This window comes from Solibacillus sp. GQ1, assembly GCF_059758555.1.
Map to the genome: position 1 here is coordinate 115,344 of NZ_JCAXEX010000003.1, position 57,523 is coordinate 172,866.

The 57,523-nt window shown below is 39.0% G+C and carries 58 protein-coding genes and 1 riboswitch (2 of these 59 only partly in view); of the genes, 40 read left to right on the plus strand and 18 right to left on the minus strand.

Features of this window, described 5'->3' with window-relative positions; translation table 11 throughout:
* The 6 genes from AC6CH1_RS14805 to AC6CH1_RS14830 form a co-directional block, all read left to right on the plus strand.
* Nucleotides 1-151 carry the 3' end of a superoxide dismutase family protein gene (locus tag AC6CH1_RS14805; RefSeq protein WP_498318233.1) on the plus strand. It extends 389 nt beyond the left edge of the window, so 151 of the gene's 540 nt are visible here — the last part of the coding sequence; the start codon falls outside the window, past its left edge; its stop codon occupies nucleotides 149-151.
* Between the two features lie 360 nt (nucleotides 152-511).
* Nucleotides 512-1,546 carry a TAXI family TRAP transporter solute-binding subunit gene (locus AC6CH1_RS14810; RefSeq protein ID WP_498318235.1) on the plus strand — a complete coding sequence of 345 codons (1,035 nt, stop codon included), beginning with the start codon at nucleotides 512-514 and terminating at the stop codon, nucleotides 1,544-1,546.
* 230 nt (nucleotides 1,547-1,776) lie between these two features.
* Nucleotides 1,777-2,136, plus strand: coding sequence for a DUF1850 domain-containing protein (locus AC6CH1_RS14815; protein WP_251690560.1), 360 nt, complete (start codon nucleotides 1,777-1,779; stop codon nucleotides 2,134-2,136).
* Nucleotides 2,129-4,144 carry a TRAP transporter permease gene (locus AC6CH1_RS14820; RefSeq protein ID WP_251690561.1) on the plus strand — a complete coding sequence of 672 codons (2,016 nt, stop codon included), beginning with the start codon at nucleotides 2,129-2,131 and terminating at the stop codon, nucleotides 4,142-4,144. Before AC6CH1_RS14815 ends, AC6CH1_RS14820 begins: the two co-directional genes overlap by 8 nt.
* 168 nt (nucleotides 4,145-4,312) lie before the next feature.
* Nucleotides 4,313-4,450: a hypothetical protein gene (locus tag AC6CH1_RS14825; protein ID WP_251690562.1), complete on the plus strand. Its 138-nt coding sequence runs from the start codon at nucleotides 4,313-4,315 to the stop codon at nucleotides 4,448-4,450.
* A gap of 148 nt (nucleotides 4,451-4,598) precedes the next feature.
* Nucleotides 4,599-5,711, plus strand: coding sequence for an amidohydrolase (locus AC6CH1_RS14830; RefSeq protein WP_498318237.1), 1,113 nt, complete (start codon nucleotides 4,599-4,601; stop codon nucleotides 5,709-5,711).
* 153 nt (nucleotides 5,712-5,864) lie between these two features.
* Here the strand turns inward: AC6CH1_RS14830 and AC6CH1_RS14835 are convergent, their stop codons facing one another.
* Nucleotides 5,865-6,572 carry a Fe-S oxidoreductase gene (locus AC6CH1_RS14835; protein ID WP_427711855.1) on the minus strand — a complete coding sequence of 236 codons (708 nt, stop codon included), beginning with the start codon at nucleotides 6,570-6,572 and terminating at the stop codon, nucleotides 5,865-5,867.
* 107 nt (nucleotides 6,573-6,679) lie between these two features.
* On the opposite strand from AC6CH1_RS14835, the gene AC6CH1_RS14840 reads away from it, so the two are divergent.
* The 4 genes from AC6CH1_RS14840 (at nucleotide 6,680) to AC6CH1_RS14855 (ending at nucleotide 10,354) form a co-directional block, all read left to right on the plus strand.
* Nucleotides 6,680-7,108 carry a DUF4395 domain-containing protein gene (locus tag AC6CH1_RS14840; RefSeq protein WP_251690564.1) on the plus strand — a complete coding sequence of 143 codons (429 nt, stop codon included), beginning with the start codon at nucleotides 6,680-6,682 and terminating at the stop codon, nucleotides 7,106-7,108.
* A gap of 370 nt (nucleotides 7,109-7,478) precedes the next feature.
* The gene (locus tag AC6CH1_RS14845) at nucleotides 7,479-8,753 is read left to right on the plus strand and encodes a polysaccharide deacetylase family protein (RefSeq protein ID WP_498318239.1); all 1,275 of its coding nucleotides are present in this window, start codon (nucleotides 7,479-7,481) and stop codon (nucleotides 8,751-8,753) included.
* Nucleotides 8,754-8,779: 26 nt separating this feature from the next.
* Complete coding sequence (locus AC6CH1_RS14850; protein WP_251690566.1) at nucleotides 8,780-9,274, plus strand: sigma-70 family RNA polymerase sigma factor; 495 nt, start codon at nucleotides 8,780-8,782, stop codon at nucleotides 9,272-9,274.
* A 3-nt stretch (nucleotides 9,275-9,277) separates the two neighbouring features.
* Nucleotides 9,278-10,354: a S26 family signal peptidase gene (locus tag AC6CH1_RS14855; protein ID WP_498318240.1), complete on the plus strand. Its 1,077-nt coding sequence runs from the start codon at nucleotides 9,278-9,280 to the stop codon at nucleotides 10,352-10,354.
* Nucleotides 10,355-10,379: 25 nt separating this feature from the next.
* Here AC6CH1_RS14855 and AC6CH1_RS14860 read toward each other — a convergent pair whose 3' ends face one another.
* From AC6CH1_RS14860 to AC6CH1_RS14870, 3 genes are all read right to left on the minus strand, one after another.
* The gene (locus tag AC6CH1_RS14860) at nucleotides 10,380-11,345 is read right to left on the minus strand and encodes a DMT family transporter (protein WP_498318242.1); all 966 of its coding nucleotides are present in this window, start codon (nucleotides 11,343-11,345) and stop codon (nucleotides 10,380-10,382) included.
* Between the two features lie 89 nt (nucleotides 11,346-11,434).
* Nucleotides 11,435-12,658 (minus strand): peptidase T, encoded by a 1,224-nt coding sequence (pepT, locus tag AC6CH1_RS14865; RefSeq protein ID WP_498318244.1) that lies wholly within the window; start codon nucleotides 12,656-12,658, stop codon nucleotides 11,435-11,437.
* 151 nt (nucleotides 12,659-12,809) lie between these two features.
* Complete coding sequence (locus tag AC6CH1_RS14870; protein WP_427711865.1) at nucleotides 12,810-13,457, minus strand: lysoplasmalogenase; 648 nt, start codon at nucleotides 13,455-13,457, stop codon at nucleotides 12,810-12,812.
* Nucleotides 13,458-13,626: 169 nt separating this feature from the next.
* On the opposite strand from AC6CH1_RS14870, the gene AC6CH1_RS14875 reads away from it, so the two are divergent.
* Nucleotides 13,627-15,306, plus strand: coding sequence for a hypothetical protein (locus AC6CH1_RS14875; RefSeq protein ID WP_498318246.1), 1,680 nt, complete (start codon nucleotides 13,627-13,629; stop codon nucleotides 15,304-15,306).
* A 44-nt stretch (nucleotides 15,307-15,350) separates the two neighbouring features.
* Here AC6CH1_RS14875 and nfsA read toward each other — a convergent pair whose 3' ends face one another.
* Nucleotides 15,351-16,085, minus strand: coding sequence for an oxygen-insensitive NADPH nitroreductase (nfsA, locus tag AC6CH1_RS14880; protein ID WP_350480949.1), 735 nt, complete (start codon nucleotides 16,083-16,085; stop codon nucleotides 15,351-15,353).
* A gap of 246 nt (nucleotides 16,086-16,331) precedes the next feature.
* Nucleotides 16,332-16,446, plus strand: a riboswitch (SAM riboswitch).
* A gap of 117 nt (nucleotides 16,447-16,563) precedes the next feature.
* Here nfsA and AC6CH1_RS14885 point away from each other — a divergent pair.
* The 3 genes from AC6CH1_RS14885 (at nucleotide 16,564) to AC6CH1_RS14895 (ending at nucleotide 20,022) form a co-directional block, all read left to right on the plus strand.
* Nucleotides 16,564-17,868, plus strand: a complete 1,305-nt coding sequence (locus tag AC6CH1_RS14885; RefSeq protein ID WP_498318248.1) for an O-acetylhomoserine aminocarboxypropyltransferase/cysteine synthase family protein — start codon at nucleotides 16,564-16,566, stop codon at nucleotides 17,866-17,868.
* Nucleotides 17,869-18,057: 189 nt separating this feature from the next.
* Nucleotides 18,058-18,456 carry a hypothetical protein gene (locus tag AC6CH1_RS14890; RefSeq protein ID WP_498318249.1) on the plus strand — a complete coding sequence of 133 codons (399 nt, stop codon included), beginning with the start codon at nucleotides 18,058-18,060 and terminating at the stop codon, nucleotides 18,454-18,456.
* A 579-nt stretch (nucleotides 18,457-19,035) separates the two neighbouring features.
* Nucleotides 19,036-20,022 (plus strand): homoserine dehydrogenase, encoded by a 987-nt coding sequence (locus AC6CH1_RS14895; protein ID WP_251690575.1) that lies wholly within the window; start codon nucleotides 19,036-19,038, stop codon nucleotides 20,020-20,022.
* A 54-nt stretch (nucleotides 20,023-20,076) separates the two neighbouring features.
* On the opposite strand, the gene AC6CH1_RS14900 is transcribed toward AC6CH1_RS14895, so the two are convergent.
* Nucleotides 20,077-20,307 carry a MerR family transcriptional regulator gene (locus AC6CH1_RS14900; RefSeq protein WP_427711873.1) on the minus strand — a complete coding sequence of 77 codons (231 nt, stop codon included), beginning with the start codon at nucleotides 20,305-20,307 and terminating at the stop codon, nucleotides 20,077-20,079.
* 117 nt (nucleotides 20,308-20,424) lie between these two features.
* Here AC6CH1_RS14900 and AC6CH1_RS14905 point away from each other — a divergent pair, with 117 nt between their 5' ends.
* The 6 genes from AC6CH1_RS14905 to AC6CH1_RS14930 all read left to right on the plus strand — a co-directional run bounded on the left by AC6CH1_RS14905 (nucleotide 20,425) and on the right by AC6CH1_RS14930 (nucleotide 27,107).
* Nucleotides 20,425-21,291 (plus strand): DMT family transporter, encoded by an 867-nt coding sequence (locus tag AC6CH1_RS14905; RefSeq protein WP_498318250.1) that lies wholly within the window; start codon nucleotides 20,425-20,427, stop codon nucleotides 21,289-21,291.
* Nucleotides 21,292-21,552: 261 nt separating this feature from the next.
* Nucleotides 21,553-22,236, plus strand: a complete 684-nt coding sequence (locus tag AC6CH1_RS14910; RefSeq protein ID WP_498318252.1) for a response regulator transcription factor — start codon at nucleotides 21,553-21,555, stop codon at nucleotides 22,234-22,236.
* A gap of 381 nt (nucleotides 22,237-22,617) precedes the next feature.
* Nucleotides 22,618-24,813, plus strand: coding sequence for a sensor histidine kinase (locus tag AC6CH1_RS14915; RefSeq protein ID WP_498318254.1), 2,196 nt, complete (start codon nucleotides 22,618-22,620; stop codon nucleotides 24,811-24,813).
* A 73-nt stretch (nucleotides 24,814-24,886) separates the two neighbouring features.
* Nucleotides 24,887-25,081, plus strand: a complete 195-nt coding sequence (locus tag AC6CH1_RS14920) for a hypothetical protein (RefSeq protein WP_498318256.1) — start codon at nucleotides 24,887-24,889, stop codon at nucleotides 25,079-25,081.
* Between the two features lie 107 nt (nucleotides 25,082-25,188).
* Nucleotides 25,189-26,259, plus strand: coding sequence for a metallophosphoesterase (locus tag AC6CH1_RS14925; RefSeq protein ID WP_498318257.1), 1,071 nt, complete (start codon nucleotides 25,189-25,191; stop codon nucleotides 26,257-26,259).
* A 23-nt stretch (nucleotides 26,260-26,282) separates the two neighbouring features.
* A complete protein-coding gene (locus AC6CH1_RS14930; protein ID WP_251690580.1) occupies nucleotides 26,283-27,107 on the plus strand; it encodes an undecaprenyl-diphosphate phosphatase in 825 nt (274 codons plus the stop codon).
* Nucleotides 27,108-27,162: 55 nt separating this feature from the next.
* On the opposite strand, the gene AC6CH1_RS14935 is transcribed toward AC6CH1_RS14930, so the two are convergent.
* A complete protein-coding gene (locus tag AC6CH1_RS14935; RefSeq protein WP_251690581.1) occupies nucleotides 27,163-27,960 on the minus strand; it encodes a TIGR00266 family protein in 798 nt (265 codons plus the stop codon).
* A 194-nt stretch (nucleotides 27,961-28,154) separates the two neighbouring features.
* Between AC6CH1_RS14935 and AC6CH1_RS14940 the strand changes: the two genes are divergently transcribed.
* From AC6CH1_RS14940 to AC6CH1_RS14970, 7 genes are all read left to right on the plus strand, one after another.
* Complete coding sequence (locus AC6CH1_RS14940) at nucleotides 28,155-29,636, plus strand: aldehyde dehydrogenase family protein (RefSeq protein ID WP_251690582.1); 1,482 nt, start codon at nucleotides 28,155-28,157, stop codon at nucleotides 29,634-29,636.
* Between the two features lie 89 nt (nucleotides 29,637-29,725).
* Nucleotides 29,726-30,898, plus strand: a complete 1,173-nt coding sequence (locus AC6CH1_RS14945) for a saccharopine dehydrogenase family protein (protein WP_427711885.1) — start codon at nucleotides 29,726-29,728, stop codon at nucleotides 30,896-30,898.
* Nucleotides 30,899-30,908: 10 nt separating this feature from the next.
* Nucleotides 30,909-32,099: an acyl-CoA dehydrogenase family protein gene (locus AC6CH1_RS14950; RefSeq protein ID WP_498318259.1), complete on the plus strand. Its 1,191-nt coding sequence runs from the start codon at nucleotides 30,909-30,911 to the stop codon at nucleotides 32,097-32,099.
* Nucleotides 32,100-32,382: 283 nt separating this feature from the next.
* Entirely contained in the window at nucleotides 32,383-32,877 is a 495-nt protein-coding gene (locus AC6CH1_RS14955) for a GNAT family N-acetyltransferase (RefSeq protein WP_251690585.1), read from the plus strand.
* Nucleotides 32,878-32,898: 21 nt separating this feature from the next.
* Entirely contained in the window at nucleotides 32,899-33,333 is a 435-nt protein-coding gene (locus AC6CH1_RS14960) for an SgcJ/EcaC family oxidoreductase (protein WP_251690586.1), read from the plus strand.
* Between the two features lie 21 nt (nucleotides 33,334-33,354).
* A complete protein-coding gene (locus AC6CH1_RS14965) occupies nucleotides 33,355-33,717 on the plus strand; it encodes a hypothetical protein (RefSeq protein ID WP_251690587.1) in 363 nt (120 codons plus the stop codon).
* Nucleotides 33,718-34,021: 304 nt separating this feature from the next.
* Nucleotides 34,022-34,825, plus strand: coding sequence for a carbonic anhydrase (locus AC6CH1_RS14970; RefSeq protein WP_251690588.1), 804 nt, complete (start codon nucleotides 34,022-34,024; stop codon nucleotides 34,823-34,825).
* A 280-nt stretch (nucleotides 34,826-35,105) separates the two neighbouring features.
* Here AC6CH1_RS14970 and AC6CH1_RS14975 read toward each other — a convergent pair whose 3' ends face one another.
* The 4 genes from AC6CH1_RS14975 to AC6CH1_RS14990 form a co-directional block, all read right to left on the minus strand.
* Entirely contained in the window at nucleotides 35,106-36,158 is a 1,053-nt protein-coding gene (locus tag AC6CH1_RS14975) for an AbrB family transcriptional regulator (RefSeq protein WP_498318352.1), read from the minus strand.
* Between the two features lie 102 nt (nucleotides 36,159-36,260).
* Entirely contained in the window at nucleotides 36,261-37,241 is a 981-nt protein-coding gene (locus AC6CH1_RS14980; protein ID WP_251690589.1) for a VOC family protein, read from the minus strand.
* Nucleotides 37,242-37,311: 70 nt separating this feature from the next.
* A complete protein-coding gene (locus AC6CH1_RS14985; protein WP_498318261.1) occupies nucleotides 37,312-38,481 on the minus strand; it encodes an acyl-CoA dehydrogenase family protein in 1,170 nt (389 codons plus the stop codon).
* Between the two features lie 24 nt (nucleotides 38,482-38,505).
* Nucleotides 38,506-39,402 carry an alpha/beta fold hydrolase gene (locus AC6CH1_RS14990; RefSeq protein WP_427711895.1) on the minus strand — a complete coding sequence of 299 codons (897 nt, stop codon included), beginning with the start codon at nucleotides 39,400-39,402 and terminating at the stop codon, nucleotides 38,506-38,508.
* Between the two features lie 176 nt (nucleotides 39,403-39,578).
* On the opposite strand from AC6CH1_RS14990, the gene AC6CH1_RS14995 reads away from it, so the two are divergent.
* Complete coding sequence (locus AC6CH1_RS14995; RefSeq protein ID WP_427711897.1) at nucleotides 39,579-41,384, plus strand: V4R domain-containing protein; 1,806 nt, start codon at nucleotides 39,579-39,581, stop codon at nucleotides 41,382-41,384.
* A gap of 105 nt (nucleotides 41,385-41,489) precedes the next feature.
* Here the strand turns inward: AC6CH1_RS14995 and AC6CH1_RS15000 are convergent, their stop codons facing one another.
* Nucleotides 41,490-42,782: an MFS transporter gene (locus tag AC6CH1_RS15000; protein WP_251690593.1), complete on the minus strand. Its 1,293-nt coding sequence runs from the start codon at nucleotides 42,780-42,782 to the stop codon at nucleotides 41,490-41,492.
* Nucleotides 42,783-43,339: 557 nt separating this feature from the next.
* On the opposite strand from AC6CH1_RS15000, the gene AC6CH1_RS15005 reads away from it, so the two are divergent.
* The 7 genes from AC6CH1_RS15005 (at nucleotide 43,340) to AC6CH1_RS15035 (ending at nucleotide 48,514) form a co-directional block, all read left to right on the plus strand.
* On the plus strand, nucleotides 43,340-43,813 hold the full coding sequence (locus AC6CH1_RS15005; RefSeq protein ID WP_498318263.1) for a flavin reductase family protein: 474 nt from the start codon (nucleotides 43,340-43,342) through the stop codon (nucleotides 43,811-43,813).
* Nucleotides 43,814-43,827: 14 nt separating this feature from the next.
* Nucleotides 43,828-44,622 (plus strand): 2-keto-4-pentenoate hydratase, encoded by a 795-nt coding sequence (locus AC6CH1_RS15010; protein WP_498318265.1) that lies wholly within the window; start codon nucleotides 43,828-43,830, stop codon nucleotides 44,620-44,622.
* Nucleotides 44,619-45,509, plus strand: coding sequence for an acetaldehyde dehydrogenase (acetylating) (locus AC6CH1_RS15015; protein ID WP_498318267.1), 891 nt, complete (start codon nucleotides 44,619-44,621; stop codon nucleotides 45,507-45,509). Before AC6CH1_RS15010 ends, AC6CH1_RS15015 begins: the two co-directional genes overlap by 4 nt.
* Nucleotides 45,506-46,498 carry a 4-hydroxy-2-oxovalerate aldolase gene (gene dmpG, locus AC6CH1_RS15020; protein ID WP_251690597.1) on the plus strand — a complete coding sequence of 331 codons (993 nt, stop codon included), beginning with the start codon at nucleotides 45,506-45,508 and terminating at the stop codon, nucleotides 46,496-46,498. Before AC6CH1_RS15015 ends, dmpG begins: the two co-directional genes overlap by 4 nt.
* A gap of 18 nt (nucleotides 46,499-46,516) precedes the next feature.
* Nucleotides 46,517-47,305: an FAD synthetase family protein gene (locus AC6CH1_RS15025; protein WP_251690598.1), complete on the plus strand. Its 789-nt coding sequence runs from the start codon at nucleotides 46,517-46,519 to the stop codon at nucleotides 47,303-47,305.
* Between the two features lie 213 nt (nucleotides 47,306-47,518).
* A complete protein-coding gene (locus AC6CH1_RS15030) occupies nucleotides 47,519-48,232 on the plus strand; it encodes a pirin family protein (RefSeq protein ID WP_498318269.1) in 714 nt (237 codons plus the stop codon).
* Nucleotides 48,233-48,514, plus strand: a complete 282-nt coding sequence (locus tag AC6CH1_RS15035; RefSeq protein ID WP_498318271.1) for a hypothetical protein — start codon at nucleotides 48,233-48,235, stop codon at nucleotides 48,512-48,514.
* 59 nt (nucleotides 48,515-48,573) lie between these two features.
* On the opposite strand, the gene AC6CH1_RS15040 is transcribed toward AC6CH1_RS15035, so the two are convergent.
* The 3 genes from AC6CH1_RS15040 to AC6CH1_RS15050 are packed head-to-tail and all read right to left on the minus strand — an operon-like array spanning nucleotide 48,574 to nucleotide 50,815.
* Nucleotides 48,574-49,317 carry an amino acid ABC transporter ATP-binding protein gene (locus tag AC6CH1_RS15040; protein WP_285848925.1) on the minus strand — a complete coding sequence of 248 codons (744 nt, stop codon included), beginning with the start codon at nucleotides 49,315-49,317 and terminating at the stop codon, nucleotides 48,574-48,576.
* Between the two features lie 12 nt (nucleotides 49,318-49,329).
* Nucleotides 49,330-49,995 carry an amino acid ABC transporter permease gene (locus AC6CH1_RS15045; RefSeq protein WP_427711911.1) on the minus strand — a complete coding sequence of 222 codons (666 nt, stop codon included), beginning with the start codon at nucleotides 49,993-49,995 and terminating at the stop codon, nucleotides 49,330-49,332.
* 34 nt (nucleotides 49,996-50,029) lie between these two features.
* Nucleotides 50,030-50,815, minus strand: coding sequence for a transporter substrate-binding domain-containing protein (locus AC6CH1_RS15050; RefSeq protein ID WP_251690599.1), 786 nt, complete (start codon nucleotides 50,813-50,815; stop codon nucleotides 50,030-50,032).
* A gap of 199 nt (nucleotides 50,816-51,014) precedes the next feature.
* Here AC6CH1_RS15050 and AC6CH1_RS15055 point away from each other — a divergent pair, with 199 nt between their 5' ends.
* Entirely contained in the window at nucleotides 51,015-51,878 is an 864-nt protein-coding gene (locus tag AC6CH1_RS15055; RefSeq protein WP_498318274.1) for an AraC family transcriptional regulator, read from the plus strand.
* A 69-nt stretch (nucleotides 51,879-51,947) separates the two neighbouring features.
* Nucleotides 51,948-52,121 (plus strand): Fe3+ hydroxamate ABC transporter substrate-binding protein, encoded by a 174-nt coding sequence (locus AC6CH1_RS15060; protein WP_251690601.1) that lies wholly within the window; start codon nucleotides 51,948-51,950, stop codon nucleotides 52,119-52,121.
* A gap of 53 nt (nucleotides 52,122-52,174) precedes the next feature.
* Here AC6CH1_RS15060 and AC6CH1_RS15065 read toward each other — a convergent pair whose 3' ends face one another.
* Nucleotides 52,175-52,501: a four-helix bundle copper-binding protein gene (locus AC6CH1_RS15065; protein ID WP_498318276.1), complete on the minus strand. Its 327-nt coding sequence runs from the start codon at nucleotides 52,499-52,501 to the stop codon at nucleotides 52,175-52,177.
* A gap of 159 nt (nucleotides 52,502-52,660) precedes the next feature.
* On the opposite strand from AC6CH1_RS15065, the gene AC6CH1_RS15070 reads away from it, so the two are divergent.
* On the plus strand, nucleotides 52,661-53,230 hold the full coding sequence (locus tag AC6CH1_RS15070) for a YdhK family protein (RefSeq protein ID WP_498318278.1): 570 nt from the start codon (nucleotides 52,661-52,663) through the stop codon (nucleotides 53,228-53,230).
* Nucleotides 53,231-53,475: 245 nt separating this feature from the next.
* The gene (locus tag AC6CH1_RS15075; protein ID WP_251690604.1) at nucleotides 53,476-54,150 is read left to right on the plus strand and encodes a serine/threonine protein kinase; all 675 of its coding nucleotides are present in this window, start codon (nucleotides 53,476-53,478) and stop codon (nucleotides 54,148-54,150) included.
* Nucleotides 54,151-54,223: 73 nt separating this feature from the next.
* Here AC6CH1_RS15075 and AC6CH1_RS15080 read toward each other — a convergent pair whose 3' ends face one another.
* Entirely contained in the window at nucleotides 54,224-54,763 is a 540-nt protein-coding gene (locus AC6CH1_RS15080; protein WP_498318280.1) for a PadR family transcriptional regulator, read from the minus strand.
* 98 nt (nucleotides 54,764-54,861) lie between these two features.
* Nucleotides 54,862-56,046: a YhgE/Pip domain-containing protein gene (locus AC6CH1_RS15085; protein ID WP_498318281.1), complete on the minus strand. Its 1,185-nt coding sequence runs from the start codon at nucleotides 56,044-56,046 to the stop codon at nucleotides 54,862-54,864.
* A 255-nt stretch (nucleotides 56,047-56,301) separates the two neighbouring features.
* Between AC6CH1_RS15085 and AC6CH1_RS15090 the strand changes: the two genes are divergently transcribed.
* Nucleotides 56,302-57,523: the 5' portion of a beta-propeller domain-containing protein gene (locus tag AC6CH1_RS15090; protein WP_498318283.1), read on the plus strand. It continues 911 nt past the right edge of the window; 1,222 of the gene's 2,133 nt are visible here — the first part of the coding sequence; it begins with the start codon at nucleotides 56,302-56,304; the stop codon falls past the right edge of the window.

The window sequence follows — 57,523 nt, forward strand, 5'->3', positions numbered from 1 at the left end:
GACAGCTGATTTTACACTTGAAAAAGGAAAAGAAAATTCGCTGTTTGATGCAGATGGAACTTCTGTTGTCATTCATGAAAAACCGGACGATTATAAAACAGATCCATCAGGAAATTCAGGTGCGCGAATTTTTTGTGGGGTAGTTGAGTAACGGCAAAAAACTAAGAAATGTTTAACACGAAAAATACCATTTCCTCCTAAAGGGAAAAGGTATTTTTTTCTGCTTAAGAGATTTTTTGTGTTAATAATATACAGAATATTTCAATAACATTATATATATTAGAAAAGTAATTTTATTCATTTTTTATGCATTATACGGCATGTATTAAAAGCTGAGAGTGATTTTAGAGTTGAAGGCTGTTAGTGAAAAGCATCATTTTATAGCACTTTTATGATTTTTATAGAATATTATAGCTAGCTTAATAATTAGATTTTTAAGATATTAATTGACTTTTGAATATTTGTGTATGTAAAATGAATTCTATAATAAGGTAAAAAGGGGGATAATTTCATGTTCAAATCTAAAAATATGCTTTTCTTATTAGCACTAAGTGCATTTATTTTAGTCCTTGCTGCATGTGGTGGGGATGATGATGCTGAAACATCAACTTCAACTGGTACTGAAACATCTACAGGTACTGACAAAACGGATTCTGGCTCTGAAAAGGCAGATTTCGGAGATGTTAGGTTTTTAAGTATCTTAACAGGTGGTACGCAAGGGACTTACTATCCATTAGGAGGAACTTTTGCGGATTTAATTACAACGGATACAGGGGTAAAAACAACTGCTGAGGTATCTCAAGCTTCTGCAGCAAACATGACAGCTTTAGCTGCAGGTGACGGTGAAGTTGCGTTCGTTCAAACAGATATCGCTTACTATGCAACTCAAGGAACTTTAATGTTCGAAGGGCAAAAAATTGACTCTGTAGTTGCATTAGGCGCTTTATATCCGGAAACAGTTCAATTAGTAACATTAGCTGATTCAGGCATTAAAACATTTGCAGATTTAAAAGGTAAAAAAGTTTCTGTAGGTGCACCAGGTTCTGGTACTTATGCAAACGCTGAGCAATTATTGGAAATCCACGGATTATCAATTAAAGATGATATTCAAGCACAAAACTTAGACTTCGGTGAATCTACTGACGGTATTCAATCAGGTCAAATTGATGCAGCATTTATTACAGCTGGTTACCCAACTGGTGCTGTTGAAGCTTTAAATGCAACAAATGGGGTGCACATCATTCCAGTTGAAGCAGACAAAGCGGCAGAGTTAATCGAGAAGTACCCGTACTATGCTGTGGATAATATTCCTGCTGGCACATACGGTTTAGAAGCAGAAGTTCCTGCTGTTTCTGTAGGTGCAATGTTAGCAGTAAATAAAGACCTGCCAGAAGATTTAGTGTATGCAATGACAAAAGCAATCTATGATAATACAGATAAAATTGGTCACGCTAAAGGCGAATTTATTAAAGCTGAAACAGGCTTAGACGGAATCGGTATTGACGTACACCCAGGTGCACAAAGATACTTTGATGAAGTGAAGTAATTAGGAAAATCAAAGGGCCTCTGTCGCAAAAATAGCTTCAGAGGCCTTTGTTGTATTTTCTATTTAAGCGAGTGATCATTCAAATGAAAAAATGGATTTTTATCATCCTGGTTTTTCTTAGTGTTATTGTTTGGTTTATTCCTTTTGAACGGAGCATAACTTTTACAGAGACAAGAGTTCAGAAGCCTGTTCAACATTTTTTGCCGTTGAAGGATGAAAATGAGTTTCAGATGATTTTTACTCATTCCATACATTTAACGGATGTAACAGAGAGTTATAAAGTGCTGCCTACAAATGAACTTCAGCTGCTTGCAATGGAGTATACGGATGTGGCAATAGGGATGCCAGGGCATGCTGAAGAAGGGCAGACACTACAATATGAAGATGGGGTCTATACACTTCAGTACAATGATGCAAAATTAGAAAATTTTACGTTACATATCGGGAATGTCGACTATAAATTAAATCTTCAGCATAGAGGGAAAATCATTCCTTTAAAAAAGCATTTAGTACGAGGGAAATCCTATATGGTAACAATTCAAAAATTGTCTTTATATGACAAATTGAAAGGAGTCGAATTAGATGACTGAGAAGAAAGTGGCGGTAGATACAGAAGCTTTACACGAATCACTTACTTTGGAACAGCAGCAAGAATTACTTGAAAAATATGATTTGGAATCAAATCAGCGTAACCCGCAAAATTTCATGAAGCATTTCATCTATTTTGGTTTACTTGCATTTACACTTTTCCAAGTTTACACAGCAATTTTCGGACAGTTTCCTGCACAAATTCAGCGTACGGTTCACATTGGATTTGCTTTGACGTTTGTGTTTTTACTCTTCCCAGCAAGCCGTAAGCTATCAAAACGGACAATTCCGTTTTATGACTATATTTTAGCTGTTATTGCTATTATTGTAGGGAGTTATTGGGTAATCAATTATGACCGGCTCGTTCAAAGTTTAGGTCAACTACAAACAATGGATTTCTATATCGGAATACTGGCAGTAATTATCGTATTGGAAGGTGCCCGTAGAGCGGTCGGTTTACCAATCACTATTATTGCCGGGCTGTTTTTACTTTACGCATTTTATGGTCAGTATATGCCGGACTTTATGGCACACCGAGGTCAAAGTTTGGATAGTATTGTGAACTTAATGTTCTTCTCGACAGACGGGATTTTAGGGACACCATTAGCAGTATCTTCTACATTTATTTTTGCGTTCCTATTATTCGGCGCGTTCCTTGTAAAAACAGGGGTAGGGGAATACTTTAATGACTTAGCTATTGCGATTGCCGGAAAATTAACAGGTGGTCCTGCAAAAGTTGCAATTTTCTCATCTGCACTGCAAGGTACAATTTCAGGAAGTTCTGTAGCAAACGTAGTAACTTCAGGTTCATATACGATTCCGATGATGAAACGTCTCGGCTACAACAAAAACTTTGCTGGTGCTGTAGAGGCATCAGCATCTACAGGTGGACAGTTAATGCCGCCGATCATGGGTGCTGCTGCGTTCTTAATGGTTGAGTTTATCGGTCGTGGTGTCACATATTGGGATATTGCCAAGGCTGCGGCTATTCCGGCAGTTCTATACTTTACAGGTATTTGGATCATGACACACTTTGAAGCAAAGCGTTTAGGATTACGTGGCTTAAAAGATGAAGAAATGCCAGATCGTTCTAAAGTATTCAAGAAAATTTATCTACTTATTCCGATTGTACTAATAATCATTCTAATGATGTCAGGTGTACCGGTAATTCACGCGGCGCTTTACGGAATTATTTCTTGTATAGTTGTCGGGTTCATTAATCCTGACGTGAAATTCGGCTTTAAAGAAATTATCGATGGAATGGTTGAGGGTGCACGCTCGGCATTAGCAGTTGCTGCTGCAACAGCTTGTGCGGGTATTATTGTAGGCGTTGTTGTAAAGACAGGATTAGGGCTGTCTCTTGCAAACAGCTTAGTAAAATTAGCAGGAGGCAGTATTATCCTTACATTATTCTTTGTAATGATTGCTTCGTTAATTTTAGGTATGGGTGCACCGACAACGGCAAACTATGTTATTACATCAACGATTGCTGCACCAGCAATCATTGCATTACTAGCGCCGGACGTAGCGGCAAGTGCAGCTCCACTGATTGTAGTTTTATCAGCGCACTTCTTCGTGTTCTATTTCGGTATTATTGCGGATATTACACCGCCTGTTGCGCTCGCCGCCTTTGCAGCATCCGGTATTTCTGGAGGAGATCCGATTCGTACTGGTGTGAACTCCGCGAAGCTTGCCATCGCGGCATTCATTATTCCGTACATGATTGTCTTCTCACCGGCACTGCTTATGATTGATGTAACGATCTGGCAAATTTTATGGGTAGTGTTCACTGCGATTATGGGTATGATTGCAATAGGTGTCGGAATTATTGGCTACTGGTACCGCCCTGTAAGCTGGATTGAACGTATTATTTTATTGGGTGCAGGTTTAGCAATGATTTACCCTGAATCACTGTCGGATACAATTGGACTTATTGTATTTGGAGTCATGTTCGTGATTCAATATATTACTAGAAATAAAGGGAACGGTTCCAAAGTGGCCATTTCATAAAAGTGAGGCGTCTGAAATTTATTTCAGGCGCTTTTCTATTTATCTCGAAAATAGATAGATTTAATACTTTTTATGCATTAAGTGCATTTATTTGTTGATTTTCTTGAAAAACCATTATATTATTTAAATTAATTAAAAATTCAAATAATTTAAAGGGGAGAAAATGATATGTCAACACTTTTAAAGTCGACGTTTGAAACTTACTTATTTGACGAAGAGGTGGAGTTTGAGTTAGCCGAGCAGCAAGAGGTTTCGGAAAGTGAAGAACGCACTCAATATCCGCAAGGGTTTTTCTCAAGCCTATAAAGGAGTTTTTAAAATGAATTTAAAAATATTACGGCGTCTATTCAACGAAACTGATTGGATAGATGTCGTTTTTTTAGGCACTAATAATGTAGTATGCAAAAATTGTACTGTATAATAGAAGTACTAAATAATATTCGAGGTGCGTTTCATGTTAGCGGTTAATTCTACAGAACAAATGATTTTTGATTGGTTTCAATATTTCCATGCAAACCCTGAAGTAAGCTGGAAAGAGATAAATACAACAGCAAAATTAGCAGAAATCTTAGATGATATGGGCGTCAGCTATAAAAAGTTTGATGATGTGACTGGTCTTGTCGCGGAAATCGGAAAAGGCGAAGAAACAATTGCGGTTCGTGCGGATATCGATGCACTATGGCAGGAAGTGGATGGGGTTATGCAGGCAAATCACTCTTGTGGACATGATGCAAACATATCAATTGTTTTAGGTGCGCTTTATGCATTAAAAAATGAACCTTTGAAAAAGAAAATCCGCTTTATTTTCCAGCCGGCTGAGGAAACAGGTGGCGGCGCATTGGCGATGATTGACCGAGGTGTAATGAAAAATGTTACCCATTTATTTGGTGTTCATTTACGTCCGATGGAAGAGCTGCCATTAGGGAAAGTATCACCTGCAATCTATCATGGTGCTGCAGCATTCTTAACTGGGACAATTACTGGTATTGATGCACATGGTGCTCGTCCTCACCAAGGGAAAAATGCAATTGATGTCGTTGTAGCGATTCAGCAAATGCTGAAAAATATCCATGTCGATCCATTTGAAGTATACTCAGCGAAGTTAACGAAAATTGTAGCAGATGGCGGAAGCGTCAATATTATTCCGGGAAATGCGACTTTCTCAATCGATGTACGTGCACAGAAAAATGAAGTATTGGCGCAAGTACAGCGTGATGTTGATAAAGGCTTGAAACAAATTGCAGCGATGTTCGATATTGGGGTTGGATGGGATTGGATGGACGTTACACCAGGCGCGGAAGTATCATCGGAAGCTGCAGCAATTGCAGAACGCTCGATTGTTGAAGCACTTGGAGAGAAAAGTCTGGCACCGGCAGTAGTAACACCAGGAAGCGATGATTTCCACTTCTATACGATTAAAAATACAGAGTTGAAGGCGACGATGATCGGCGTTGGCGCAGATCTTGGTCCGGGACTCCATCATCCGAAAATGACCTTTGATGCAAAGGCATTGCTCGATGGCGCCAAAGTGATCGCAACAACATTGAAAAACAGTGCAATGAAATAAGATGATAAGGCGATGCTATGAATTTTGTAGCATCGTTTTTTTCGTCGAGTGGTTGCAGCGATAATAGAAGGCCGGATATTAGAAACACGTGACCCCAAGCAAATCCTGCAAAATAAAAAAGTGCCGCGGTTAAACGGCATTTAAAACAAAACATTATTTCATCGGGCAAAATCCGCAAGCCATTAAGCCGGGGATGTCTTTTGAAAAACAGCAGCTTTTGCGAACAGGCTGATTGATGAGAGCAGAAGGGCTTTTTCCGCCTGTATAATTTAAAAACAGTGATTTGTCCGAGAAGTAACGCCAAACATTTTTATCTTCGAGCATGTCCAGGTCCTCGAAAGCACGGTCAGCCAATGCCGGATTTTCGAGTAATGTATGGAAGTGCCAAAGCATGTATCCGAAAATATTTTCCCATAAAGTCAGCGGCGAAATGGACGTTGTTTTCCGTAGCTGGCCAATAACAACAGATGTCTTATATAAAATATCCGCCATCACTCTTTCGCGCTCATCATCCTCCACATAACGGAAATCATTTGGGTTTATATACATCCCGAGTGTATGAATGCCGAACTCCTGAACAATAGCGAAACGCAAATCCTCTGGCTTGCCGTCCCAAACTTCATCATACGTAGTCAGCATATAAAACTGCATTGCGACAAACATGCCGTATCGACGTCCGAAGTGGGAGATGGCCGCAGCTTCCGTTGCAGCATTCGTGATGCCCATCATCAAATTGCGGAAATCCGTCAAATAGAAGTCTTTATGTAGATTCGCCAATGTAAATAATGGACGGTCAGGTTCTTCGGTAAAAATACTATAGGAATTTAATTGTCTTACCTGATCATAAGAAAGTGCAGGCATACGTATCACCTTTTCTAAAAAATATTTACATTTACTATACCATTTCTCTTCACAAACGCGGTAAAAAACGCTAAAATGAATAAAACATATAAGAAAGGTTGGTTTTAATGACAAAACCGATTTCTGTACCAAGACCATTAGTTCGTGTAAATCAGTGGGTTATATTTTTATCAGTCGTTATCACATGGGTGACAGGACAGTACTGGATTTTAGCGATACCGTTAATTGCAAATTTACTTGGGATTTTCACCGGGTTTAATCCAATTATGCGTTTTGCGAAAATATTTTTAACGAAAGACATCAAAACGTATATTCCTGAAGATATCGGACAGCAAAAATTCAATTCAGCGATTGCAAGCATTTGTCTGGCAGGTGGAATAGTAGGGTTTGCATTTGATTGGCCGGTCGTTGCATACAGCTTTACGATTATGGTGGCGGTTGCATCATTTGTAGCAATTTTAGGCTTTTGTATCGGCTGCTTTATGGTCTTCCAATACAAACAGTACCAATATCGACGTTCATTAAAAAATACTTAAAAAGATTTTTGGAAACGGGTTGACAATGATACTGATAATCATTATCATTATAACTGTAGCAAGAGCTTATTTGTAATACAGTACAAATAAGTCTGAGCTAACAACTTTTCTCCAGGAGTTTGTTAGCTCAGCCATAGCGTTCTAAACCCCCTCATTTAGAATGTAAGTTTGACTGAGTGTCAGACACTGAGTTTTTCACCCTTTATATTTTTCTTCTAGTTTTTCTTCCTTTGTTGGGAGACCCATTGCCCGTGTCGCTTACAGATACGGGTATTTTTGTGTATAAAAAATTTCTAAAACTTTTTTGAAACTTATTTTGAATTTCTCCGTCTGTACGTTGCTTAAATAAAAAATGTAGGCGGAGGAAATGATGAAAAAGTTAATTGCTGTAGGGTTTATCGCTGTATGCGTATTATTCCTGACAATTGAATATAGAGGTTCAAGTGAAAAGATTGAACGTGCAGTTGCAAATGAAAAGGATATAACAGCTATAGATAAAGGAACCCAAATAGAACAAACTACGCATCTATTTGAAAAAGTCATAGTACTGAATGAAGAACAGCCGATTTATATAAAAGGAAGTGCCCTCACGGAAATTGGAATTGTACATTCGAATACTTCTTTTGCCATCGTAGGAGAAGATGAACTTTATTACGAACTGCGATTCGGGAAAATTTCGGCTTTTATTAAAAAGGGAAGTGCCACTGTAGAAAAACGTCCCCTTGAGACGTTAGTTAATACAGAAATAACGAACTCAATTAAAACGACAGAACAAATAAATGTATATGAAGAAAAAAATCTTAAGAGCAGTGTGTTGCTGCAGCTTTCACAGGGTTTTCGTTACCCGATCGTGGGGGAGCTTGACGGTTGGTTTGTCATAAAAGTAGGAGAACGTGCCGGTTATATACATAAAACATCAGTTGAAATAGATGAAGGAATTCCAGTTTTAGTGTATCATCATATTTTGCCGAAAGAAGAAATGGTGACAAATGCGAGTACGGTTTCTGTACAATCATTTGAACAGCAAATGGCCTTTTTAGCTGAAGAGCAATTTACAACAATTTCGACAACGCAGCTTTATGATTATTTGGAAGGTCGCCAAATTTTACCGGTTAATTCAATCCTCATTACATTTGACGATGGTTTATTATCGACAAAGGTCTATGCTTACCCAATTTTAAAGGAACATGGATTTTCTGCGGTACAGCATATTATATCTTCTCGTACAGAGCGCTTTGAAGGTGAACAAGTTTTTGACGCCAAAGGACCCCTTCAATTTTTCACGGCCGAAGAGATGCAGCAAATGACGGACGTGTTTCAATACGAAGCGCATACACATAACTTGCATCAGTTCAGCAAAGGGGCAGGAATCGCATTAGAGTTGTCATCCGCTGACATTGCGAAGGATTTGCAGCAAAATGTAAATATGCTGACGAATGCGACTTCTTTAGCGTATCCATTTGGTCATTACGATGAAGATATGATCGCAGCGATGAAGGAAGTAGGGCTGTTAATCGGTTTTACTACAAATGAAGGCTATGCTAATATGCAGCAGTCAAATTATGAGGTCAATCGTTTCGGCATAACGGAAAATAAAACATTTGAACAGTTCACGTCCTTTGTAAAGGGGGTGGACTGGTCTTAAGGATATAAGAAGGTGTTAATCGTTACATGAGAGAATTTGATGCAATTGTTGATGAGCACACGCGTTATCTAGTGCGCATTGCTTATTTGTACGTTAAAAATTGGGCTACCGCCGAGGACATCGTACAGGAAGTGTTTGTAACATACTTTCAAAAGAGCGACCAGTTTCGCAATGAGTCGTCATTGAAAACGTATTTAACAAAAATGACAGCCAATCGCGCAAAAGATTATTTACGCTCATGGAAGCATAAAAAGGATGTCGTTTTTGAAACGATCTTTGCTCAAACAAAAGGTACGGACGAAGAAGTTATACAAAAAGAGCATCTTGCATCACTTGAACAGAAGTTATTCCAGCTACCACTGAAATATCGTGAACCGCTCATTTTATTTTATTATGACGAACAGTCCATTGCCGATATTGCACTGTATTTACAGCTGAATGAAAATACGGTGAAAACACGTTTGCGTCGAGCAAAGCAACAATTGAAAGAGTTTTTTAGCGAAGAGGGATTGGAGGAATGATGCATGGATCCATTTAAAAAACAACTGGATGAAATGATGGGTGATACACGCTTGCAGGAAAGTCGTATTAAGCAGCGTGTGAAATCCGAATTGACTCCGCCCCCCCGAAAACAGAAACGTTCATGGCATGTTCAATTAGTAACGGCAGCTGTTGCAGCAGTTGCGGTATTCCTATTTATGACAGCCGTTCCTTTTACGCATAATTCGGGAAATGAAGGGCGGGGTGCCCCTTATGATCCGCTTGATGATTTAGCGAAAATTGCTACTCTTCAAAAACAGAAGCAATTATCAACAATCGATTATGATTCCTTTGCACAGCTACCAGTGCTGGAACAATTATCGGATTTACAATATGTAGACAAAGAAACCTTTACACTTGCAGGGAAAAAGGGACTTTACCATACAGTGATAGAACGTCAGGAAAATTTATTTGATGAAGCCGTATATGAAGCGGGCGATGTAGTACGAACGATGACTAATACGAGCAGTCATTTACCAATATACGAAAACGCCTATTATGAAGTAGTTGCAGTACCAGGAGACCGTGTCGTTTTGCAGGACGGCAAGCTAACGGTAAATGGGAAGCCTGTAAGATCGGAATTAAAGGAATTGTATGAGGAAAACGGCAATACGATTGCAGGAGGCTACGATCAGTTATTGAATGCGCGTGAATACTTTTTGGTGAATCATTTCCCGGCAGAGGGTACAATGCAGGCAGGTACAATTACCGCTGTGCATAAAATTTACGGGGAAGTCGTAGCATTGGCAGAGGAAAGTACAACAACATCAATTTATTTTGAGTTAGAAAATGACTATACACCAGAACAATACTTTGATCTTTATTTGTATGATCAAATTTTTGGAGACGGGTCAATTAGTGAAAGATTATCGGCAAGTGATATTCCATTTACACATTCGAACCGTTTAGGCGAGCTGTTTTTGGAAGCGTCCTACCGAAATGTTACGTATTTATCCGATACAGAAGTGGAAATACGCTACCAGTATAACCGCGAAGCTGTAGGGGAATATGTGTTTATAATGTATAAAGATCCGACTGGCATTTGGCAGTGGGGGATGTAGCAAAAAGGGTAGTGACGCAATGTCGCTACCCTTTTTCACTTGCTGCCTGTAATCTTTTGTTCATAAGTACTGTGTTATAGCTATGTAGCAGCATGCCGATAATGATAACCGCCAATCCGATTAAAGCAATCGGCTGCGGAAGCGGTACACTTAGTAAAATCATTTCACCGACCATCGCAAAAAGCACTTCTGTCGATTGTGTTGCTTCAACGGCCGCCAGCTTTCCTTGATCATGGCGCACACGGTCTGTTGCGATAAAGAAAAGTATTGTCGCAATAACACCTGAAGAAACAGCAACGAGCAGCGACTGATATACTTGGCTCGCAGAGGGCAGGCCGACAGTAAACAATGCATAGATTGCGAGTATGATCCATGCAGGCAAGGAAGCGATTGTCATGCCTAGAACACGTTGAAACGGATCGACTCTTCCCTTGCATAACTCCATCATTTTCCGATTGCCGAGCGGGTAGGCAAATGCCGCGATAATTACTGGCAGAATACCGAAAAGCAGGCTTTTCATAGAAACTGACTGTGCCTGCGGGATTTGAATAAGCAAAATCCCGAATAAAATAATGCCCGAGATGCCAAGTGAAATAAGCGGGATTTTTGCCCTGACGTCTTTTCCGGCGACAGTCGTAATAAATAGCGGAGCCAATAAAACACCTGCTACAATCGTAAACTGCCATGTACCCGATACGAGCCAGCCTGGACCGAATGCCGCGGCAAATGTAAGCGGCGCATAAAATAATACGAACCCGACAAAACTCCAAATGAGCCATGCACCGGGATGATCTTTCATTTCATTCGATAAAATACGAAAACCGCCTTTTCCCCGAATAGCAACAATGGAAATGAGAAAGGGAAGCATAAAGAAGTAGCGGAGTGAAGAACTCCATAGCCAGCTTCCGCCTTCCAATTCCATTGAGTGGTTCAATACAAATGTAACCGCAAAAAATAAGGCCGCAAAAATGCCAATCAGTATTTCCCTCATCATACACCTCGCTTGATTGTATTGAATTTTCTGTCTATTAAGTATACAAAAAAATGGAGCGAAAGTAATCGCCCCATTTAAAGTTTCTATTAACGTTGTTCGAATAACTGAACAATTTCAATAATGACTTCCGTCGCTTTTTCCATCGTTTCAGCTGATACAAATTCATATTTACCGTGCATATTTTCGCCGCCCGCAAAAATATTTGGTGTCGGCAAGCCCATATATGAAAGCTGAGAACCGTCAGTCCCGCCGCGAATTGGCTCGACAATCGGAGTAATGTTAAACTTGGCAAACGCTTCTTTTACGATATCGACGATTTCCATAACAGGCTCGATTTTTTCACCCATATTGTAATATTGATCCTCGATCGCTACAGTTAATGCTTCTTCACCGTATTTTGCCTGTAACTCTTTGCCGACCTTTGCCATATACGCTTTTTTCTCTTCGAATTTAGCGCGGTCATGGTCACGGATAATGTATGACATTGTTGTTTCTTCAATGCCACCGTTGAAATGCATTAAGTGGATAAAGCCTTCATAGCCGTCCGTTTTTTCAGGAACCGCTTCTTTAGGCATTTCATTTTGGAATTCAATCGCCATTGTAATCGAGTTCACCATTTTATTTTTTGCTGAACCCGGGTGGATGTTCGTGCCGCGTGTCGTTACTTTTACGCCAGCTGCATTAAAGCTTTCAAATTGTAACTCACCAAGGGGACCGCCATCCATTGTGTAAGCATAATCCGCACCGAATTTCTCGACATCAAACTTGTGCGGACCGCGCCCGATTTCTTCGTCCGGTGTAAATGCTACACGGATTTTGCCGTGCTTGATTTCTGGATTGTTAACTAAGTATTCCATTGCCGTCATAATTTCAGCGATGCCGGCTTTATCATCCGCACCAAGCAATGTATTGCCGTCTGTCGTAATTAACGTTTGGCCAACATAGTTATTTAAGTTCGGGAAGTAGTCCGGTGCCATGACTAAACCATTTTTTAATGTAATCGCTTCACCATCATAGTTTTCGATGCGCTGAGGCTGTACATTTGTTCCTGTGTAGTCCGATGTCGTATCAACATGGGCCAAAAAGCCAAGTGTCGGTACGTCTTTGTCTGTATTTGATTCAAGTGTTGCAAATAGGTAGCCGTTTTCGTCCAGCGTAATATCCGTTAAACCGATTGCTGCCAATTCATCTTTTAATACATGTAATAAATCGAATTGCTTCATTGTTGAAGGGGTAGTGTCAGAATTGAAATCTGATTGTGTATCAATTTTTGCATAGCGTACTAAACGTTCAATTACTTTCTCTTTCATACGAAAAAGACCTCCTAATACTTATTGCTTTTATTCTACACTTTTTATTTCGGTTTTTGAACTAATTATCTTCATTCAGCGGCTACTTAAGTATCCGCTGAATGAAGATAAGCCTCTGGCAGATGTCATAGATTTTTTAAATGATATTTTTTTAATCTGGACGCGATCGTAATCGATCATAATCAATTATGCTGAGCATGAGGAAAAACTGTGCGCCGTAATACGTGAACATGATCAGGATATGGGAAGCGGGAACATCAAACATAAACCGGTTAATAGCTAATACTGAGTCCGACATGATAAAGAGGATGGCGCCGATGACAGCAAACTTACTTCCTGTTCGGAACGATGTCCATCCCATTGTTAAAATAACTAAAATATAAGCGGTCACTGCAATGGCAAGTACAGTGTCTCCTTTTTGTAGCAGGCTTCCCGCAATCCAGAACATCATAACCGCACCGTATAAAGCTAAAGTAATTTTTACATACAGTGGTGTGTTCTGCTGATTTGTTGAACGGAATGCAAAAATATAGAAAATATGACCGATCAGGAAAAAGCTCAGTCCAACGATGAACCATTGCAATGTATAATCGCCAACCGCACAGAAAATTAAACCGATGGAGATAAGCCAATAATATGGAGATTTTACATGTACTTTTGTTAAAAGTGCAAGCGCTATAAGCAAAATCATTGGCAAAAGTTTAAAGACCATTTTTAGTGAACTATCAATCGTTTCAAAAAAGAATACATAGTACAAGCCAAGCCCGAAGAACAGTAAAATCAAAACTTTCCGTGCCATCCATTAACCCCCTGAGTATAATATTTATATATAATTACTAAACAACCAAACTATGATTTCATAAAAATACAATATATGCTCTATTATGCCAGAAATTATGCGATTTTACTTGTTTATGAATCTTTTTGAAGGGTTATTCGTACATAGTAAGTAAGAGAGGGTGATTGTTATGGGACAATTATTGCTAATAACGGCAATTGGATCACTTTTGATCACATTATTATTAATGCCGTTATCAAAAAAAGTTCGCAATAAGGAGCTTTCATCAAAAACATTTACGAGCTTATTCATTACAACATTTATAGTAAGTTTTATTTCAGTATTTTTAACAGTATATATTTCTAAAATCGATCTAAGCTGGACGATTTTTTTATACGTAATACCTGTTGTAGCGATTATTGGCGCGATATTTGCAGTCGGTAAGGAGCAAAAAATTAAATCTGCGATCGTGCTTGTCAGCATTATTGGGATCGGCTATTTAGTAAGTGCACCATTTTTAAATGCAGATGAAAAATTCAAGTCTTCAGAAATGAAGGAAAAGACGGAAATTTCGGCGTTTGATGAGACGAAAACACCGGCAAGTGTACCGCCGAAATTTGTTGAAAACAAAATGAAAAAAGCGTTTGGACAGGTGCCAAACACGAGCTATTATGAATTAGGAAATCTGCAAATTCAAAAAGTAAATGATCAGTATGTTTACATTGCACCTGTAGAGTTTTCAGGATTCTTTAAGTGGTTTAACGGAAAAACAACTCCAGGATATTTCACGATGAGTGCTACTGACTCAAGCGATAATCCAAAGTTTGTGAAGGCAGAAATGAGCTATGTTCCATCTGCTTATTTAAATAAAAACCTGGAGCGTCATATTCGTCTTCAAAATCCATCATTAATTTTCTATGGAGATCCGCAGCTGGAAATTGATGAAGATGGAAAACCATATTACATCCGTTCTTACGGGGAATTCATTTCTGCTCGTAACGGCTTTGATGTAAAAGGGATTGTGCTTGTTGATGCGGAGACGGGTGCAACAGAGAAAATTGCGATTGCAGATGTACCGGCATTTATTGACGGTGCTGTCTCACCGGAAGCAGTAAGTTTGCAAAACAGTTATTTCGGTAACTATGTACACGGCTTCTGGAATAGTCTTGTCGGTAAAAAGGATGTTAAGTTACCGAGTGATGAAGGTACGGAAGCAAATGTAAGTCCGATCTTTATGGAAGATGGGGAAATGTATTATTTCACTGATTTTACAAGTCCAAAAGAGGGCGTTGACTCGATGCTTGGTTATGCATTAACACATGCACGTACTGGTGAAGCAACGTACTATACTGGAAATCTGGAAGAGTCTTATATGGATTCCCAAGGGGCTCTTGAAATTATCGAGAAAAAATTCATCGAAAAAGAATGGGAGGGCGAAATGCCGATCCTTTATAACTTCTACGGTGAAGCGAGCTGGCTGTCAGCTGTACTTGATGCGAACGGATTCCTGCAAAATTACTTTATCGTGTCAGCAGCAAATCCTGAAATTTCGGCATATGGTACAACACCAAATGAAGCGTTAAGACTTTATAAAACAGCGTTAAGCCGTGGCGGCAGTACGGTAGATGGTACTTCGAATGCCGAAGAGGCCAAAGCGACGGTAAAAGTCGTGCGTGTTTATAAAGAGCGTGTAGGTGATTTCACAATTGTATCCTTCCTGGCGAACACAGGTGAAAACTTCATCGTTTCTACGGAAGTTGCACCGTTTGCAATATACTTGCAAGAAGGTGACCAGGCGACGATAACGTACGCGAAAACAGGAGAAGATTTCCAGCCTGTAAAAGCATTGCAAATTGAAGGGTTGAAATAAATAAAAGGAGTATGCCATTTTGCGGCATACTCCTTTTTATTAGCTTACTTCCAAGTAAAGCCTTGTGAAGCAAGGAAGTCTTTAATATGCGGACGGTTTTGTTCAACTAAGTAATCAGCCATTTGTTTCGTCCATGTTGCAGTCTTCTGATTCGAAGATCGGCTGCTGTAATAGTCTTCCATAATTCCATCGTACTCATCTAGCAGCGTCTCGTACTTATCAACGTCATAACCATTTTCATGCAATACCGCAGCTACCGGTAAACGCGGTTTTGTTTCATTGCGTTTTGTCGGTGTACCGATCGTCATCGCAAATAATGGGAAAACGTATTCCGGTAAATTGAACAGCTCGCTGATTTCCTTAGGATTTGTACGGGCACCACCGATATAGCAAATGCCGTAACCCATTGATTCAGCTGCAATAACAAAGTTTTGGGCAAATAATGCAACATCTGCTACCCCTACAAGCACGTTTTCAGCCGTGTCAGCAGAAATATCAACCCCATGTTTTTGACCGGCTACTTGCAAACGTTTGAAATCTACGCAAAACAAGAAAGAGGCGCCCGCTGTTTTGAACTGGAATTCATTTTTAGACAGTTCACCAAGCTTCGTTTTCTTTTCCTCATCCGTTACCCAAATGACACTGTAGGCCTGTACAAAATGCGAACTTGCCGCCATTTGTGCAGTTTCGATTAAATCGATGACAGTTTCTTTAGAAATTTCCTCACCTGTATATTTACGAACAGATGTATGACTGCGTAATAATTCTTTTGTATTCACGTGAACATCTCCCTTATATGTAATAAAAAACTTAAATATATAGCCTTCAAGCTTATTTTAGTCAATATTTTACTTGAAGTCGATTATTAACGTCTGTTCAATTCATAGAGAAGGAATTTTTGCATATCGTTAAATACAGATAAGAGTAATCTGAATAGAAATCTGAAAATTTTAATTTTTTTGTGTTGACATATCGGATTAGTATGTTTTATACTGAGACTCAACGATGGAACACAAATCACATAACTCTTATCAAGAGCGGCGGAGGGAATAGGCCCTGAGATGCCCGGCAACCAGTAAGTGATGAACTGACTAAGGTGCTAATTCCTACAAAATGGACAATCATTTTGAAAGATAAGAGGAGGCAAACTTGCTCATGCGCAACCCTCTTCTTAACTGAAGAGGGTTTTTTTCATTTAAAAAATCCTCCTCAAAAAACACCGATTTCACCATCGATTAAATTTTTGGGGGTAATAAAATGACAAATTTAAGACCAGAAACTTTATTATTACACGGGGGACAAAAGCCAGACCCGGTAACAGGTGCAATTGCAGTTCCCGTTTACCGCACAACAGCCTATGCATTTAATGACACAGCTCATGCGCAACGTCTATTTGCATTACAGGAAACAGGCAATATTTATTCTCGTATTATGAACCCGACAGTCGGGGCATTTGAAGAACGGGTTGCTTTATTAGAAGGGGGTACAGCAGCAGTAGGGCTTTCATCTGGCGCAGCAGCAGTAGCATTTTCGATTTTAAACGTTGCCGGTGCAGGGGATGAAATTGTTGCGGCAGGTTCACTTTACGGTGGGACTTACAATTTATTCGCCACTACATTGCCTCGCTACGGCATTACAGTAAAATTTGTGGATGAATCAGATCCTGCAAACTTCCAGGCGGCAATCACGGATAAAACGAAAGCAATCTTCGCTGAAATTATCGGAAATCCAAGCTTGAAAGTACTGGATATTGAAGCGGTAGCAAACATCGCTCATGACAATGGTCTTCCTTTATTAATCGACAGCACATTTGCTTCCCCATACGGAAGTAATCCGATTGAATTCGGTGCGGATGTTGTCATCCATTCTGCAACAAAATGGATTGGTGGTCATGGAACGACAATCGGCGGGATTGTCGTTGATGCAGGGAAGTTCGACTGGACACAAGGAAGACATCCAGGATTTACAGAACCGGATACTTCTTACCATGGTCTACGCTACGGGATTGACACAGCAGGCGCTGCATTTGCGACAAAGCTTCGTGTTCAACTATTGCGTGATTTTGGTCCAACATTATCTGCTGACGCGGCATTTAACTTCCTGCAAGGACTTGAAACGCTTCATTTGCGTATTGTCCGTCACAATGAAAATACACAAAAAGTTGCCGAGTATTTAAGAGCCCACCCATTTGTGGAATACGTAAATTACAACGGCTTTGAAGATTTTGAGACACATGATTTGGCGAAAAAGTACTTGAAAAACGGCTTTGGATCTATCATTACGTTCGGCATTAAAGGTGGACGCGAAGCCGGTCGCCAAGTAATCGATAACGTAGAATTGTTTTCACACGTAGCAAACGTTGGGGATGCCCGTTCATTGATTATCCACCCTGCGAGCACAACGCACCAACAGTTATCTGCTGAAGAACTAAAAACTGCCGGCGTATCGGAAGAGCTCATTCGCTTATCAATCGGGTTAGAAGCAGCAGAAGATATTATCGCAGATTTAGAACAGGCATTAGCGAAAGTTGCGGCTGAAGTAGGCGCAGAAACAAACGCATAAACCTTTAAAAAAGGCTTAGCTTTTCCCATTCGAGAAGCTAAGCAATTTTTAGAAAATTAATCCCTACTATTTTTATAAGTTTTATTGACAAATTTAATACCAAGTAATACAATTGGGATAATAATATTACCAACCGGAAAAATTTAAAGTGATGTTGCAGCATCATTGGAAGAAAAGGAGTTGTTCAACATGGGGAAAGTATACAGTGCACAAAACATTGCAGCCTATATTATTTATGAACTTAATGACGTAAAGGAATTTGTGAACGCTTGCGCTATCCAGCAAATTTTGGCGGATGTGAATACGATGTGGCAGCATGTTTTTGGACACAGTGCCTTCTCTGAACAAGCTCACGATCTTACCACAGCAGGTTATGTTGTAAAAGAAGTTGCCGAGGAATACAAAATTCATGGTACAGCCCATATTTTATCGCCAGCCAGAGAGTGGTTCTTAAAATATGGTGAATTTCAGTTAGTGGAGCGCCCATACGCGGTCCCTGACTACTCGGCAAAAGAGGAAATCGTCATGACCAAGATTTTAACTGCCTATCGTTTACGGGCCTATAATGATGTAAACGTGGCAGTATAAAATAATTCCGGAACACTAGCGAGCCCCCTTGCTAGTGTTTTTTTTATTTGGTGATTTTTTACACGGTGTATATGGTTTATTAGAAGTATGAAAACGATTATTAGAAGAAATTTTGGGGATATTAGAAGAAATGTTGATGTTATTAGAATTTGGGTGAACTTGGAGATTGGGTACGCATTTTTGGGGGCAAAAAATGGGTGCTGAAACAGGTGTTAACGTTCTTTTAGAACATTACGGCCCATATTAGAAAGTTGAACGGGTATATTAGAAGATCGTAATTTTATTAGAACATTTCAAAATATATTAGACGATTTCCGAATATATTAGAACATAACAAAACTCTCTCAACTGCTTAGCCCCAAACACAAGTAGTGACTGGAAATATTAACATCATAGTCTCCAAATTAGCTCTTAAAAAATAAAATTTGGATGAATATTGACCGTTTACAGTAAACAAATGTCCTTCTAGGCGAGATTTCCCTTGTTTTCATGTATTATATAGGATAGAATTTTCTTTAAGATAAATTTTTTGAATTATTCGTTAATATATGTGTGTTAAGAATTTGGAGGAGAAAGGCAATGGCAACAATCAAGGCAGCGATCTTAGGATTTGGCACAGTAGGTCAGGGGATTTACCATATTTTAAATGAAAAGAGGCAGGAGCTTCGCGAAAAGCTAGGTGTTGAACTAGAGGTCGCGAAGATTTTAGTAACCGATGCAAGCCGTGAGCGTGTACCGGGCACAAAACATTTAATGACGGAATCAATGGATGACGTACTGGCGGAAAATAATCTGCAAGTTGTATTTGAAGCGATTGTAAATGAAGAGCCTGCATTCACTTACTTAAAGCGCGCTGTTGAGGCAAAATGCCATGTCATTACAGCGAATAAAGTAATGCTTGCAAAACGGGGTGAGGAGCTCGAAGCATTGGCGAAAGTAAATGGTGTTTTCGTAGGCTTTGAGGCAACGGTAGCAGGCGGTGTGCCTATTATTAAAACAATGAAAAACATTCTTCTTGTCAACGAAGTAAGCTGTGTTCAAGGAATTTTAAATGGAACAACAAACTATATTTTAACAAAAATGCGTGCGGAAGGCTGGAGCTTTGAACAAGCATTAAAAGAAGCACAGCAATTAGGCTATGCTGAAGCCGATCCATTTAATGATGTATCGGGTCAGGACGCATTTAAAAAGCTTATGATTTTATCGAGCCTTGCATTTGGAGAACAGCCAAATTGGGCAGATGTAGAAGTAATCGGAATTGATACAATTTCATCAGAACAAGTAGCGGAAGCAACAGCGCAAGGTCTTCGCTATCGTCATGTGGCGGAAGTGGAAAAACTTGAAGATGGTACGATTCAGGCAAAAGTGGCACCACTACTAGTGAACAATGAACATCCGCTTTATCCCGTTGACGATGTGTTTAATGCAGTAACGATGGAGACAAACTACATTGGAACATTATCTGTAATTGGGCCAGGAGCGGGGATGTATCCGACTGCAAGTGTAATGGTAGAGGATTACGCTGAAATTATTGGTAAACGTGCGGGGTTTACAGTAACTATATAATAAGAAGAGATTAAAAAAGAAGCGAACTCGATGAACGAATTCGCTTCTTTTCTTTTAGTCTTCATCTTTTATATCGACATCTTCGGGAATCGGCGTGTTCTTCCAGATTTCGATCTCTTCTTTAATTCGTTCGAGTTGCTGATGGTACGTATCAAATTGCGCACTATTAATTAAAAAGTGTTCACCATCATGCACTGCTTTAATGCGACCAGCATAAATGTACTGTAAAACCTGATGTTCAGGCATGCCTATCTCCGCTGCAGTTTGTTCTACCGTTTTATACATCATGATGCCTCCTTTTTAGTTTTAGTTAATCTTATTATAAATCGATTTTAATAAAACTTCATCTCGAATAGACTTACAACGTATGATAGCATAATTAATAAAAATGGGGTGTGGGATGTGAATATTTTACCGTATCTGTTTGTGCTGCTGGCCGCTATGCTTTGGGGGACGGTCGGGACAACACAAACTTTTTTATCGGAAGGGATCTCTTCCTTTGCGGTAGCGGGTGTAAGGTCTGGTATTGGCGGCGGGGTGCTGCTGCTGGCGGTTCTTTTAATGAGAAAAATTTCATTCCGTAACTGGTCATGGAAGTGGACCATTTTAGCAGCGATTGCAATTGCTTTATTCCAAAGTCTTTTTTTCACATCTGTTCGCTTTACAGGGGTTGCAGTAGGGACGGTTGTGACAATCGGAAGTGCACCAGTATTTGCGGGATTCATCGAGTGGGTCTTTTGGAAAGTCCGGCCAACGTTCGTATGGGCAATTGCGACAGTGCTCGCCATTGTCGGCTGCTTGCTATTGTTTATGAATCAAGGTGAGGCGGCGATCAACCCGCTTGGCATAGGGTTAGCATTGGCTGCAGGTTCCATGTTTGCGCTTTATACGAATGTGAGTAAGCAGTTGATGAAACGGGAAGAAACATTGCCTGCTGTAGCGATGACTTTTTCCATTTGCGCATTATTTTTGTTGCCGCTCGCAGCAAAAGACGGGTTTGGCTGGCTGACAGAAGGCGTAAATATTTGGCCGATTCTTTTTATGGCACTTGCTGCTACAAGTTTGGCATACATATTATTTTTGGGCGGCTTAAAGAAAATCAGTTCGTCAGCCGCAGTGACATTAAGCTTAGCCGAACCTTTAACAGCTGCATTACTGGGTGTGTTTTTAGTAGGGGAACATTTAACATTTGTTGCTTGGATCGGTGTTAGTTTATTATTAGGTGGAATAGTTGTGCTAACATTCGGCACAAAGAAAGCTGCTTCATAGGAGGCAGTTTTTTTATTGTCATAAGTACGCGGTGAAAGTGGAACAAACTGTCCATAAAGTGGAAAGTTCTGTGGGCGAAGTTGAACTTTTTGAATGGAAAGTAGTACCTAACGCAGGGAAAGTAGAAAACATTGCATATAAAGTGGAATCTCTTTTAATTTAAAGAAGAAATCTTAAGAATTTCTTCAGATTTTCAGTAGTTAGATGTTAAGAAATGGGCTTTATTATAAACTTATAAGAAAAAGTTGTGAGGTGAGCAAGATGAATCAGCTGACGGTGCTCGTAACAGATGACGATCAGGACATCCGGGACGGCATAGAAATTTATTTAAAAAATGAAGGTTACCGGGTGTTAAAAGCGGCAGACGGGCTTGAGGCAATCGAACTGCTTGAACAAAATGAAGTGCACTGTATGATTTTAGACATCATGATGCCGAAGATGGATGGGATTACCGCCACATTCAAAATTCGTGCAGAACGCAATATCCCAATTATTATGCTCAGTGCAAAGGCGGAACAAAGCGATAAAATTCATGGGCTTTCAGTAGGTGCGGACGATTATATTACAAAGCCGTTCCACCCGCTTGAATTGATGGCACGCGTCAAGTCCCAGCTAAGACGCTATGTCAACTTCGGCACGGCAGGAGCCGCTCCGCTTGTTGAAGGACTGGAGCTGGACGCTGCAGCGCGGGAAATCCGTGTGGACGGAGAACCTGTCAAACTGACACCGACTGAGTATAAAATAACTGAGCTTCTACTAAAAAATGCGGGGCGCGTCTATTCAATCAGCGATATTTACGAACTTGTATGGAATGAACCCGCGTATAACGCAGAAAATATTGTTGCCGTGCATATCAGGAAAATCCGTGAAAAAATCGAAGCCGATCCGAAAAATCCTCGTTATTTAAAAGTGGTGTGGGGATTGGGTTATAAAATTGAAAAGTAAAATTTTCTCTTGGGTTGGAGCTCTCGGCGCGGTGATCGGTTTTTATTTTATCGGGACTTATTTTATCGACTATTTGACAGGGCGATTCGTTCCCTTAGTAAAGCAATTCCTATATTTTTTATCTTCATTCAGCGGAATACAAACATTTTTATAAGCGGGTAAGGAATACTTGTTTTATTTGATGCAACGGGTACTTCGATAGCCTGCTGAATGAAGATAAGCCCCTGGCGGATGTCACAGATTTTTAAAGGGACAATGAAGTCAGCCTAAATACGTCACATCGTGTGACAACGGCTGACTAACCCACATCCTGTGGGCCTAAAAAATCTGGACGCAATTACGCCGAGGCGAAATTGATAATTAAGTGAGGAGGAAGGAAAAATGAAAAACAATAAATTATACCTCCAGCTTTTTCTTATGTTTGTAGTAGTAACTGCAGTAAGTTTAATTTTTACTAATGGCGGTCGTTATTTAGGAAAAACTTTTTATGAATCGCAAAATTATAACAATGAAGCAGAGAACTTAGTATATGAGTTCTCGCAGTATGTGTTTAACACGCCGACGGAAGAAGAATTTAAAGGGGCTTTAACAGTATCGGTTGAGGAAATTGAGGATTACCGTACATATTACGGTTCCCTTGCTGAGCAAATTCAAAATATTAAAGAGCAGTATGCAAGCGAAATAGATGGAACACAAGATCAGGAAGTAATCGAGGCAATTGAACAAGAACGTGACGCCAAGATTGCCGACATTAAGAAAAACTTTGAAGATGATGAATATGTAAAAGAAAAAATACTAGTAATTAAGAAAAAAGCAATTCAGCAGAAGCTTAAAGAAATTGAAAGAGAAAAGAAAGAAGTTTTGAGCAAATACGATTACTTTGCTTATGAATTTAAAGATGAAAAAACCGGAGAAGTTTACCGTAATGGCGATATTAGTGAAAAGAGTGTCTTTAAAAAAACAGTTAACAATGTAGGGAAAAGCCTCTCAGGTCTCTATCCGCTTAATTATTATGAGTATGATAGCATGGGGATTCTGCAAGATAGCTATACACTTGAGCAGGATTTATCGGATATTTCAGGTGTTGTAACTGTGCCGGCTAGTTGGATCGCAAACACTCATATAAGCAATGAAAAAAGTGCGTTTATCATTACGAAATATGTGTATTACGGCATTATTCTTGCAGGGATTATCAGTTTTATTTTATTAATGACTTCTTTAAAACCAAAGCTTGAACAGTTCAATCGCCAGTTCCAGCTACGTGAACTATTTGAACGTTTCCCTATTGATATTCGAATCGTAGCAACTCTTATTGCAACATACTTTGCATTTATATTTAATGGTTCTTTTACAAGATCCATACAGACGCTAATTTATCATTATACGGATAATCGTTCGGGTTTTCTTACGGATTTTATCGTGACAGGCGTTATCAGTTTTGCGCTTATTGTTGCAATCGTCTTTATGGTTGTTTCAATATGGGTAAGTTTAAAAGGGCAGCGTGACTTGGAGAAAATCTGGCCGGAGACATTTACGGCGAAGTTTGTAGATGGTGCTATCTCAATGTTTGAAAATCGTTCAATCGGGATGCAGTCACTAATATTGCTTCTTGTTGTTTTCCTTGGAGGCTTTGGATTTGCCGTTGTTATGACAGCAGGCAGTTTCGGTGTTTTCCTGTTCTATATGTTTTTATTTGTAGTGTTCTTTATTCCGGCACTCTATATGTTCATGCGTCGTATGGGCTACCTGAACCGTATTATGCAACATACTGAAAACATGGCACATGGCCGTCTCACAAAAGATTTAAAGGTGAAAGGGAAATCTCCTTTAGCAAGACACGCCGAAAATTTAAATGGGCTTCGTGAAGGTGTCCGTAACAGTATGAATGAACAGGCAAAAAGTGAGCAGATGAAAACAGAGCTCATTACGAATGTCAGCCATGATTTGCGTACACCGCTCACATCAATTATTACGTATACGGATTTACTGAAAAATCCAGCAATCACAGAGGAAGAGCGAAAAAAATATATCGACATTTTAGATGCGAAATCGAATCGTTTAAAAACATTAATTGAAGATTTATTTGAAGTATCGAAAATGGCAAGCGGCAATGTAGAAATTACGAAACAGCGCATCGACTTAGCACAACTGTTGCAGCAGGCGGTCGGTGAGCATGGAGAAGACTTTGCAGCAGCCAATTTGGATTTACGTATCAATATCACTGAACAGCCGATTTATGCTCGTGTGGACGGGCAAAAATGGTGGCGTGTCATTGATAACTTAATTATTAACGCACGTAAATATTCGTTGGAAGGCACACGTGTTTACGTCAACTTGAAGTCGTATGAGGGGAATGCCGAATTGACTGTGAAAAATGTCGCGAAATACGAGCTGAACGAAGAAGCTTCCCAATTAATCGAGCGTTTCAAACGTGCCGATACATCACGTCATACAGAAGGTTCAGGGCTGGGGCTAGCCATTGCACAGTCAATTGTTGATTTGCATGACGGGCAATTGGACATCGCAGTTGATGGGGATCTGTTTAAAGTGACGGTTAGTATTCCAACAGATAAATAAGGAATGAAAACTGCAGCGAGGGGTGTGTGCCTTGCTGTAGTTTTTTATATTTGTTGGGTCGGGTGTAGCGGGCGTGCAGGATTTATTAGAAGAAAGAAAGTTTTTATTAGAACAAGTGGATCGGATATTTGAAAGTACGGATCTGTTATTTGAAAAGTTCATGCACATATTAGAAAATCCGGCGATGATATTAGAAAACCCCGGTTTTATTAGAACAAGTGAATGCCATATTAGAAAAAAATCGAATTTATTAGAAAACCTCAACTAATCGTCTTTGAAATTAAAAGATGATAATATTATTGACTAACGCCATAAGTCCAAAATATAGTAAAATAGCACATTGTAGATAAAAAATAAGTTAGGAGCAACATTACGATGCGTATACTTTTAGGCATAGTAGCATTAGCGATATACAGTGGTCTCACTTTTTATCTTGGCTGGAATTTTAGGGCATGGCTGTTGTCGATTCAGCAATTTCGCTGGCCGATTATTTATTGGACAGTGCTGTTTCTCGTATCATACGGTTATTTTATAGGAAAGCTCCATCCACTGTTCATGCCATTCTCGGTGCTCGGCAGCTATTGGATGTTCTTTTTGCAGTACGGGCTCTTCCTTTGTATCATCGCCAACTTAATCATCAGACTTACACCGCTTACAACGAAAATGGTCGGTACAGGGGTTGTTGGTTTACTCGTTGTTTTATTGATTGCAGGTACATATTTTGCTTATTCACCGGTAGTTCGAAATGCGACAATCAACATCGATAAACCTGGAGATGATATGCGTATCGTTATGGCATCGGATTTCCACCTCGGTTTGTTGTCAGGGAAAGGACATTTGGAGAAATTTGTTGCGCTTTCCAATGAACAAAATCCTGATTTAGTGCTTCTTCCGGGTGATATTGTCGATGATAGTCCAAAGCGCTTTGTCGAAAAAGACATGGGCGAAGTGATGAAAAATTTAAAGGCAACATATGGTGTATACGGAGTACTGGGTAACCATGAATATTACGGTAACGAAATACCGGAATTTAAAAAGGAAATGGCTGAAGCAAACGTTAAAATCTTAATGGATGAAACAATTTTAGTGGCGAATCGTTTTTATTTAACAGGGCGGGAAGACGTGACGAACAAAAACCGTTTAGCCTTAAAAGAGATGCAGCCCGAAAAGGAAAACTTGCCTTGGTTTGTTATGAACCATACGCCGCTGGATATGGATGAGCCGGCTCGTTTAGGAGTGGATTTCCATGTTTCGGGACATACGCACCGCGGTCAAATGTGGCCAAACCACCTCATTACAGAAAGAACTTTTGAGTTGGATTACGGCCTTCTCAAAAAAGAGCAGTTACATGCGCTTGTTTCGAGCGGCTTTGGTTTTTGGGGGCCTCCGACACGTATTGGCAGTCGCTCCGAATTATGGGTAATAGAAGTGAAATTTAGCGAATAAGAAAGTAAAAAGGAGAAAAGAAAATGGAATGGATTGAGCTATTAAAAGCTTTAATTTTAGGGTTTGTCGAAGGGATGACCGAATTTGCGCCAGTTTCCTCAACAGGACATATGATTATTGTTGATGATATGTGGTTGCAGACGAAGGAATTTCTAGGATCAGGTTCGGCAAATACATTTAAAATTGTCATTCAGCTAGGATCGATATTGGCAGTCGTTTTCGTTATGTGGAAACGATTACTAAGTTTAGTTGGATTATATAAAATAGAAGGACAGAAAAAGACTCGTTTTAATCTGGGACATGTGATTATCGGTATTATTCCAGCAGGTATTTTTGGCGTACTGTTTGAAGATTTTATCGATGAAAATCTATTCAGCATCAAAACCGTAATTGTAGGATTAATTATCGGAGCGATCTTTATGATTATTGCTGATAAATTGGGACCTAAAAAGCCGGCCATTACGTCACTGGATGATATTTCGTACAGTAAAGCACTGAAAATTGGATTTATCCAATGTTTATCGCTTTGGCCAGGGTTTTCACGCTCGGGTTCAACGATTTCAGGCGGGGTATTGCTAGGGTTGGACCATAAAACTGCAGCGGACTTTACGTTTATTATGGCCGTGCCGATTATGGCAGGGGCAAGCGGTTTGTCGCTTGTTAAGAACTGGGATCAAATTAACGCCGATCACTTTTGGTTTTATGTAGTCGGTTTTGTGAGCGCATTTGTATTTGCACTTATTTCGATTAAATTCTTCCTGAAGCTGATTTCAAAAGTGAAATTAACGCCATTCGCGATTTATCGAATTGTACTGGCACTAATATTAATCATCGTTTTAGCTGTATAACAAGGAAAAGGAGCTGTCTCGCAATAATAATATGCGAGACAGCTCCTTTTTGCCTTTATTTATTGAACAGATCAAATAATCCGCCGATGCCGCCTTCACCTGCATCTTTACCGCCACCACCCTGAGATACTGGTGCTGCAGCAAACACACGGCTTGCCAGACGGCTGAATGGTAATGATTGTACCCAAACTGTACCAGGACCAGAAAGCGTTGCAAAGAATAAACCTTCACCACCGAATAAAGCCGTTTTAATGCCGCTTACCATTTCGATATTGTAGTTTACATCTTGTGTCATCGCAACTAGACAGCCTGTATCAATGCGCAATGTTTCGCCTGGCTGAAGTTTACGTTCATAAATTGTACCGCCTGCATGCACAAAAGCCATACCGTCTCCTTCAAGCTTTTGCATAATGAATCCTTCACCACCGAAGAATCCTGTACCTAATTTTTTCTGGAATTCTACGCCAACCGATACACCTTTTGCCGCAGCTAGAAATGCATCTTTTTGACAGATGATTTTGCCATCCAATTCACTTAAATTCATTGGAATGATTTTACCTGGATATGGAGAAGCGAAATACACTTTACGTTTGCCCATGCCGCTGTTAGTGAATGTCGTCATGAATAAGCTTTCGCCTGTAATTAAACGTTTTCCTGCGCCAAGTAATTTCCCCATCAACCCGGAGCCCTGATTTGCCGAGCCATCACCGAATACGGTTTCCATCTGGATTTGATCTTCCATCATCATTAAACTTCCAGCTTCCGCCACAACCGTCTCCTGCGGATCAAGCTCTACCTCTACAAACTGCATATCATCGCCGTGTAAGACGTAGTCGATTTCATGATTTTTCATTTTTATGTCCCCTTATAATTCAATTTAATATTTACAATAATAGATACGCTTGAAGATTCCAAAAGTTTCAAAATGGTGAAAATAATATTTGTCACTGAATAATATTATTCTGTTATTCTTTTTGAGAAAAAAAGGGAATAAAGTAGAGAATGTCGAATAATTAAAAGGTAAATGAGAATTTGTGAGGTGGAGAAATGAAGCTGTTAAATTTTATTGGTGGAGAATGGATAGAAGACGATTCATTGCAAACGATGCCTGTGATCAATCCTGCAAATGGTGAACAGTTAGGAACGATACCACTTTCGACAAAATTCCAAGTCGAACTCGCTGCTCAAAAGGCGAAAGCGGCTCAAAAAGAATGGGCGCTTGTCCCTGCGCCAAAACGAGCAGATTATTTATATGAAATTGCATTTAAACTGAAAGAAAAGAAAGAACATCTCGCGCAAATATTAACGAAGGAAATGGGCAAAGTCATTGAAGAAGCGCGCGGAGAAGTACAAGAAGGAATCGACATGGCGCTTTATATGGCAGCGGAAGGTAGACGTTTATTTGGAGAAACGGTCCCGTCGGAATTGCCGAATAAGTTTGCGATGAGTGTGCGCGCTCCGATTGGGGTGGCAGGACTCATTACGCCGTGGAATTTCCCTATTGCAATTGCGACATGGAAGTCATTCCCTGCACTTGTAGCCGGTAATACTGTTATATGGAAACCTTCTAACGAAACACCTTTTATGGCTTACGAGCTTGCCAAAATATATGAAGAGGTCGGCTTGCCGCCTGGTGTCGTCAACGTTGTATTCGGATCAGGTCCTACAGTAGGAACAGCGATTGTCGAGCATCCGGACATCCGTGTAATTTCCTTTACAGGGTCAACAACGACAGGAAGCAAAGTAGCCGAGCTTGGCGGAAAACATCTGAAAAAAGTTTCGCTTGAAATGGGCGGGAAAAATGCAGTCATTGTAATGGATGATGCTAATCTGGATTTAGCGCTTGAAGGTATTTTATGGAGTGCTTTTGGTACGGCTGGGCAGCGCTGTACAGCATGCAGCCGTGTAATTGTGCATAAAAATGTAAAACAGGAATTGGAAAATCGTCTTGTGGAAGCAACGAAGCAGCTGACAATCGGGGACGGGTTGGATCCTTCAGTTAAAGTAGGGCCTGTCATTAATAAGGCTGCACTGGAAAAAATCAATCATTATGTACAGATCGGTAAGCAGCAAGGTGCGAATTTGCTGATTGGCGGAGAAATTTTATCTGTAGGCGAATTGGCAAAAGGCTATTACTATGCCCCGACAATTTTTACCGATGTGGAAGCATCAAGCATTCTCGCACAAGAGGAGATTTTCGGTCCTGTCATAAGTATTATTGAAGTCAGCAGTTTGGAAGAGGCAATTGAAGTGAATAACGGTGTAAAGTTTGGCTTATCAAGCTCGATTTTCTCGCAAGATGTCAACACAATCTTCAAAGCACAGCAGTTGCTTGATACAGGTATTGTTTATGTAAATGCCGGAACAACAGGCGCGGAAATTCACTTGCCGTTTGGCGGGACGAAAGGTACAGGAAATGGTCACCGCGATTCAGGCCAGGCAGCTCTTGATGTGTATACGGAATGGAAGAGTATTTATATAGACTACAGCGGCAAGTTGCAACGTGCCCAAATCGATAATAACGCTTGATGATTCATTTTTAAGAATCATCACATCTCAAAATTCTGGACGCAATCACGCTAATGCGTAATTGACTTAATAAAAAAGGGGATGTTTACATGAAAGTAGTAGTGTTAGGTGCAGGGTTGATGGGGAAAGAAGTAGCGCGCGATTTAGTCCGTAGTGAAGATGTGAAAAAGATTTATTTAGCAGATGTTTCAACAGGTCCTGCAGAGGAATTTGTTAATACATTGATTACAGATAAGGTGGAAGTAATACAACTTGATGCTGAAGACGACAAAGCATTACGCGATGTCATCAGCCGTGGTGATGTAGTAGTGAATGCACTGTTCTATAAGTTCAATGAACGTGTTGCAAAAGCGGCAATCGATGCAGGGGTGCATTCGGTAGACTTAGGAGGCCACATTGGCGGAATTACAGAATCTATTTTCGAGCTGCACGGTCAGGCAGTCGATAATGGCGTGACGATTATTCCGGATTTAGGTGTAGCACCTGGAATGATCAATATTTTAACGGGTTACGGGGCGACAAAGTTTGATTCTGTAGATTCAATCAAATTGTATGTAGGTGGTATTCCGACAACGCCACAGCCTCCACTGCACTATATTCGTGTGTTCTCACTGGATGGGGTATTCGATCACTATACAGAGCCTTCGAAAATGATTCAAAAAGGTGTGCTAACAGAGGTCGAATCTTTAACAGGACTGGAGCCGATTTACTTTGACGAGTTTGGAGTATTGGAGGCGTTCTATACATCAGGCGGAATTTCAACGTTATATAAAACATTTCCTCATGTAAAAACACTCGAATACAAAACAATCCGCTATAAAGGTCATGCCGAGCAATTTAAACTGCTTGCTGATTTAGGTTTCCTTGATAAAAACAATAAAGTTGAAGCTGGCGGTCGTGAAGTAAATGTCCGAGAAGTAACGAGGGAAGTATTACAGAAAAAACTGGATATCGGCAATAATATCGATGCAGTACTATTACGTGTAATTATTTCAGGTGAAAAATCGGAAGAGCAAATTACGTATGAATATGAAATGGTCGTAAGAAAAGATACAGAGCAAAACGTGACGGCGATGGCACGTGCAACAGCAAATACGATTTCAATTGTGGCCCAAATGATTGGTAAGGGACTGATTGTTGAGCGTGGTGTATTTGCACCGGAAACGGTTGTGCCAGGTCGTGAGTTTATTCAGGAAATGGCGAAACGAGGTGTGGATATTAAAGAAACATCACACCGTTCATCAATGATTGTAAAGTGGTAGGAGTGAGGGTATGAACTTCGAATTTACAGAAGAACAGAATCTTTTACGAAAAACAGTAAGACAATTTGTTGATGCAGAAATTATCCCTTATATTGCCGAATGGGATGCAGGCGGCGGTTTTGACCCGAATTTATGGAAGCGACTTGCCGAACTGGGCTTAATGGGAGTTTGTGTACCGGAGAAATACGGCGGAGCAGGAATGGACTATAATTCACTTGCGATTGTCTGTGAAGAGCTGGAGCGCGGGGATACGGCATTTCGTACAGCCGTTTCCGTTCATACTGGCTTAAACAGTATGACGCTCATGCAATGGGGCACAGAAGAGCAGAAGGAAAAATATTTGCTCCCCCAGGCAAAGGGCGAGAAAATTGGCGCATTCGGACTGACAGAACCTGGTGCCGGATCGGATGTCGCTGCGATGAGTTCATTTGCGAAGCGTGATGGAGACTACTATATTTTGAACGGTCAAAAGACTTGGATTTCCTTATGTGATATCGCAGATCACTTTCTTGTATTTGCCTATACAGATAAGGAAAAAGCGCACCATGGGATTTCTGCATTTATCGTAGAGCGTGAATGGGCTGGGTTTAGCTCAAAGGCAATTAAAGGAAAGTATGGTATTCGTGCAGGCAATACAGGCGAACTGTTCTTTGAGGATGTCAAAATTCCGGCAGAAAACTTACTCGGTGAAGAAGGGGAAGGGTTTAAAATTGCAATGTCCGCACTGGATAACGGCCGTTTTACTGTTGCTGCAGGCGCAGTCGGCTTAATTCAGGCGTGTATCGAAGCGAGCGTCAAGTACTGTAAAGAACGCGAAACTTTCGGTAAACCGATTGGTGAGCATCAACTAGTCGGTCAAATGCTTGCAAAAATGGAAGCTGGCTACGAAATGAGCCGCCTGCTTGTGTATCGCGCAGGAGTGCTGAAAAATAAAGGCGTACGCAACACGAGGGAGACATCGCTCGCCAAATGGCAGGCATGCGACTTTGCAAATAAAGCTGCGGATGATGCGGTTCAAATCCACGGGGCATACGGTTATTCCGATGAATATCCAGTAGCCCGTTATTTACGAAATTCCAAAGCACCGGTCATTTATGAGGGGACACGCGAAATTCATACAATGATGCAGGCAGATTATGTGCTTGGGAAACGTGCAGATAAGAAGTTACGCTGTATGCTGCCAAGCTGGCCATTTGAATAAATTGGTGAGGCGAAAGGTTGTTGTGACCTTTCGCTTTTTTGTATGCAAGCGGGGGACTAGTGATTCGTTTGTGTTGGATGGGGCTTGGAGAATAGCTTGCAGAAATTGGCGATTATGTTAAGTAAAATGGCGAATACCGTCTAGAAATTAGCTAATAAACCTTCACATATGCAGCAATAAACGTCTGTAAAATTGAGGGATTAGGTTAGGTTTCGTTACGTTTTGGTAATTCATGTTAATATTTACTTATAAAACTAATCAGAGTTACGGAGGAGAGAATAAAATGGCACTAATTCGTACAATGCATGCTGAAGATATTCCACAAGTTCAGGATGTGGCGGAAAAATCCTGGAATGCTACATATGAGGGGATCATTCCTTTGGAAATCCAAGAAAAGTTTCTAAAGATGGCCTACAATGATGAAAGAATGAAACAACGATTGGAACGTTCTTTTCTTTTTGTAGCTGAAATCGATAGCAATATTATAGGGTTCGCGAATTTCTCGCCTGTTAATGAAGAAGGGAAAGCTGAACTAGGGGCTATTTACCTTTATCCAGAATACCAAGGAAAAGGGGTTGGCTCGGCTTTATTACAAAAAGGAATTAATGAAATAGATGGTATTAAAGAAATTTATATAAATGTTGAAAAGGACAATAAAATTGGCAAGAGCTTTTATGACGCAAAAGGCTTTCAAGTGTTAAAAGAGTTCGATGATCAATTTGAGGGCTATACGTTAAAAACAGTGCGAATGGTATTAAATGTGCAGCTTTGTCAGTAAAATCCAAGAGGAGAAATTAATATGAATACTGAAGTTGAAGACCTTTATAATAAACTGATTGATGCCTGGAATAGACGTGACGCCAAAGGGATGTCTGATCAATTTGCAGAACAGGGAGTCCAAATTGGATTTGATGGTAGTAAGCTAATTGGCAAAGAAGAAATTTTAGCGCATCTTAACCCTATCTTTGAAGAGCATCCAACCGCTCCCTATATAACAAAAATTAAAGAGATACGGTCGCTAGGAACAGATGCGGCTATTCTCCATGCGATTGCGGGAATGATTCCTTCTGGAAAATCAGATATTGAGCCTACCGTAAACGTCCATCAAACACTAGTCGCTGTGAAAAAGAACAACGGCTGGCAGGTGGAGCTATTTCAAAATACTCCTGCACAGTTTCATGGAAGACCGGAACTGGTGGAGGAAATGACGGAGGAATTAAGGCAGTTGCTTTAGTTTTAGTGGAGAGTGATAGGAATGATTAATTGGAAGATTAGTAAGGGAGTGCTGGGCGCGGTCGTTTTATGTGGTGTAATTTGGTTTGCACATCCGGCACAAGACCGGGTAAACGAATTGGAAGATCAAATTAGCTCGCAATACACATATGCGAACTTTCTCTTAAGAGGTACTGTTGAAAAGTTTCTGGAATGGAACTTTAGTGAACCTTTAACTGATGAAAATGAAGAAGATTTTAGAGGTCTGGCTAAGGAATTTCTTGATGTAACAGATCTATTTTTCAGAGGATCTACCGTGCATACTGAATGGGTGGACAGAGTGGGTGATACTACAATTTATTTTATGAATTATGCGAATGGCTCACCTCTCGAGTGGTGCTTTTAAATATTTAATAATGACTCCAACAAGGAACGTTTATATGCATTTATAGGTTGAAAAGGGCGAGCTTAGTATACTGAGCATGCTCTTTTTTTATGAAGCAAATTTGCATTCTAAGTTATAAATAAGCTGAAAGAGCGAATGCTAAATGAAGTATAAATGACTAAAAGAAGTTTAGATTATGATTCTATATATGGATAAAGGAATAGGTTATATTAACCGAATTTTAATATTCCAGTATATTTATTTGGATAAAATAATTATATATGGAATAATTTCATTATTCTAGAGATAAGAGGGGCTACAGAAGATGAAGAAACTTGGATACTTATTTTTAGCGATGTTCTCAAGTTTGATGCTTGCTGCATGCGCGGAACAAAAAAGTGAAGAAAAAGAAGTAATTACAACAAGCACTAATCAGAGTGACTGGTCTTATGAGGAATCGACTGGACCTGAACGCTGGGGAGAACTCGATCCCAGCAATTTAACATGTGTGAATGGAAGCGAACAATCGCCGATTAATGTTGAGTTTCCCGAAGTGAAAGCAGATGGAAAATCAAAAGGTGAGAGTGAGATTCACTATGAGTCAACACCTTTTACACTCGAAAATAATGGTCATACGATACAGGCGAATGCAACAACAGAAAGCAATCACATTATCATTGAAAATAATGAGTACAAGCTTTCACAATTTCATTTCCATACACCGAGCGAGCACCAGTTTAACGGTCAAAACTATGATATGGAACTGCATCTAGTACATAGTGACGAGAATGGAAAACTGGCTGTTATTGGGTTGATGATTCAAGAAGGAAATGAAAACAAACTGCTTGCTTCAATGTGGAATGGATTGCCGACAGATAAAGCGGTAAAAGGTGATTCCGAAAAGCATGTAATTGATTTACAAGCTCTATTGCCAGAAAATGAAACGACGTTCCAATACTCTGGTTCATTAACGACACCTCCGTGTACAGAAGAAGTACAGTGGATTATTTTTGAGCAGCCGATTGAAATGTCAAAAGCACAAATAAAGGCATTCCAGCAAATTTTCCCGGACAACCACCGTCCTGTTCAGCCGATAAATGAACGGGAAATTAATAAAAATGAAGATTGAAGAAATGAAGAATTGGTAGAGAAGCATAAAAATTAAAATTTTGAGGAACAGAGCCGTAATAGAGGATTTCAATAAAAAAGAGTGGGGGAGTGTCAATATTGTTGTAATTGACTTCTCCGATTTTCCGGGAAGGCTCGTCAAATTTAATGACTTGTATGAAGCTTTGATTTGGATGTGCAGGAAAGGGTTTATTTTTTCCTGTACACCCAAATTCCATACCGGTGTAACGGGTTCGTTTGTCAGTCCTTCACTAAATAAGGTATAGTTTCTTCTATTATAATCAATACTTAACGACACCATTTTCTTGATTGTAAGCAATTTCTTTTTTCTCTCGCCACCGGTAAAATATTTTCATTAAAGGCATGATTAATAAAAATATGAAGAGTAGTCTAAAGGTTTGAAACATTGAAACAAGCGAGACTTCCGCATTAACAGCATCAGCTAATAACACCATTTGATCTAAACCACCAGGAGCTGTGCTTAAGAAACTTGTGGGAAATGTTGTATCCAATGCCAAGGACATCAAGAAACTTGATCCGAATGTTAGCGCAATTAGTGCAAATGCGCTGAAAATGCCACCTGCAAGTACACGTACTGGTAGCTTTATCATATGTGGCTTGAGCATTAAACCAATATGTGCACCAATGAGAAGTTGAGCAATATCCATAACAACACCTGGTATTTGGGGCATAACAAGTGGTGTAGTGAGTTGCAGTGTAATTAATAAAATAATTGGTGTAATGAAAAATGCAACGGGTAAATGAATACGTTTCGTTAAATGGGAACATGCCCATGCCAGGATAATTAACAGTACTAAACTGATCGTTAGCTTAGCATCTGGGGAAGGTTTACTTATTACCTGACCAGCAACGATAAATGGAACAAATACAACGACCAATAATAGCCGGATTACTTGAAAATAAGAGATAATGCCGATTTCCTCAACCTTTTCTTCTTCAGCAAATATAACAATCTGACCTAAACCTCCCGGAATAGCTCCCAGAATCGCAGCTTTCATTGGAATTTTTGCCCATCTGCTTGTTAAATAAGCAATACAGATTGAGCCGCCTATTAAAATAACATTTAATAGTAACATGTAAAATATAATAGAACCTATCATACCGAATAGATTAGTGTTAAATTGTATACCAATCACGGTACCTACAATGACGACACCTGCATCTCGCATCTGACCAGACCATTTGAGCGGTCCTTTATAAATGAATTGTGCTAACATGACGATAACTATTGGACCGAGCATCCATGGAATAGGGATGTGTAACAGGTTAAAAATATAACCCCCAATTAAAGATAAAATTAACACCTTTAGCATTGCCTTCAACAGTAACACCCCTTTCTATAGCAGTATACATAGCTATGATTATTATTAAGAAACCACCAGCTTTCATCATTATGAATACTGGTGGTACAGTTATTATGATTTCGCTAATTCTTTTACTTGTGCCTCACGATCAACATCGTCGCGACGGCGATCTCCCCAATATGCGGAACCGTTTTTAAGGTATTCTTCATATGTCCATTTTACTGGTTCCCAGTCTGGTTCGAAGATTAAGTAGCCGTTTGTGAAGATTTCAAGGCGTAAACCGCTTCCTGGATCTTTTACGTAAATATACATTGCTTGTGAAATCCCATGTTTCCCTGGACCTACGAATTGTACATCAGCTTCGCATAAAATATCGGCAGCGCGCAGCAAGTCTTGAGCATTGTCTAACCAGTAAGCAATATGGTGCATTTCATTTGGCTCTTTTGAACGTGGGGTAGACATAACTGCAACGTCATGCACTAAGTTTGTTACCGATAACCAGCTTGCAACCTGCACATCATCTGGATTGACGAAATATTCACGCAAATTAAAACCTAATGCTTCTTTTAAATATTGCACAATTTCAGCATTGTCGTGAGAAGTTTGCAAATTTACGTGATCGATTCGACGAGGGGAAACCCCTTTAGCCCAAGATTTATACGTTTGGTTTTTAAGTACGGATTTTCTTGATTCATCCGCAGGCGTCTTTTCCATATCATAGTAAAGTTCAAAACGGTGGCCGCTTGGTAGTTCAAAGCGGATGGCTTCACCTTGTGCAACCTCTTCACCGGCTTTTATCCAGCGTACTTCAGTACCTGCATCTTCTAATAACTGGGCAAATGTTGCTACATCCTCGCGTCGTTTTGTACGCCAGCCGATATGATCGATATAAGATGTCTCACCGGCTGTAATTGACAATGTATGATGTTCGAAATCACCCCAAGCCCGCAAATAGTGTACACCATCTACAACTTCTGTTTCTTCCAGACCAATTGTGTCACGGAAGAACCATAAAGATTTTTCAAGGTCTTCTGATACTAAAGCAACGTGCCCTAATTTTGCGATTTCCGGTGCGTAAAGAAATTTTTCCATTTATATTCACCTCATAAGATATTAGTTTTTTTAAAAGGTCATCTGAATCTTTTCTTTTTCAATCCTGCTATTAACCTTGAATATTTGTATTAACACCGAATAAGTGTCTGCCGTAACCTAAAATTCCATCTTCATAGAGAGAAGTAATGTGGGTCGCAATCGCCATCAAGTCACGAGTAAATAGTTCTACCGGATGACCTTTTAATAACGCATGACCGCCTAATGTAAGTAATGACTTTACACCGATCTGTGTACATTTATCGATAACTTTTGCACGAATCGCTTTATATTTAGCCCCTTCGTAGGAACCACCTTTATCCGTTTGCATCATATTGATATATTCATTTAATAGTGTTTTGGCAGAAAGTAATTCAAGCTTTAGCTCTGAAAGCACACGTTGGCTGGTAGGGGACTCTTTTTCATTTACACCTGAAAAGCGTATGCGTCCCGCTGTATGTTTTTCAAATTCATCAAGCACACGCTCGGCACCACCGACAGCCATCGCTGCAAAACCTACATAGAATCCAGGGTAGAATGGTGTATTGTAGTATAAATAATTCTGGTCAAAATCTTCATATGGTGGCTGGCTATTTTCAATAATTTTGCTGAAGCGTAAAATGGCATCAGGTTTTACAAAAATGTTATCGACGATTAATGTGTTGCTGCCTGATCCGCGAAGACCAAGTGAATCCCACGTTTTTACAACTTCCAAGTCAGAAACTTTCAGTAAAATCCCTACACGTTCTGGTTTTTCACTGTCATCAAATTTCATCATTGCGCCAACGCCAACCCAATCACAATAGTTGATACCGCTTACAAAATTATACTTGCCGGAAACGAGATAACCGTCTTCCGCTTTTTCTACTTTGCCTATTGGGGCAAATACGTCTGCTACAAAACCTCCCTGATTAATGACTTCATCACGAATGTGTTTTGGGTAATAGCACACCCAAGCGTTATGAGCTGAGAAAAAGTACGTTAACCATGCAGCTGAAAGATTGTGGTAACCAACTGTACTTACCATATCAACGAATGTGCGCCAATCAAGTTGTGGATAGCCAAATTCTTTAGGCAAAATTAAACGGTGAATTTCCTCCTCCCGGATAATATCAGCTATGCGGGGAGAAATTGTCGAGTTGTGATCGGCTACAATTGCTTCTAGCTCTGCAGCTTCACCAATACGCTTTGCTTTTTGAATTATTTCTTCATAAAGGTCTTTATTTTCAACTACGGTAACCATTTAATCATTCCTTTCAAAAATAGTTTATTGGGCTGTAACCTTTTGTCCCTTTTCAACTGCTAAAAAATCTATAACAAGTTTGTTAACGATTTCTGGTTGGTCAGTTTGTGCCTGGTGACCGCAGTTTTCGATATATTCAAATTTAATTTTAGGTAACAATTTTTCGAGTTTATAACCTGTCTCAACTGGTGCAACAGCATCTTGGTTCCCCCAGATAAATAAGCCAGGGACTTTTAATTTTGGTAACGAATCTTTTATGCAGTAGCGATCCCAAAGTTTTGGTTCCTCATTCATTCTTGCCAAGTATGCGTCAAATGCTTGATTAGATTCTCGTACGCCTGGGCGGGTTGCGGCTTGATGACGGAGCTGAATCAACTCTTCCGGAACGACTGTGTCTTCATTTGAGTTACGATACATAAATTTTCGTAACGATTCTTCGGTATAATCGTAACCAATTACTTCCAAGAACGAACGGAGCTTTCTTTCAGGTACTTCTTGCATTGCCTGATAAATGGTATTACTGCCGATATAAACTACTTTATTTACCTTTTCAGGATGGTCGATTGCATATTTAGCTGCAACGTAAGCTCCTTGTGAGTTACCGACAAGTGATACTTCATCCAGACACAAGGCTTCAATAAAATCATGTACATGATCTACTAAACTTTGATGTCCGTTTACAGGCCATGCATGAGGGCGTACATCTGTGAACCCCATTGATAATTGATCGATTGCATATGCGCGGAACCCTGCTTTTGCAAGAGCTGGCAGCATAAAACGCCATCCGGCTGCGCCACAAGCCCCCGGTCCTGCTCCGTGTAGTAATATCACTGCTGGTCCTTCTGTTCCGGCCCAAGAATAGTGCGTACGTACACCATTTGCTAATACGTAACTATTATGAAATCCTTCAAAAATTGTCATTGTTTTACCTCCTTGTGATGATAAGTAGTATTTTCTGCTTTGAGTATACCTGTAAAAAAATTTAAAAGTTATAGTGATTTTTATTGAATGAATAGTTAGAATCTTTAAAATTTATTGAAAAACAAATTTTATTTTTGTAATATGGGGAATAGAAAATCAAAGGGGAAGTGAATTTAATGAGTGAAATTGCATTCGATTCTAGTAAAACAAAAGATATTTTAATGTCGGCAAATGCCTTCCACACATTAAAAAACAATTTAGTTAACAATATTGGTTCCCATAAAACGAAAGGCTTTTTATTCCGTTTTGGCAAAGAATTTGGGATGGAATCTGCAAAAAATACTCTTCAAAATAAAGGTTCCAAAGATCTTGTCGGTAAAAGACATTCGCGCTTAGGTCATGTTAAAGATGTTATTTTCATGGGGGAAATTATAGCTCACCCGGACGGCACGATTGAATGTAATAATACATGGGGACAATGGGTAGAATCATTTGAAGCAGCACTGCATCTTAAAAATTACGGTCTGGCAGATGAATGTGTTTGTCATATGCTATGCGGTTTTGCGAGTGGTGCATTGACATATGAATTTGGGGAGTCAATTATTGCTATTGAATATAAGTGCGTAGCAAAGGGGGATCCATGCTGTGAATTTAAAGTTCGTCTGGAACGTGACTGGATGGAAGAGGAAGAAGAACTGATCAACCTTTATCAAAATGATAATATTTTATCAGAGCTCGAAATGACATATGATTCACTTCTGCATCATAAACAAGTGCTTGAAAAAATATCAAAGTTTCACGGTCAACTCACGCAAAAAGTAACTGAAAAACATTCATTGAATGAAATTATAGAGACTGCTTATGACTTGTTGAACATTCCGATTTTAATTGAAGATATTCACGGTAATCCGTTATGCGAAATAGGTTTTAATGAAGAACAGAAACTTTCAATAAAAAAAGATAAGGTGAAATTATCGGAGTTCAATAGTAAACACAATATTTCACAGTATAAAGGGGATCAATACTGGAAGCTGACAGCGCCTGTTCTGATAAATAAAAGAAACTATGCTACTTGTTCACTTTTTTACTTTGGTGAAAATCATATAGAGGAGAATGACCATTTATTTTTAGAACGTATTTCCACAGTTGTAGCATTATGCATTTTATACGAAGAGGCACAGTTTGAAGAACAGCAACGTATGCGCAGTTCGTTATTGGAACGCTTAATCCACAATCGTAATATTAAGGATATTGAATCTTACTATAAATTCTTACCCTTTAAATTTCAGCCACCATTTTCAACAGGGATTATTAGTGTAAAAAAGAAAAAGAAAAACAATGAGATTATTGACATTCATGATCAGCTAACACAGCTGTCAATGCTGGCAAAAGAGTGGGATTTGCCTTGTATTTTTGCAGTACTTGGTGAAGATATTGCAATCCTCAATTCACTAAGTAGTGACAAGCAGGGCTGGGAAAAGAAAATAACAAAAATATTTAATAAAATGGAAAAACAAAATAGTGAGTATAAATACTCAATAGGTCTTAGTAGAACATTCAGTAACTTTAAAGATTTCGAAGGCTCTTTGCAAGAAGCACGTACAGCACAGCGCTTCCCAAACCAAAAGCTACTAACAACATACGAGCATTTAGGAATGCTGGGTGATATTGTAAAACATATGAGCGTTGAGCAGTTACATGAAATGGCGAAAAAGACGTTGAAAGAGTTATATAATTTTGAGGATTCCCGCAAAAAGGAATTATTGCATACTCTTTACGTTTATTTATTAAACAGTCAACGCTTAAAGGAAACAATGGATGAATTGGCATTATCGATTGGTGGTATTCAATATCGTATAAAACAAATCGAGGATCAACTACAAATTTCCCTGAAAAATGCTTCAACTGCAGCCTATACTTTATTAGTCATTCAGGCTTTAATACTGTCAGATTCCTTGAATTTTGAAGAATTTGAACGATAAAAACGAAATCAATTATTTAGTAACTGTTCAGTAAAAAAGACTGTAAATGAAACTCATTTTTGAGTTTATTTACAGTCTTTTTTTATCTGATATGTCTAGAATACTTTATTGATCTATAGCGACTTCCAATTTTGCCTGTTCTTCAGCAATTCGGCTTTCATTTTCTTTTTCGGTAGCTGTAATTTTTAATTTACGTGTAGCTAGCAGCACGATTGCAGTTGCAACATATAAACTAACGATAACAATTACCCCTGCATTAAAGCCAGAGCGGACATCATCCCCTGCAATTGTAATTAAGTAGCCAGTTATCCAAGGTCCTATGATTCCTGCCATACTAGAGATAGACAATGAAATACCAGTTATAGATCCTACTAAATTTTTCGGAATGATTAGTGTCTTAATCGCAGCATTCAATGGCAGTAAACTTGTATTCATAATTAAACCAATGCCTAAGAAAACGCATGCTAAAATGGGAGAAGATACAATAGTTGTCATCGCATATGCAGCTGCACCAACAATTAATACGGTAACTAATACACGGTCATATGATTTAATGAGACTTTTGTTTCTCTTAAATAAAAAGTCTGTAAATTTACCTGCGCAAATTGCAAATATTGTCCCTGCAATACCCATCCCAGCGAATATTAGACTCATATCTTGCGGCTTAAGGCCAACAATCTGAGTTAGGTAAGTAGGTGCCCAAGTAAGCACCCAAGTAGTGATCCACATTGATACGAAACCTACAACTAAAATTGATAATACATAAGGGTTAATGAATACTTTCAAAATATGTTTGAATGGTACTTCTTTGTTTGAAGCTAAAGATTTAACATCTTCTACTAATGGTTGCTTTGGCTCGTCTCTCATAAAGAAGAAGGAGATTGCCCATATCAAGCTTGCTACCCCCAACAATGCGAATGTATGTTGCCAGCCAAAGTTTGTAATCCCCATAACTAACAGGGGTGCAGCTAAATACGTACCAACTGTTGTACCAGAAGTCATAATAGCAGTAGCGAGCCCTCGTTGTGAACTATTAAACCATCGTGCAAGATGGACGAGACACATACTAAGCGTACTACCTTCAAAGAAACCTAAAACAACACGAAGAATAACTAATTGTGTTAATGTTTCTACAAAATAAGCACTTGCTAATGAAACCGTCCATCCAGCAGCAATCATCATTAGAAGGTATTTCGAGTTGAAGCGATACGTTAATGTACCTAAAACAATACTTCCGATAGCATATGCAGCAAAGAAGCTGCTTCCGACTAGTCCAAACTGATCGTAAGTTAAATTTAGCTCGGACATTATTGGTTCCGCAGCTAATCCTAGAACAGATTTATCCGTATAGTTTAAAACAGAGAGTAAGAATAAAAATCCTAATACAACCCAACGCATGTTAAATCCCCCTTGTATTGTCTTATTTTCCATCACCTTGTTAACAGACAAAACACTAGTAAATCCGATAAACTGCTAGGATAATTTCCCACCTCCATTCGCCCTCATATTGAACTAAAAATGAGGTCATTTTCATCTTTCCGGTTAATACTAGACAAGTGATAGCGTTTACAAAACACTTCAAATGCTTGTATTTTCTTCAAAATTTTCGGGCACCTCTATATGTGTCCAAAAGAAAAATCCGGATCCGAACCTTTCATGAAAAGAATTTTATTTGAAAAAAAATAGTTTTACAAGATAAAAAAATAACGCCGAAATGTATTTTCGAGAAAATAAGAAACAATTTTTAGAGAAAAATGAATAATATTTTCTCGATTAATGAACGCATCAAATACTGATAAAGCTGAAATTTAAACTAAAATTATCCATAAACCTTACAAATGAAGTAACATGTAATTTTTATTGTTTTTATCAGAATTTTCAATAAAAAACGTAATGATAATTTTAAATTGACTCCTTTATGATTGAATTAATCAGTTATGGATGGAGGAATGGAGATGGATGATCGTCTATTTAGAGATGCAATGGGGAAGTTTGCTACAGGAGTAACAGTTTTATTGACAGAAAATGATGGAGAAATTCATGGTATGACAGCGAACGGTTTCATGTCAGTTTCATTGAGCCCAAAGCTTGTTGTAATTTCAATTGGTGAGAAGGCGAAATTTTTAGAGAAAGTATCACAATCTAAAAAATATACAGTAAACATATTAGCTGAAGATCAAGAGCATTATTCACGCCATTTTGCTGGCAGACCGGGAGAAGCAGTTGAATTTGAAATGTTAGCTGAGCAACCGGTATTGAAAGGAGCTATTGCTCAACTCACATGTGAAGTTGTATCGGAGCACGTTGAAGGGGACCATACATTATTCATCGGTAAAGTAGTAGATTTACGCCTTGAAGAAAAAGATCCTTTGTTATTCTTTGGTGGCAAGTATCGCAAACTAACTGAATTGGAAACGGTAGAGTCATAAAGGGGGAGTAATCTATGAATATACAAACAATGGCTAAAGCATTGGCAGAGGCGGAACTTACAAAACAGCCGATTGCACCATTAACAGAAACTTATGGAAATATTACAGTGGCTGATGCGTATTCGGTACAATTAACGCAAATTCGCCAAAAAGTTAACGACGGCGCGAAGATAGAAGGACTGAAAATTGGTCTAACAAGTAAAGCAATGCAGGAAATGTTAAATGTCTATACGCCAGATTACGGTTTTATTCTAGATACGATGCTTTATGATGAGTTCGAAGGTTTATCTACTGACTCATTTATTCAGCCAAAAGTAGAGTTTGAGGTTGCTTTTATTTTAAATAAAGAATTAAAAGGACCGAATGTGACGGTGCAAGATGTAATTGATGCAACCTCTTATGTTGTACCAGCAATAGAAGTAATCGATAGCCGTATTGCAGACTGGAAAATAAAATTTGAAGATACAGTAGCAGACAATGGTTCATCGGCAGGAGCAATTTTAGGGAAAAAGCGTACTTTGCTTGAAGATATAGAGGATATTGCAAATATACGAATGGTTGTAAAGAAAAATGGAGAATTTCTAGATGAAGCTACAAGTTCGGCTGTATTAGGAAATCCGCTCAATGCAGTAGTATGGTTAGCAAATGAACTGAGTGAATATGATATTTCTGTTAAGCCAGGCATGTTTGTTTTATCAGGAGCTTTGTCGAAAGCTGTTCCCTTCGAAGCAGGCGATGAATTTGAGGCTGATTTTGGTGTACTTGGAAAAGTAAACGCTATCATTTCGAAGGAAGTGGTGAAAAAATGAAAAAACTCAAAGTAGGAATTCTGGGATCTGGAAATATCGGAACAGATTTGATGTATAAAATTGAGCGCAGTCCATTATTGGAAATGAGTGTTATGGTAGGAATCGATCCGGAATCTGATGGATTAAAACGTGCGGAAAATCGCGGCTTCAATATTATTTCAAATGGAATTGAAGGCTTAATGGAACGCCTTGAATTAGTTGATATCGTATATGATGCAACAAGTGCATATGCCCATAAGCATAATAGCGATTTATTAACGGCTAAAGGTAAGAAAGTGATCGATTTAACACCAGCTGCAATTGGACCATTTACTGTTCCGCCAGTAAATTTAAAAGAACACATCGAAAAATCAAATGTGAATATGGTTACTTGCGGCGGTCAAGCTACTATTCCGATAATTCATGCTATCAGCCGTATTGTACCGGTAGACTATGCAGAAATTGTCGCAACGATTGCGAGCCTTTCTGCAGGTCCAGGTACAAGAGCAAATATTGATGAATTCACAAGTACAACATCAAAAGCAATTGAAGTAGTTGGAGGCGCTAAAAGAGGGAAAGCCATTATCATATTAAACCCTGCAGAACCGCCGATTATTATGCGTGATGCAATTCATGTTTTAGTAGAAAAAGAAGGCCATGAAGAAGCAATTCTAAAATCGATTCTGGAAATGGTAAAGGAAGTACAGTCTTATGTACCGGGATATACATTAAAAGCATTACCAATTTTTGAAGGCAAAAAAATATCTGTATTTGTTGAAGTAAATGGTGCAGCTGACTATTTGCCTGCATACGCTGGTAACTTGGACATTATGACGGCAGCCGCAGTACAAGTTGGCAATGAAATGGCACGTCACCATTTACAACGTGAAAAGGAGGTCATCTTATGACCTTAAATATATTAGATGTATCATTAAGAGATGGAAGTCATTCTGTGCGTCACTCATTTACAGAAGAACAGGTCCGGGCTGCAGCAAAAGGTTTAAATGCAGCGGGTGTTCGCTACTTTGAGGTTTCACATGGAGATGGTTTAGGAGGCTCTTCATTACAGTACGGTTTGTCTACAACAGATGAACTGAAGCTTATTGAAGTTGCTGTTTCAGAGTGTACGACTTCAGAAGTTGCCGTGTTATTGATTCCGGGAATCGGTACAAAAAAAGATTTGGAAAATGCATCAAAATTAGGAGCGAAAATGGTTCGTGTAGCAACTCATGTAACCGAAGCAGATGTAGCGGCACAACATATCGAACTAGCACGGAACCTAGGATTGAAAACTGCCGGATTTTTAATGATGAGCCATATGGCAAGTGTTGAAAAAGTTGTAGAGCAAGCAAAGTTATTTGAAAGCTATGGAGCAGAAATTGTGTATGTAACGGATTCTGCAGGAGCGATGTTGCCTAATGATGTAACGGAAAAAATTAAGGCGCTTAAGCAAAATTTACAGTGTGATATTGGTTTTCATGCCCATAATAATTTATCGATGGCAATGGCGAACACAGTTGCAGCGGTAGAAGCTGGAGCAACTTATGTTGATGGAAGTCTTCGTGCATTAGGTGCTGGTGCAGGTAATACGCAAACAGAAGTGATGGTAGCGGTTTTAGAACGACTAGGTTATGAGACGGGTATTGATTTGTATAAATTAATGGATTTAGCAAATGATGTAATTGCACCGCTCATGCAACAACCGCAAGAAATAACTAGTAGTAGTTTAACTTTAGGGTATGCAGGTGTTTATTCAAGCTTCCTGTTACATGCACAAAAGGCCGCAAAACAATTCGGTGTCGATGAGCGGGATCTTTTAATGAAAATTGGACAGATGAAAGCAGTCGGTGGTCAAGAAGATTTAATTTATGAAGTAGCACAAAATCTAACAAGATAAGAAAAAGGAGAGAATCGCATGAAGGTAGTCTATGTGAATGCTAATAACTTACAAGAGATTAAACAACAAGCTCCCAATGTTGCAATGGCACTTGGTTATTTTGATGGTGTGCACTTAGGGCATCAAAAAGTAATACAAACAGCTAAAGAAAAAGCAAATGCACAGAATCTATCATTGGCGGTTCTCTCTTTTTTTCCGCATCCTAAAAGTGTGATATTTTCTGACGTAGAAGTTTCCTATCTCGAACCACTAGATCAAAAGATTGAAAAACTTAAAAATCTTGGAGTAGACATTTTTTATATTGTAGAGTTTACAAAAAAATTAGCAAAAGTTGAAGCTAACGATTTCTTAAATGATTATATTATAGGTTTAAATGCAAAAGAGATAATTTGCGGTTTTGACTACACATATGGAACAAAAGCCAGTGGTACGGTTGAAACGTTAGCAGTGTATGCGGCCGAACAGCAAGTAGGACTGACTGTTGTAGAAGAACTGAAATGGAATAATCAAAAAATCAGTTCATCTTTAATACGAAAACATTTAAAAGAACGGAAACTGAATGAAATGCCAAGCCTTTTGGGCGACTTTTATCAAACTAAATATTGTAAAAACAATGGTTTATTACCGAATTATTCGCTGCCCGATATAGGCAATTATAAAGTATTGATAGAAGATAGCCACTCTTATATTGAATGTGTTGCGACTGTAAAGTGTAGAAAATATATTCAGATTCACCATGAAATATCCACATTGCCTAATTTATTAACGATACAGTGGATTGATCATTTCAGTTCTGTATCAAGCTGACTATTTCCCCTTATATAATAGAAGTAATACACATCTTCATATATTCGCCTAGATAAATAAAAAAATTCTGCAGAACCTTTATAATAGTTCTGCTTTTTTATTTTCTATATTAAGCGTATAAATATGGCCTATATATAGCAGATTCCTTTTATTTACTGTATAATTATCTTGAATTCAAGATAAATTATTTCGATGATGGAAAGGTGATTCAGAGTGATTGTACATAATCCTTCTACTAAGCGTTTTACAGCAAAAAATGAATGGCAAGAAACACATTTTAGTTTTTCATTTGGTCCGTATTATGATGAAGAAAATATCCAATTCGGTCCATTGCGTGTTTTAAATGATGATATTGTTAAACCGAACAAAGGGTTTGGCATTCATCCACACAGGGATGCAGAAATTGTATCGATTGTATTAAAAGGGCAATTAAAGCATGAAGATAATTTGGGGAATGTCGGAACACTTCAGTACGGTAATGTGCAAAGAATGACAGCTGGTACGGGGGTCCTTCATTCGGAGGTAAATCCAACAGAGGCTGAGGATACTCACTTTTTACAATTATGGATTCTTCCAAATCAGAAGCAGTTAACACCATCATATGAAGATATTACGTTTGACCCTGACAAGTTAAGAAATGAATTGTTACCGGTCGTTTCTCATAATGCAGGGGAAAATGTTGCGATGATTCATCAGGACGTAACGCTATATCTTTCTAAATTAGACGCGGAAAAAGAAATTCATTTTCAGCAAGAACAAGGACGAAAAATCTATGTATTTGTCATTGAAGGAGAAGTTTCTCTAAATGGGGATGTTATGTTACAAAGACGTGGTGATGCACGAATCACCGACCTCCATTCGTTAACAATACAAGCAAAACAGGATGCATTTTTCCTTTTAATCGATCTACCTGGAGGTGAAGGATAGATGCTATATGTACGTCATACTGTCGGCAGCAGACTATTTTGCAAAACTACAGATTATGAGATCAAACCAGTGGAAAACAGTTGGGAAATTTCATTTAAAGCTGACCAGGAAACCGCCAATACGTTATTGAAATTCCGAGATGAACTCAATATTTTTTATGTAGAAGAAGATAGCCAGAATCAAAAAACATGGTTTTATTCATCAGAAGGGGATGTGCGTTTCTTAGAGGATGAAAGTAAATGTATCATCTTGGCTGATCATAAGACCGTTTATCCGGTGTAATCATATACGATAATAAAAACGAGGGTCCTGCCTACTATTTAGACAGGACCCTCGTTCATTTATTTCAGCATTGTCGTCTTTAGAAATTCTTTTGTTCGATCTTCTTTCGGGTGGTTGAAAAACTGTTCAGCGTCACCGCGCTCGATAATTTCTCCATCATGCATATACACAATCCAATCAGCGACTTCTCTAGCGAAGCCCATTTCATGGGTAACAACAACCATTGTCATTCCTTCTTGAGCCAATTCTTTCATCGTTGTTAAAACCTCTCCGACAAGTTCTGGATCAAGTGCTGATGTCGGTTCATCGAAAAGCATGATGTCCGGTTCCATTGCAAGTGCTCTGGCAATTGCTACCCGTTGCTTTTGCCCACCAGATAGTTTATTAGGGTAAACATCGGCCTTATCTTCCAAGCCGACTTTTTCAAGGAGATGTTTTGCTTTCGAAGTAGCTTCCTTTTTGTCAATGCCCTTAACCATTACCGGGGCTTCAATAATATTTTCCAAAACAGTTTTGTGGGGGAATAAGTTGAAATGTTGAAATACCATTCCCACCTTTTCCCTTATGTTGTTAAGATTATCATTTTTAGGGTCGACTTCTTTGCCTCCGATAGTAATAGTGCCGCTATCTTTTCTTTCTAAAAAGTTCAGACAACGGAGGAGAGTACTTTTTCCTGAGCCACTCGATCCTATTAAACAAACAACATCGCTTTCAAAAACGGTCATATCGATATTTTTTAATACATGTAAGTCTCCAAATGACTTATTTAATTGATTAACTTTTATCATTTCTCTTGCTTCCATTGCTTACGCCTCCTACCTGTCGCTAATTGCTAATCTCTTTTCGAAACGGTTTACTAAGAATGTTAATAATGCTACTAACACTAAGTAGTAGATCGCTACGATGAGTAAATAGGTCATTTCGTCAAAGTTATTAGATCCTAGCGTTGTCGCTACATTAAAGAGTTCATTCATCGAGATAAATGCGGCTAACGAAGAATCTTTCAAACCGATAATGAATTGGTTGCCCAATGGCGGGAGGGCACGGCGGAATGCCTGCGGAAGAATAATTCTTCTTAATGTCAGAACTTTGGTCATCCCTAAAGAGCGTCCTGCCTCCATCTGACCTTTATCGACTCCTTGGATAGTACCTCGAAGAATCTCAGAAATGTATGCACCATTATGAAGCGCCAAAGCAAGTGATGCAGCCCAAAAATCGGGAAGAAGGAAAATTCCGCTTAGTCCGAAGTAGAGGATAAAGATTTGAACTATTAGCGGTGTTCCGCGAACTAAAAAGACATAAATATCTGAAATGAGTTCTAATACTTTAAATTTAGAAATTTTCATTAACGCAAAGAAAAGCCCGATGACGATACCGATTAAAATGGATACAACCGTCAGCTCCAATGTTAAGAGCATGGCTTTAAGGAAAATATCTTTTGTATCTACTAGTACTTCTAGAAAATGTGAAAAACTTGGCACTGTACCTACGTCCTTTCTTATTTAGAGGATTGAATTATTCAGGTTTTTTTGTAATGTCCTCACCAAAATACTTCATGCTAATCCGAGTAAGTGTTCCATCTTCCCGGAGTTTTTCCAGCGCCTCGTTAACTCGCTTTAATAGGTTAGGGTTATCTTGAGGCAGTACAATCGCTTGTTCACTGCGTTCAATTAACTGCTGACCTTCAACTTTAAACCCTTCTTTTGCAGCATTTTTTCCGGTAACAAAATCGGTGATTACCGCATCATGACGACCGCTGTTTAACGCCTGCAAAGCAGTGATGTCACTGTCATAGGTTTTAACATTATCGGTATACCTGGAGGCTGTATCAGCATAGGTTGATCCTTTAGCTACAGCGACTTCCTTTCCGTCTAAATCATCAACAGTTTTGATTTCACTTTCTGGTCGGGTAAAAATCTGCGGTCCAGAATAATAATAGGGGGTAGAGAAAGCAACATGTTTGCTTCGCTGTGGATTAATCGTGTGGCTGGCAACAGCTACATCTGCACGGCCAGTCTTGACTCCTTCTACTATACCTTTAAACTTGATACGCTTTTGAACCGGTTCAAGACCGAGTTCTTTTGCGATCGCTTCGCCAACTTCGATATCAAAGCCTGACATCGTAAGGTCCTCATTATTTACATAACTAAATGGTTTAAACTCGCCAGATGCAGCAAAAACAAACTGATCTTTATGTATCAGTTCAGATCCGTCGGCAAGCTTTTCCTTCTCCGCACAAGCTGATAAGAAGCAGGCCGCGATAAAACTGAATATCAATATTAACTTTTTTTCCAACCGCATATTACGTATCAACTCCTCTCATGTATTTCTACAATCTTTTTTGCTAAGTATCTTACTAATAAGTGTGAATACCCTTTTAATTCCTCTAATAAACAACAAGCGTCATTATTTGTACAAATTCTAACGATTTATTTCAGCTGAAAATGTCGAGTGTTTTTATAATTGCTTTGCTAATATGTATCCATGAAGGAGGGATATGTTGCCAAAAGAATTAAATCAGGTGATTGAATATATTGAAGAACATTTAACCGAGGACTTGTCTCTCGAAAGTATTGCACAGTATGCCGGGGTTTCCGATTACCACCTTAGAACAGTATTTTTTCACCTTTCAGGGATGACTTTAAATGAGTATGTTAAAAACAGAAAACTATCGGAAGCAAATAAGGATTTAATAAATGGAGAAAAGGTAACAGATGTTGCGTTTAAATACGGTTACCAGTCAGTCGACGGTTTTACTAGAGCATTTAAAAAATGGTGTGATTGCTTACCATCATGTGTCATCAAAAAGAAAGTAAGCAAGTCATTTCCTAAACTCACATTCGTTATTACAGTAAAAGGAGGAGTTTCAATGGAATGGAGAATTGAAGATAAAAAAGCGTTTAATTTAGCAGGGGTAAGCAAACGTGTACCTATGCAGTTTGAAGGTGTAAATCAGGAAATCGTAAAGCTGGCCCAAAGCATAACGGAAGAACAAAGAAAAGAAATGCGCGCACTGCAAAATACAGAGCCCTTTGAAATTGTGAATGCATCTTATCATGCTGATGAGAATTTCCTTAAAGAAGAAGGGGAGTTAACGCATATGATCGGTGTCTTAACGACTGAAACTGAAGTCAGTGATCGATTAGAAAAGGTGCGAGTTGAAGCATGTACGTGGGCGGTATTTCCGAATGAAGGACCGTTTCCTGCCACATTACAAGAAACAATGGCCAAAACATACTCGGAATGGCTTCCTACTTCCGATTATGAAATTATCCAAGCACCAACTTTTTCGTTTACTAAAATGGATGAAAATAAAAAAGGTTATGCTTACAGTGAAATTTGGCTTCCTGTTCGGAAAAAATAACAGGAAGGATATTCTTATACTAAGGTAGAACAAGTGTAACTGAAGTATAAAGTAGTGGGAGGGGATAGAGTGGTCCTAATCATTCCAAAATGCATGAAATGTGATAATGAAATTAAAGACGATGAATCAGTATTGGTTCAAATGCGTTATCCGAAGCGAAAAGGGTTTACGGAAATCAAAGCTTATTTGAATCTGGAAGGCAAATTTATTTGTGAAAAGTGCTCAACGGAAATTAATATTTAAACAAAGAAAAGTTGCTCCATTGGTAAATGAAACTGGAGCAACTTTTCGTATGTTCAGGCAACTTTTTTACATGCTTCTGCACATTTAAAGCACGCTTCCGCACACTTTTGGCAATGGTCATGATCATGTTTTTTGCATTCATTTCCGCATGCTTCACAAATTTTTGCACAAACGGGAGCAAGCTCGGAAATAAACGGGGTACCTCTAGAAATTGCCTGTTCCAAGTAGTTGCAAATATCTGCACATTCTCTGTCCAAACGGATACATTCCGTCATCATCTGAACGTGATCTTCTCTTAAGCAGGCGTCAAAACAGTGGTTGCATGCTGCCATACACTCATGTAAAGTTTGCAGCAATTGTTGATGTTGCTCATGTGACATTTCCCATTCCTCCTCGTTAAGTTTGTACACTTCTAATTTTCCCGTTATTGTGTCCAGTAAACTAACCTCAATAGATTCTTAAAAATTTGTAAGGTTATTAAACACCTAGTAGGGGTATAATGAATTGGGGGAGAAAATTAAAAAAAGGAGAATGCAGCGATGAAAAAAAAGAGATTAGTAACAGGTGCGCTCGTTTTAAGTACAGCGCTCGTTTTAGCGGCTTGTGGTGGAAATGAAGAAGAGTCAAACTCTATAGAAGAAATGGATCATTCAAATATGGAACACGCCCAAATGGACCATTCAAGTTCAGGTGAAGTACCTGAAGGATTGGCGAATGCGGAAAACCCTACATATCCAGTTGGCAGCGAAGCAATAATTAATGCCGATCATATGGGCGGTATGAATGGCGCAAAGGCAACCATTACCGGAGCATTTGATACAACTGTTTATATGGTTACGTATACTCCAACAACTGGTGGCGAGCCAGTTGAAGATCACAAATGGGTTATTCATGAAGAGCTTGAAGACGCTGGAGAAGCACCAGTCAATTCCGGTGAAGATGTCGTATTAAATGCGGAACATATGGACGGAATGGATGGTGCGGCAGCTACAATCGATTCGGCTGAGCAAACGACCGTATATATGGTGAGCTATAAAGATACTGAAACAGGTGAGGAAGTAACGCATCATAAATGGGTAACAGAAAGTGAACTTTCCCCTGTGGAATAAATTGTGAAAAATAATTATGCCTTAGTTAATAAATAGGTAAGGTCCTTCACATAATGGTGTGAAGGGCTTTTTACATATTGAACAAAGCGGGTAAATTACATGAACTAGCGTATTTAATGTTAAACTCAATAAATAAACATATAGTGAATATAAAAAGACGAATTTTATTATGAGCGATATAGAATCCCTTTAAAAGTAATTGGATCATGTATTTTTCTTTTAACACTGATGAAGGGAAAGATGATATGGTAAAAGACTTCGAAAAAGTAATGGAAACTCTCTCAAAAATAGATGTATTTTCCAATCCGAACAATGAGCCAGTTACGATTATTGGTGAAGCAGAGAATTTGAAATGTGTAGGAATCGGGACGGACGCGGCAGTTTTTTGGTCCGAACACACCCCGGCGTATGCATTCAAACTATATGCGAAAGATAAATCAGCCAAAGTAATGGTGGAAGAAAGTGTTTACCGGAAGTTAGGCAATTCGCCTTATTTTTCAACCTGTTTTGGTTCGAACGACAATTGCCTCGTATTAAGTTACGAGGAAGGGAAGACGCTATTTGAATGTATCCTTGAAGGCATCCATATTCCGGAACAGGCGATAAATGATGTCGAAGAAGCAAGAGAATATGCGCGCAGCAAGGGGTTGAATCCGCGTGATATTCATTTGAAAAATATACTGCTGCAAAACGGCAGAGCTAAAATAATCGATGTTTCCGAGTATACGATGTCAGGAAATGATTGTCGATGGGAACATTTAAAAAAAGGGTATGAGCAATACTATCATTTAATAGACGGGAAATCCGTGCCGATCGGGGTAGTTGAAACCGTTCGAAAGTGGTATAACAGGCGAGGGAAGAAATCATTGTCATTTGAAGAAATTACAACACCTATTTTAAAACTTTTCTTTAAAAATTGATAAGTTTTTTATGCCAATATACAAATAAAAGCCTCGCATTTTGATGATATATTCATCTGAATGCGTGGCTTATTTAAATAGATCCATTTCGTACTTTTTCAATCAGTGAAGAAATCCATTCACCTTCATTATTAAAACGACTTGTAAAATAGCCGGTTAAAAAATCCCCACCTTCTTTTTTAGAACCTTCCAGCTTAACTTGCATATTCAAACTTGTAATATAATCTCTTTTCTTTTCAAGCTTTTTTAATTTCTCTTCAAGAATTATAATGATTTTCGCACGATCCACAAAGTCCAGATTCATTAAACCTACAATTGTATCTGAAAGGGAATCGGCTTTTCCAAAAAGCTGATAAATTTTGTTCGGAAGCAATGCAAGACCCTGTTCTGTAATGGCGAAAACTTGCTTATCCGGCCGGTTATCTTCTTTAATAATCTCTGTTGGCTCGATAAGTCCTTGTTTTGTCAAAGACTCGAAATGATAATAGAGCTTACTTTCCGTCAGGTTCGCCAATTTATCAAAAGGAATCGGTTCTGACAGCTCTTTTTTTAGTTTATATGGATAACTGCTTTCTTTCGCTAACTTGCTCAATATATAAATTTGGATGGACATAGTATTCTCCTATACTTTATACATTTTAATTTCCGCTACATAAATACAACTCGTGCCTGAAAATAGCACGAGTTGTATTTTTCCTTAGTTTAACAAAGTTATGCGATAACTTCATCCGCTTTTTTTAAAGAAGCTGGTTGTTCAGCCGGTGCATCAACTGGCAGCGGCTTATGGAAGATCCAAACAATAAGGACATTAATAAGCATTGCTCCGACACCTACTGCAGCTAATCCCCATAGGTAAGGGCCAGGGCTGATCGAACCGAACATAATCGCTAAATATGATTGAACCGAATGGTACATCGGTGTAATATAGCTGAACCATTCATATGGTGCGTACATCATATCACGTGGAATTGTTGCGCCATTTGCCAATGTTTGCATTAGCAGAATCGGAATGTTAAGAATCATACCGCCTTCACCAAGGATAAATATTGGAATTGCACAAACATTAAATGCAGCCATATACAATAAAATCTGCTGACCGGCTACAGGCAACAATACTGCCATGTCGACATCTGCAATTGAAAAGGCAACAGTTAATGAAGCAATAGTTGAAAGTACTGCAATCATTAATGCAGTCAATTGTACATACATAAATAATCGTGTTTTGCTCGCTTTACCACGGCTCGCTTTAAATGAACCGACTAACTGCATTCCTGCAATCATTGCACCTACATAACAAGCCATTGTTAAAAACATTGGCAGCATACTGTTATGCATTCCCGTTGGCACATCATTCATAATGACATAGTTTCCAGTGTAGCTGTTTTCGATTTGCGCAGCCATTTCAGCAGCCTGTTCTTCAGGGAGGTTAAAATTCATTAAAATGCCTTGAGCTGTTTGCTGTGAGAAATTTGCACTTAATTCGTTATTAATCTGAGTAACTACAGATGACATAGAAGATGAAACCATTGTTGATGAAGCTTCATTTACTGTGAAATCAATGTTAGTACCTTTACCGCTCTGTGCATCCGCCGAAAAGTTTTCAGGGATATGAATAACTAATGCAAGTTCATTGTGCTCTAAATCTTTCAGAGCCTGTTTATTTGTTAAGTCTGTTTCGATTGTCTTAAATGGTAAGCTTTCACCTAGCTGACCTGCAATCTGATTGCCAGCTTCGCCTTTGTCGTCATTTACGATGGCAATTTTTAATTCATCCATATTGCCGGGTATTGCTGTATATCCAGGTAAAAAGATTCCGAGCATCGCTACCGCATAAAATATTCCCATAAAAATAGAAGCAATTGCTCCTTGTGACTTTAAAAATTGTTTAAATTTCACGTATTGTTTCCTCTCTTATACAAACATTAATTTGAGTACTCTAATTAAAGTACTTTGCTTTTAGTATTCTATAATATTAATGATTTATCTGTAAAGTAATAAGTTGGTCAGAAATATTACGATAATGTGAACGGTTAGAAAGAGCATTTAATTTACCCATGGAAAATATCTGTCATAAAAATTTTAAAAGTTCTGTAACTTTTACACTCTTTTCCAGTCTAATTCAATACAAAGTATGGAAAGGGAGGGGTTTACATGAAAAACGGCAAACTTTTCGGTATAGGGCTTGTCGCGTCACTTGTAGCGGTTTTGGCACTCGGTTATTTTATGTTGGCTAAAAATACGGAAGTGCAGGCAACGGGTATTTTATTCGAAGGGGAAACGTATTCAATTACGTTAAAGCAGCCAATTAGGGAAAAAAGTTTAACAGATGGGTCCATTATAGTTGTCGATGAAAACGGCAATAACGCTAAAGTGAACTTTTCAGTTGATAAAGCCGGAACTGCTTTATCTGTCGAAGGGCTTAGCGTAGGGAAGTACACACTCGAAATTAAGCAAACCGCATACGCGAAAAATGCAAAGTTGCAGCAGGAACAGTCGGTAGCACTTGAAGTTGTAAGGAAAGTGGAAAAACTTACTACAACAGAAGATTTAAAAGATTACTTCAGGGCGTTTGTAGCACAAGAAAATGCGGTATCGAGTCGCTTTAATGATATGGTGGTTGAAGAATCGGCGATGTCGATGGAAAACAAAGATTCAGGCAGTGGTGGGCCGAGTCACTCTACAACAAACAACCAGGTTGAAGGGATTGAAGAAGGTGACATTACAATTACGGACGGCCAATCGATTTATACGATTGTCGACAATAAAGTAGTCATTGTTGATGCTAAAACTATGAGTGTAGTAAAGCGTTTAAAGGTTGGCAAAGATATTTATCCATCGCATTTAATGCTGCATAATCAAACATTAATTATCGGATACACACAGTATGTGGAAACACAAAGAGAGCCGTATTATGACGGGAAATCTGTTACGAAAATTGCCTTCTATGATGTGAAAGATGCAAAAAATCCTACATTAGTACGCGAAGTGGGGCATGACGGGGATATTACAAGTCTCCGTAAAGCAGGCAACTATTTGTATGTTGTATCAAGTCGTATGCCGAACTACTGGCTGCTGCAGGAAACACCGGATGTAGAGCTTCGTCCATCTACGTACGATGGGGAAAAGGAAACTGTTATGCCGGTTGATAAAATTCGCATGTTGCCTGAAAGCAATGAACCGAATTATTTGATCGTTTCAGCAATTGATATGAGCAATGTAAAGTCGAACGCATGGAAAACAGAGAGCTTCCTAGGTAATAGTGGGCAATTGTACATGTCAGAAAACGCAATCTATATTGCATCGATGAATCATTATCGTTTCGGACCGGTAATGGAAAGTACATCTCTTGAAGACACGGTATCTAGTACATTGC

What these genes read in the sequence shown, in the direction of transcription:
- AC6CH1_RS14820 (WP_251690561.1), top strand. Translation starts at nt 2,129, where the DNA reads ATGACTGAGAAGAAAGTGGCGGTAGATACAGAAGCTTTACACGAATCA.
- AC6CH1_RS15015 (WP_498318267.1), top strand. Translation starts at nt 44,619, where the DNA reads ATGAAAAAACTCAAAGTAGGAATTCTGGGATCTGGAAATATCGGAACA.
- AC6CH1_RS14895 (WP_251690575.1), top strand. Translation starts at nt 19,036, where the DNA reads ATGGCAACAATCAAGGCAGCGATCTTAGGATTTGGCACAGTAGGTCAG.
- AC6CH1_RS15050 (WP_251690599.1), bottom strand. Translation starts at nt 50,815, where the DNA reads ATGCGGTTGGAAAAAAAGTTAATATTGATATTCAGTTTTATCGCGGCC.
- AC6CH1_RS15005 (WP_498318263.1), top strand. Translation starts at nt 43,340, where the DNA reads ATGGATGATCGTCTATTTAGAGATGCAATGGGGAAGTTTGCTACAGGA.
- AC6CH1_RS14870 (WP_427711865.1), bottom strand. Translation starts at nt 13,457, where the DNA reads ATGGCACGGAAAGTTTTGATTTTACTGTTCTTCGGGCTTGGCTTGTAC.
- AC6CH1_RS14815 (WP_251690560.1), top strand. Translation starts at nt 1,777, where the DNA reads ATGATTTTTACTCATTCCATACATTTAACGGATGTAACAGAGAGTTAT.
- AC6CH1_RS14985 (WP_498318261.1), bottom strand. Translation starts at nt 38,481, where the DNA reads ATGGTTACCGTAGTTGAAAATAAAGACCTTTATGAAGAAATAATTCAA.
- AC6CH1_RS14990 (WP_427711895.1), bottom strand. Translation starts at nt 39,402, where the DNA reads ATGACAATTTTTGAAGGATTTCATAATAGTTACGTATTAGCAAATGGT.
- AC6CH1_RS15065 (WP_498318276.1), bottom strand. Translation starts at nt 52,501, where the DNA reads ATGTCACATGAGCAACATCAACAATTGCTGCAAACTTTACATGAGTGT.
- AC6CH1_RS14825 (WP_251690562.1), top strand. Translation starts at nt 4,313, where the DNA reads ATGTCAACACTTTTAAAGTCGACGTTTGAAACTTACTTATTTGACGAA.
- AC6CH1_RS14970 (WP_251690588.1), top strand. Translation starts at nt 34,022, where the DNA reads ATGAAGAAACTTGGATACTTATTTTTAGCGATGTTCTCAAGTTTGATG.
- AC6CH1_RS14840 (WP_251690564.1), top strand. Translation starts at nt 6,680, where the DNA reads ATGACAAAACCGATTTCTGTACCAAGACCATTAGTTCGTGTAAATCAG.
- AC6CH1_RS15040 (WP_285848925.1), bottom strand. Translation starts at nt 49,317, where the DNA reads ATGGAAGCAAGAGAAATGATAAAAGTTAATCAATTAAATAAGTCATTT.
- AC6CH1_RS14890 (WP_498318249.1), top strand. Translation starts at nt 18,058, where the DNA reads ATGGGGAAAGTATACAGTGCACAAAACATTGCAGCCTATATTATTTAT.
- AC6CH1_RS15000 (WP_251690593.1), bottom strand. Translation starts at nt 42,782, where the DNA reads ATGCGTTGGGTTGTATTAGGATTTTTATTCTTACTCTCTGTTTTAAAC.
- AC6CH1_RS15075 (WP_251690604.1), top strand. Translation starts at nt 53,476, where the DNA reads ATGGTAAAAGACTTCGAAAAAGTAATGGAAACTCTCTCAAAAATAGAT.
- AC6CH1_RS14955 (WP_251690585.1), top strand. Translation starts at nt 32,383, where the DNA reads ATGGCACTAATTCGTACAATGCATGCTGAAGATATTCCACAAGTTCAG.
- AC6CH1_RS14850 (WP_251690566.1), top strand. Translation starts at nt 8,780, where the DNA reads ATGAGAGAATTTGATGCAATTGTTGATGAGCACACGCGTTATCTAGTG.
- dmpG (WP_251690597.1), top strand. Translation starts at nt 45,506, where the DNA reads ATGACCTTAAATATATTAGATGTATCATTAAGAGATGGAAGTCATTCT.
- AC6CH1_RS14910 (WP_498318252.1), top strand. Translation starts at nt 21,553, where the DNA reads ATGAATCAGCTGACGGTGCTCGTAACAGATGACGATCAGGACATCCGG.
- AC6CH1_RS14940 (WP_251690582.1), top strand. Translation starts at nt 28,155, where the DNA reads ATGAAGCTGTTAAATTTTATTGGTGGAGAATGGATAGAAGACGATTCA.
- AC6CH1_RS14950 (WP_498318259.1), top strand. Translation starts at nt 30,909, where the DNA reads ATGAACTTCGAATTTACAGAAGAACAGAATCTTTTACGAAAAACAGTA.
- AC6CH1_RS14845 (WP_498318239.1), top strand. Translation starts at nt 7,479, where the DNA reads ATGAAAAAGTTAATTGCTGTAGGGTTTATCGCTGTATGCGTATTATTC.
- AC6CH1_RS15010 (WP_498318265.1), top strand. Translation starts at nt 43,828, where the DNA reads ATGAATATACAAACAATGGCTAAAGCATTGGCAGAGGCGGAACTTACA.
- AC6CH1_RS14885 (WP_498318248.1), top strand. Translation starts at nt 16,564, where the DNA reads ATGACAAATTTAAGACCAGAAACTTTATTATTACACGGGGGACAAAAG.
- pepT (WP_498318244.1), bottom strand. Translation starts at nt 12,658, where the DNA reads ATGAAAGAGAAAGTAATTGAACGTTTAGTACGCTATGCAAAAATTGAT.
- AC6CH1_RS14965 (WP_251690587.1), top strand. Translation starts at nt 33,355, where the DNA reads ATGATTAATTGGAAGATTAGTAAGGGAGTGCTGGGCGCGGTCGTTTTA.
- AC6CH1_RS14945 (WP_427711885.1), top strand. Translation starts at nt 29,726, where the DNA reads ATGAAAGTAGTAGTGTTAGGTGCAGGGTTGATGGGGAAAGAAGTAGCG.
- AC6CH1_RS15035 (WP_498318271.1), top strand. Translation starts at nt 48,233, where the DNA reads ATGCTATATGTACGTCATACTGTCGGCAGCAGACTATTTTGCAAAACT.
- AC6CH1_RS14980 (WP_251690589.1), bottom strand. Translation starts at nt 37,241, where the DNA reads ATGGAAAAATTTCTTTACGCACCGGAAATCGCAAAATTAGGGCACGTT.
- AC6CH1_RS14835 (WP_427711855.1), bottom strand. Translation starts at nt 6,572, where the DNA reads ATGCCTGCACTTTCTTATGATCAGGTAAGACAATTAAATTCCTATAGT.
- AC6CH1_RS14995 (WP_427711897.1), top strand. Translation starts at nt 39,579, where the DNA reads ATGAGTGAAATTGCATTCGATTCTAGTAAAACAAAAGATATTTTAATG.
- AC6CH1_RS14900 (WP_427711873.1), bottom strand. Translation starts at nt 20,307, where the DNA reads ATGTATAAAACGGTAGAACAAACTGCAGCGGAGATAGGCATGCCTGAA.
- AC6CH1_RS14830 (WP_498318237.1), top strand. Translation starts at nt 4,599, where the DNA reads ATGTTAGCGGTTAATTCTACAGAACAAATGATTTTTGATTGGTTTCAA.
- AC6CH1_RS14915 (WP_498318254.1), top strand. Translation starts at nt 22,618, where the DNA reads ATGAAAAACAATAAATTATACCTCCAGCTTTTTCTTATGTTTGTAGTA.
- AC6CH1_RS14935 (WP_251690581.1), bottom strand. Translation starts at nt 27,960, where the DNA reads ATGAAAAATCATGAAATCGACTACGTCTTACACGGCGATGATATGCAG.
- AC6CH1_RS14925 (WP_498318257.1), top strand. Translation starts at nt 25,189, where the DNA reads ATGCGTATACTTTTAGGCATAGTAGCATTAGCGATATACAGTGGTCTC.
- AC6CH1_RS14960 (WP_251690586.1), top strand. Translation starts at nt 32,899, where the DNA reads ATGAATACTGAAGTTGAAGACCTTTATAATAAACTGATTGATGCCTGG.
- AC6CH1_RS14860 (WP_498318242.1), bottom strand. Translation starts at nt 11,345, where the DNA reads ATGAGGGAAATACTGATTGGCATTTTTGCGGCCTTATTTTTTGCGGTT.
- AC6CH1_RS15080 (WP_498318280.1), bottom strand. Translation starts at nt 54,763, where the DNA reads ATGTCCATCCAAATTTATATATTGAGCAAGTTAGCGAAAGAAAGCAGT.
- AC6CH1_RS14975 (WP_498318352.1), bottom strand. Translation starts at nt 36,158, where the DNA reads ATGCTAAAGGTGTTAATTTTATCTTTAATTGGGGGTTATATTTTTAAC.
- AC6CH1_RS15025 (WP_251690598.1), top strand. Translation starts at nt 46,517, where the DNA reads ATGAAGGTAGTCTATGTGAATGCTAATAACTTACAAGAGATTAAACAA.
- AC6CH1_RS14930 (WP_251690580.1), top strand. Translation starts at nt 26,283, where the DNA reads ATGGAATGGATTGAGCTATTAAAAGCTTTAATTTTAGGGTTTGTCGAA.
- AC6CH1_RS14810 (WP_498318235.1), top strand. Translation starts at nt 512, where the DNA reads ATGTTCAAATCTAAAAATATGCTTTTCTTATTAGCACTAAGTGCATTT.
- AC6CH1_RS15070 (WP_498318278.1), top strand. Translation starts at nt 52,661, where the DNA reads ATGAAAAAAAAGAGATTAGTAACAGGTGCGCTCGTTTTAAGTACAGCG.
- AC6CH1_RS14855 (WP_498318240.1), top strand. Translation starts at nt 9,278, where the DNA reads ATGGATCCATTTAAAAAACAACTGGATGAAATGATGGGTGATACACGC.
- AC6CH1_RS14875 (WP_498318246.1), top strand. Translation starts at nt 13,627, where the DNA reads ATGGGACAATTATTGCTAATAACGGCAATTGGATCACTTTTGATCACA.